Origin of the sequence: uncultured Sphingomonas sp., from assembly GCF_937859915.1 — a bacterium.
GTDB lineage: Bacteria > Pseudomonadota > Alphaproteobacteria > Sphingomonadales > Sphingomonadaceae > Solisphingomonas.
This window is the reverse complement of record NZ_CALMAW010000010.1, coordinates 1-46956: the sequence shown is the minus strand read 5'-3', so window position 1 is coordinate 46956 and position 46956 is coordinate 1. Positions and strand designations below refer to the sequence as shown.

Here is a 46956-nt window from a genome sequence, read left to right as displayed (position 1 = left end):
GTCGAGCGTGTCGGGGTCGATCAGGACATGCGCTGGCTGGTGAAAGGCGCCGACAAGATTTTTGCCGGCACGCGAATTGATCGCGGTCTTGCCGCCGACCGAGGAATCGACCTGCGCGAGCAGGCTGGTCGGGATCTGGACGAAGCCGCAGCCGCGCTTGAGAATAGCGCAGGCGAAGCCGACGAGATCCCCGATCACGCCGCCGCCGAGCGCAATGACGTTATCGGAGCGCTCGACCCCGAGCACGATCAGCCGATCGGTCAGCGCTTCGAGCTGTGCCCAGCTCTTGGTGGCCTCGCCCGCGGGAAGGATGATCGACTCGACTCCAATCCCGGCCGTGCCGAGCGACACGGTCAGGGTATTGAGATGCGCGGCGGCGACGTTCGAATCGGTGACCACGACGAAGCGTCCGCGCGGCGCATAGGCCGCCAGCCGTGCGCCGGCGCGACCCAGGCCGCCCGGTTCGATCGCCACCTCGTAGCTGCGATCGCCGAGCGAGACGGGGATGACGGTCATGGATGCAGCGCCTTGAGGATCGCGTCGACCGTTGCCTCGTGCGGCAGCGGTTCCGAGAGGATGTGGATCGGGGCGAGCGCATAGACCGGGTTGCGGCGCTCGGCGAGATCGGCGAGCACCGCGCGCGGATCGCGGCCCTGCAGCAGCGGTCGGTCGTTGCGCCGGCGGACGCGCTCGACCAGCACGTCGATATCGGCGTCGAGCCAGATCGCGGTGGCGCGATCGAGGATCAGTGCACGGGTCTGCTCGTTCATGAAAGCGCCGCCGCCGGTTGCGATTACCTTGGGGTTGCCGTCGATCAGCCGCGCGATCACGCGCCGCTCGCCGTCGCGAAACCCATCCTCGCCGAAGCGTTCGAAGATGTCGGGGATAAGCAGCCCGGCGGCGGCCTCGATCTCGCGATCGGCATCGACGAAGGGGAGGTGCATCCGCGCCGCCAGCCGCCGCCCGACCGTCGACTTGCCGACGCCCATCATGCCGACCAGCACCAGCGGGCGCGCCGATGGCGAAGGCGACGCGGCAGATCGTTGCGGAGGCGGGCTTTGCGGCATGCCGGCGGGGCTATACACAGGGCCAGGGGATCGGGCAAAAGCGCCCTCCTTCACACGGCCGTTCTTTTTCTTGTTCGTCGGGAAACCCATGTCGCGCGCCAGCATCGTTCTGATCGTCATCGTCCTCGCCATCGTGGCCGCCTTGGTCTGGCTTTCGCACCGCTCCGTCGGGGTGACGCCCCACCATATCGAGCAGGTGGTGACGTCGAATGGCGCTGCAGATGGCACGCACTAAGCTCGCCGTCGGCTTGCTTGCCGGTGCGGCGCTGGTCGCGGTCGCGATCCCCGCCTTCGGCCAGCAGTCGCCGCAATCCATTCTGCCGCCGGGCTTCGGTGCCGCGCCCAAGGCCGCGCCCGCTGCCCCGCCGCCGCCATCGCCGTCGGAGGACGACGGCGGCGGGCAGGTGACGCCGACGCTGTCGCTCGCACCGCCGAGCCAGGACCAGGCCAATATCGTGTCTGCCGCCGCCGCAGCCGACGACGAGGCGGACAATGCTGACAATGCCGCCGCGGAAGCCGCCGAGGCGCTGCGCAAGCAGGACATCCCGGAATTCGCGCGGCGGGCGACCGACCATGTCGGCATCCTCGATCCGTCGGTCACCGGCATTCCCGCCGACGGCTTCGGCAACACCGCCGGCCGCTACCTGAACACGCTGATGGCGCGGCTTGATGCCCCGATCGCGTCGCGCTGGGTGTCGATGCTGCTGCGCCGCGTGCTGACCACCGACATCGGCACGCCGGGCGGGGTCGATCCATCCGACTGGGTCGCCGAGCGCGCGTCGTTGTTGGCGCGGATGGGCGAAGCGGATGCAGCGCGGCTGCTCGTCCAGCGCGTCGATCCCGACAAGGCAACACCGCGCTACGACCAGGCGGTGCTCGACTCGGCGATGGCCTCGGCCGATCCCGGCGCGCTCTGCCCGGTCGCGGACACCGCCGAGACGATGAACCCCCAGCCTTTCTGGCCGTTGGCGCGCGCGATGTGCGCTGGGCTGTCGGGCGAGGCGGGGACGGCGAGCGCGCTGATCGATCGCGCGCGCTCGCAGCCGGGTGCCGCGACCGGCATCGACCTGCTGCTCGCGCAGCGCGTGGTCGGCGCCGGCACGGGCAGCCGGCGCGCGGTGAACATCGAATGGTCGAGCGTCAACGCGCTGAGCAGCTGGCGCTTCGGGCTGGCGAGCGCTGTCGGCCTGGTGATGCCTGACAGCCTGCTCGACCAGGGTGGTCTCGCGATGCAGGCGTGGCGCGCACGCGCGCCGATGCTGCCGGTGCAGTCGCGGCTAGCAGCGGAGCGCACCGCGGCGACGCTGGGGGTGGCCTCGGCGGCCGATCTCGTCGACATGATCGCACAGCAGGCCGAGACCGGCGACGCCTATGCGATGGACGAGACACCCGCCGGTCGTCTGCGCACCGCCTATGCCGCGCGCGACGAGGGCGACCGGGTTGCTGCGCTGCGCGCGTTATGGGCGGACCCGACCGGCGAGCGCGATCAATATGCGACGCGCATCCTTACCGCGCGGGCCGCTGCGCGGATTACCCCGTCATCGGACTATGAGGACGACGCCTCGGCGCTGATCGCGGCGATGCTGTCGGCCGGGCTCGACACGCAGACCGCGCGCTGGACCGGCGTCGTCCGCGCCGGCAAGGGATCGAAGATCGACGAAGCCTGGGCGCTGATGGCGGTCGGCGCGCCAAGGCTGGCGGTCGATGTCGGTGACGACCGCATCGCCAATTTCGGCGAGGGCGGCCGCGGATCGGCGACGCTGCGCGCCCAATTCCTGTTCGTCAGCCTCGCGGCACTGGGCCGGATCGCGCCGGTCGACGTCGATCGTCTGGCGCAGCGGCTCGCCGTGCCGCTTGGTCAGCGCAACAGCTGGACGCGCGCGATCGGCTCGGCGGCAGCGCGCGGCGAACCCGCGACGGTCGCGCTGCTCGCCGCGGTCGGCATGCAGACCAGCGACTGGACGCAGGTTTCGCCGGTCTTTCTCTATCATATCATCGCATCGCTGCGCGCGGTCGGGCTCGAGCCAGAGGCACGGATGGTTGCTGCCGAAGCCTTGATGCGGACATGAGGAAGGACGGGTGAGAGCCGGCACCGCCTTCGCCCACGGCGAGGACGGGCGCGCGATCGAGCGGTTCCTCGAGGCGATCGCGGCGGAAGCGGGTGCGTCGCCCAATACGTTGATGGCGTACGGGTCCGATCTGCGCGGTGCCTCGACGCTGCTCGGCGGTCGGCTGGCGGGCGCGGACGCGGCGGCGCTCGCGGTGCTCGGCGAAGCGTGGCAGGCGCTGGCGCGGGCGACGATCGCGCGCAAGGCGGCAGCACTCAGGCGCTTCTACGGCTTCCTGCTCGACGAAGGCGACCGCGCCGACGACCCGTCCGGCAGCTTGCCGCGTGGTTTGGTGCGGCGGCCACTGCCCAAGATCCTCGGCCATGACGAGGTCGATCGGCTGTTCGGCGCGCTCGCCGAGCGGAGCGGCGAAGGGGCGTCGCCCGCCAATCTGCGCCTCGTCGCGCTGGTCGAGCTGCTCTACGGATCCGGCCTCCGCGCGACCGAGCTAGTCTCGCTGCCGCGCGCCGCGATCCGCAGCGGCCAACCCTATCTGATCCTCAGGGGCAAGGGCGGGCGCGAGCGGTTGGCACCGATCTCGGCGCGGGCGCTGGCGGCGGTCGCGACATGGCGTGCGTTGGTGCCGCCCGGGCAACCCTGGCTGTTTCCCTCGGGCAAGGGCCATCTCAGCCGCGTTCGCCTCTACCAGCTTGTCCAGGAGCTCGGCGCCGAGGCGGGAATTTCGCCCGACAGGATCAGTCCGCACGTGCTGCGCCACGCCTTCGCGACGCACCTGCTCGAAGGCGGCGCGGACCTGCGCGCGCTACAGGCCATGCTTGGCCATGCCGACATCGCGACCACGCAAATCTATACGCATGTCGACAGCCGCCGGCTGATCGAGCTGGTCAACGCACGGCATCCGCTCGCCGACGCGTCGCGGACGCCACCGTGCGATGGCGGCTCGCGCGTTGACGCCGCCGACCCGCCGGCTTACCCCGCCGAACTATGACATTTCTCGACTTCGAAAAGCCGATCGCCGATCTCAATGCGCGTGTCGCCGAGCTGCGCGAGACCGCGGATGCAAGCTCGATCGACATCGCGCAGCAGGTTGCCAGCCTCGAGGCCAAGGCCGACAGGATGCTGCGCGAGACCTACGGCAAGCTAACGCCGTGGCAGAAGACTCAGGTCGCGCGGCATCCGCAGCGACCGCATCTCAAGGACTATATCGGCGGTATCGTCGAGGATTTCATGCCGCTGGCCGGCGACCGCGCCTTCGCCGACGACAAGGCGATCATCGGGGGTCTTGGCCGGATCGGCGGACGGCGCGTGATGGTGATCGGGCATGAAAAGGGCGACGACACCGCGACCCGGCTGCGCCACAATTTCGGCATGGCCAAACCCGAAGGGTATCGCAAGGCGATCCGGCTGATGGAACTCGCCGACCGCTTTCATCTGCCGGTGGTCACGCTGGTCGACACCTCGGGTGCCTTTCCCGGCGTCCAGGCCGAGGAGCGCGGCCAGGCCGAGGCCATCGCGCGATCGACCGAGACCTGCCTCGCGCTCGGCGTGCCGCTCGTCACCGCGATCGTCGGCGAGGGCGGATCGGGTGGGGCGGTGGCGCTGGCGGCCGCCAATCGCGTGCTGATGTTCGAGCATGCGGTCTATTCGGTCATCTCGCCCGAAGGCTGTGCGTCGATCCTGTGGCGCACCGCGGAGAAGGCCGCCGACGCGGCGGATGCGATGAAGATCACCGCGCAGGATCTGCTCAAGCTCGGGGTGATCGACCGTATCATCGCTGAGCCGCTAGGCGGCGCGCATCGGGATCCGACGGTCGCGATAATTGCGCTGGGCACGGCGCTCGGCGAGGAGCTCGATACGTTGGCGCCGCAGAATGCGCAGAGCGTACGCCAGCAGCGCCGGAACAAGTTTCTTACGCTAGGCTGACGGCACCCGCGGTTGCGGCACTGCATGGTACCGACGCAAAAAGGGCGGCGGGATAACTCCCACCGCCCGTCCTGGTAACGATATCGCCTAGATCTAGCTTAGCTCTGGACGAGGTTGTTCGACACCTTCGAGAAGGTCTTCTGGAGGTTGGTGCCGAGCGTCGTCATGGCGGAAATCGCGGCGACGGCGATCAGCGCGGCGATCAGGCCGTACTCGATCGCGGTGGCGCCCTTGTTGTTCTTCAGAAACTTGCGCATTGGGATTCTCCTACGTTCAGTCCGAAACACTACCCGGCTTTCCCTGGTGGGGGTCCGCTTCCAAGCCTTACGGGCGATGGAGTTGCCAAACGTTTAATTGGTCGGTCCGGAATAGACGAATTCGTCACTTGGTGGCGTTGGCGACCTGCGTGTTGACGGAGCCCCAGGTCGCGATGACGTGATCGGCGACGCTGTGGACTGCGCCGATGATGGCCAGGAAGATGAGTGCCAGGATCAGGCCATATTCGATCGCCGTGGCGCCGCGCCGATCGCGGAACAAGGCTCGAAACTGTCGCACACGAACCCCCGAATCCACATCCGCGATCGGTCCTATTCGCTATTGCTTAAGGAAGATTTACGGCAATGGAACCATGTTTGCCGCCGACCACGCTTCTGCTGGTGACCGCCGCCGCGCTGATCGATCGTGACGGTCGTGTACTGGTCCAACAGCGCGCAACCGGCCCGCTGGCCGGGCTTTGGGAGTTTCCCGGCGGCAAGATCGAAGCCGGCGAGACGCCATCCGTCGCGCTGATCCGCGAATTGCACGAGGAACTCGGCATCGACGTCGAGGCGGCCTGCCTCGCGCCCGCCGCGTTCGCGAGCGAACCGCTTGGCGATCGGCATCTGCTGCTGCTGCTCCACGTCTGCCGCAAGTGGATGGGGATCCCGCAGCCACTCGAGGCCGCGGCGTTGCGCTGGGTGCGTCCGGTCGAACTGTTCGCGCTGCCGATGCCCGAGCCCGACCGGCCGCTGATCGGGCTGCTCGAGGCGCTGGTCTAGATATCGCCTGCGGGCGATGATTTGCGGTTCGGCCTATTGCTTGGGCTTGAGCGTGGCGGCGAGCGATGCGGTGGCGCTACCGCGCCGCGCGGGCTTAGGTTGCGACTCATCTGGTGCCCAGCCAATCAGGTAGACCAGCGCGAAGGTTTCGCTGACGCGACCGTCGGGATCGGCCTGCGACGCGAAGGCGGCATGCGCGGCAATCGCCTGGAGCCGCGACAGCGGCGCGGGCGTTCCCGCCAACACGCTGCCAAGCGCACCGAAGCGCAGGTCGGCAAGAAGCCCATCGAGCCCACCATAGCGGACGTCCAGGGTCTCGCCGTCGGCGACGGGCAGCACGAAACCGGCGCGGCCAAGCAGGTCGCCCGCCGACCGAACGTCAACCAGCGGATGGATACGCGGCGCGACGCCGCGGGCGTCGGCAAGATCGGCCTCCAGCATTGCGGCGCGGAGCCGCGGCAGGCTGCCGGCCCCGATAAAGCCCGCGAGGAACAGCCCGTCGGGCTTGAGCACGCGCCGAGCGAGCAGGAGCGCACCGGGCAGGTCGTTGACGCTGTCCAGAGTGTTGGCCGAAACGAGTAGGTCGAAGCTTCCGTCGGCGAAGGGCAGGCGGTCCTCGTCCGCCTGGACGCCCCCTGCGGCCTTGGCGGCGACGAAACCGGCGTCCATCGACACGATCGTCATGCCTTTGGCCGCCAGGGTTCCGGCGATGCGCGCGTCCGTGGCGCCGATCACCAGCGCGCGCGAAAAATGGCGCTCGACCAGATCGAGCCGGGCGAGCAACTCGTCCGCAATATGCTGGGTCAGGAACCCATGCGCGCCGAAGCGCGCCATCGCCCGATCGCGACGCGTACGGCGGCGGACGCGGTCGAAGGGTTCATGCGGGGCGGTGGCCATGGCGGGGCTTGTGCAGCGTGGCGGCACGGCGGACAAGAGGCCATGGCCACGTCCGCCGCCCGCCTCCTTCGTGCCTGCTGGTCGGCGGGTGTCGACTTCGCGCTGCCGCCGCGCTGCCCCGGCTGCGGCCAGATCGTCGACGGCGACCATCGCTTCTGCATCGGCTGCTGGCAGGCGCTCGCGTTCCTCGGTCCGCCGGCCTGCGCGATGTGCGCGCTACCGCTGCCGCATGAAGGCGGGGAGGGCGCGCTCTGCGGCGCGTGTCACGCCGATCCGCCTGCCTTCGATCGTGCCTATGCGGCGGTCGCCTATGGCGAGGTGGCACGCACTGTCGCGCTGCGACTCAAATATGGCGGGAGGCCGGGCGTCGCGCGGACGATGGCGGGCCAGATGGCGCGGCTGGTGCGCGACGCGCCGCAGGACATGCTCGTCGCCGCCGTGCCGCTGCATCGCTGGCGATTGTGGCGCCGCGGCTATAATCAAGCGCTGCTGATCGCGCGTGCCGTCGCTGGTCGCTGCGGCTTGGAGTGCCGCCCGGACCTGCTGGTTCGCACCAAGCCCACCCCGGTTCTGCGCGGGCTAGGCCGTAAGGCGCGCGCGCGCGCCGTCGCGGGCGCGTTCGCGGTCCCCGCAGTGCATCGCCGGATGCTGCGCGAACGCCGCGTGCTGCTCGTCGACGATGTCTTCACCAGCGGCGCCACCGCCCAGGCCTGCGCCAAGGCGTTGAAACGCGCCGGCGCGGCCGAAGTCCGGCTGCTCTGTTGGGCGCGCGTGCTGCGCGACGATGCCGAGGGGCGTTGACATTGGCGGTGCCAATCCACAGGTCCGCTCTCAACGATCGAAGGAATATATGATGGCAAAGGTCGAGATCTATACCAAAATGGGCTGCCCCTACTGTGCGCGGGCGAAGAAGCTGCTCGATGCCAAGGGCGTCCGCTACGAGGAGACCGACATCACGATGGGCGGTCCGAAGCGCAAGGAAATGTTGGATCGCGCGCCCGGCCATAGCACCGTGCCCTCGATCTTCATCGACGGCACGCATGTCGGCGGCTCCGACGATCTGGCTGTGCTCGACGCCGAGGGCGGACTCGATCGGCTGCTCGCCGCCTGATCGCCTTGACGCGCGTCGCCCTTCTCCAGCTAACCAGCGGCATCGATCCGGTAGAAGGCGCGCGCCTCCTCGTCGCGGGTCTGGAAGAGGCGGCGGCGGGCGGCGCGGTGGTCGCGTTCACGCCGGAAATGACCGGGCTTCTCGACCGCGACCGGACGCGCGCGGCGGCATCGATCGTCGGCGAGGAGGCCGACGTCGTATTGGCTGCGGCGCGCGCGAGCGCGGCGCGCCTGGGACTGTGGGTGCACCTGGGCTCCTTGGCGCTGCGGCCCGGCGGCGGCGAATCGCGCTATGTCAACCGCGGGTTCGTCATCGACGATGGCGGCGCGGTGCGCGCCCGCTATGACAAGCTTCATCTGTTCGACGTCGATCTGGCGACCGGCGAGCATTGGCGCGAGTCTGCCGCCTATGCGCCGGGGGCCGGGGCAAGCGTCGTCGACACGCCGGCGGGCAGGCTGGGCCAGAGCATCTGCTACGATCTGCGCTTTCCGGATCTCTATCGCGCGCTGAGCGACGCAGGGGCCGAGATTCTCGCCATACCCGCCGCCTTCACCGTGCCAACCGGCGAGGCGCACTGGCATGTGCTGATGCGCGCCCGCGCGATCGAGGCGGGTTGTTTCGTGGTTGCGGCGGCGCAGACCGGCACGCATGCCGACGGTCGCGCCACCTACGGCCATTCTTTGGTCGTCGATCCCTGGGGCACGGTCCTGCTCGACATGGGGACGGCACCCGGCGTCGGGTTCGCCGAGCTCGACCTCATGCGCCTGCACGACGTCAGGTCGCGCATTCCCGCGCTGCGTCACCGGCGCGAAATCCCCCCGGTTACGCGAGCGTGATCGTCTTCGATCTCAGTTGCAGCGCACGCCATGTCTTCGAAGCCTGGTTCGGCAGCCAGGCGGACTTTGACGCGCAACGGGCGCGCGGCTTGGTCGCGTGCCCGATCTGCGGCGATGCCGGCGTCGACAAGGCCCCGATGGCGCCGCGGATAGCGGCCGGCAGCAGCGCCAGCCCGGCGCCCGATCGCAAGGCGATGATGCAGGCGATGATGGCGATGCAGGCCAAGATGCTGAGCGGCTCCGAGGACGTCGGCGCGCGCTTCGCGACCGAGGCGCGCGCGATCCATGCGGGCGACGCCGAGCATCGCGTGATCCATGGCCAAGCGACGCCGCTCGAGGCCAGGCAGCTCGTCGCCGACGGCGTCCCCGTCGCGCCACTGCCCTTTCCGGTGCGGGACGTGTCCAAGGACAATTGAGCGCGGCCCCGAACGCGGGCCATCGACAGGCTCGAAGAGGCGTCCGCAAGCCGACGGTCAGTCGCGGGCGGTCCTGGCGGTGAGCAGCCTGCTATGCGTGTGGATCCGCTGGCGTGCTCGCTCCTCGGCTGCCAAGGCCGCGGCGGTCGTGTGAAAGACGTCGTCCTCGGTCACGCGCGGGGTCAGCACGTCCCAGCAGGTCACCGCGACGCTTGCCCGCTCGATGAAGGGGCAGTCGCCGAGCGCCGTCGATCGCCGCCAAAGCTCGCGGGCGCCATCGTCGCCCAGCCGCCAAATCCCGACATGGTCATGCGCCGGCGGATACGGCATCAGCTGCCCGTGCGGATCGAAGCCGAGCAGGCTTGCAGTGACGATGCCGTCCTGCCGGAAGCGCTCGGGCAGATAGACGTCGTTATACCAGTCCCGCAGTGCGGCCGCCTGTCCGGGCCTGGCCTGAAACTGTTCGAGCACGACGCTGCCCGTCTGGAAGCTGCGCGGGGCCTTGTCGCGAAACTGCAGCGGATAATAATGGAAGTCGTCGATCCGCGACGTATCGATCGAGTCCTCGACCTCCATCCGCGGCGTCCCGGCGTTGTCGACATGCTCCTGTGCGAAGCGCGCGGCATCGAACACCTCGTAAAGCGCGAGATACTGCGCCCTGAACCCATCGGGAAAATCCTGGACCTGTTCGCGCGCGAAGCGGAACCGCTGTTGCGCGATCGAGCCGCGGCAGCGCAGCGCATCGCGGGTATGCACGTTGGTATACCAATCGTTAAAGTCCGAATCCCGGCCTTCGACGGCTTTGGTCAGCACGACCAGCAGCGCTTCGATCATGACGGCCTCCTCACGACAGGCCGCGCGCGGGCGGCACGAAGAAGCGTGTCGGGACGCCCATCGTCTCGGTCCAGTCGCGCGGCACCTTGCCGTCGAGATCGGCGATGCCATAGCGCCGGCCGAGCTCAGCACCGATCAGCGTCTTGCCCGAATGGGATTTGAGGTCGGGATCGGCGAGCAGCGCGGTCGCGACCAGACCGGTGAATTCGGGCGTTTCGAAATCGGGCAGCATCGCCTGCATCTCCGGCGGGAACGCCGCGCGCGGGATCGCCTTCAGCATGTCGGTCAGGATGTAGCCCGGCCATAGCGAGACTATCGACACGGGCGTCGCGGCGAAGTCGATCGCCATGTCGTGGACCATCTTGTCGGTGCCCGCCTTGGCGGCGCCATAGGCCGGGCCATGAAAATAGCTGACCGCGCCGTAGAAGGAGATGGTGACGATCAGCGACCGGCCCGAGGCGATCATCAGCGGCGCGGCGTGATAGGCCGCGACATAGTCCGAGCGCAGGCCGATATCGATCATGTCGACGAGCCGGAGATCCTTTTCCCAGAAGGGCCCCGGCCGCGCCAATTCCTGAGCGTGGACCGCGGCGGCGTTGTTGACGAGCAGGTCGAGCCGTCCGGACTCCCGCGTGATGCGCGCGAACAGGTCGGCGACCTGGCCATCATCGCCATGGTCGCAGGTCACCGCGATCCCCGTGCCGCCCGCCTGCGCGACCTCCGCCGCAGCATCGCGCAGCGCATCAGCGTCGCGGCCGGTGAGATAGACGGTCATGCCCTTGCTGCCCAGCGCGCGGGCGATGCCGCGGCCCAGGCCCCGGCTGGCGCCGGTGACGACCGCGATCGTGTCAGCCATGTCGGGACATCCTCTTTCCGCTTCGGTCGCCGAGCATAGGAAGCGGTCCTCGCTCGGTACAGCGCGGCCCGCCCGCGCTAGACCTCATCGCCGCCGCGATAAGGTCCCCGTTGCGCCGCGGAGCCATGGCGCACGGACTGCAGCGCGCTATCGCTTCACCGACAGGTGGTCCGGCTCGCATCGGCCGCGCCACCGAGGCGAGGGACGGCATATGACGGATTTTGCGGATCGCTATGGCCCCGTCGCGCTGGTCACCGGGGCGTCGTCCGGAATCGGCAAGGCGTTCGCCGAGGATCTCGCCGCGCGCGGACTGGACCTCGTGCTTGTCGCGCGCCGGGTCGACCGGCTCGAGGCGATCGCCGCCGATCTCGCCGGCCGCCACGGCATCGACGTGACGATCCTCGAGGCCGATCTCGCGCGGCCCGATGCGCCTGCAGCGATCGCCGCGCAGACCGTCTCGCGCAACATCGGCCTGCTCGTCAGCAATGCCGGCTTCAGCATGAAGGGCGACCACGCCACCAACGATCCCGCCGAGATGACCGATCTGCTGATGGTCAATTGCCACGCGCCGCTGCAGCTGACCCGAAGCTTCATCCCGCAGCTTCGCGCGCGCGGAAAGGGCGGAATCGTGCTGACCAGTTCGGTCGAAGCGTTGATCGGCTGCCCCTATTCGGCGGCCTATTCGGCGAGCAAGGCGCTGGTGAAGGCGCTCGGCGAGGCCTTGTGGGCGGAATTGCGCGACGACGGCATCGACGTGCTGACGCTGTGTCCGGGCGCGACCGAGTCCGAGGCGGCGGCGCGGATCGGCTACGACATCTCGAAGATGGCGCATGTGATGAAGGCGGCCGACGTCGCCGCCCAGACGCTCGACCGCATCGCCGACGGGCCGACCTTCATCAGCAGCGACCATTATCGCGCGACCTTCGAGACGCTCACCGCAATGCCGCGCCCGGACGCTTTGATCGCGATGGCGGTCGGTTTCCGGGCCTCACAGGCGTCCTGAGCCAGAACGGCGCGCAACCGATCGGCCGGGCGATGCCTCGCGAAGCAGGGTGCGCCGGCTTCGCCGCCTTGTCGCGTAATGCTAACGGTGCTCGCCAAATGAATGATCCTGGAGAGGCGTGCCGTGAGCATCGAATTCGAGCCCGTGAAGCCGCACATCGGCGCGATCGTCCACATCGATCGCGCCAGCCTGTTCACCGAGGAGACGGCTCGGCGCTGCCGCGAGATGCTCGACGCGCGCACCGTGCTGGTCTTTCCGCGCGCGCATCTCACCGATGCCGAGCAACTCGCCTTCACGGATCTGCTCGGCGCGCGGATCAACATCACCAGCACGGCCGTCACCGACCGGCCCGCCGATGAACCGGTCTATCAGGTCACGCTCGACCGCAAGATCAACCGCCAGCCCGAATATGTGCTCGGCACCTTCTTCTGGCACATGGACGGGATCACCGTCGACATGCCGCCGCCCAAGGCGACCCTGCTCTCCGCGCGGCATGTCGCAGCAGCCGGTGGGCAAACCGAATTTGCCAGCACCTACGCCGCCTATGCCCATCTTCCCGAAGCGGATAAGGCGGCGATCGACGGGTTGCGCGCGGTGCACAGCGTTGCCGCCAGCCTGCGCCCGATCGCCGATGCCATTCCCGAAGCGGATCGCGAGCGCGTCACCTCGATCGGCTTGGTCAAGGATCACCCAATCGTCTGGAAACGCGAGAATGGCCGAAGCTCGCTGGTGATCGGCACCACCGCCGATGAACACTTTGAGCGCGGGCAGGGTCGTGTCCGCCGCCCGCGCGGCGGCTAGCAGCGCTTCAAGGAAAGGCGTTGCGCCCGCCATGTGCGTGCAGCCTTCGCGCGCCATGATCGCGACCGCCGCAGGCGCGTCCCAGCTGTCCTGCAGTACCGCGCGCGTGCCGAACAGCAGCGGCATCTCGAAGGCGTAGATCGATCCGCCGATATGGCTGATCGGGGAGGGGACGAAAAAGGCATCGCCCGTGCCCGCGCGCCAATGGTCGTGAAGCTGGGTCACCAGCGCGTAGAGCGAATTGTGGCTGTGCAGCACGCCCTTGGGTCGCCCGGTCGTGCCCGACGTATACATCAGCATCTTGACGCTGTCGGGTTCGACCTCGGGAAGCGGCGCCGTGCCCCGATGAGCGAGCAGCGAGGAATAGCTGGTGAACCCCGCAGCATCGCCGCGCAGCACCACAACCTCAACCGGGTCGGGCAAGTCGGCATTCACGCGCTGCATCATCGCCGGATAATCGAAGCGCCGGAACGCCGCGGGCACGAAGATCATCCGGCTGCGGCTGTCACGAAGCTGGAAGCCAACCTCGTGATCGCGCAGCGCCGGCACGATCGGGTGCGCGACCATGCCGGTCAGCGTCGCCGCCAGATAGATCACGGCCGCCTCGTGCCAGTTGGGCAGCATGAACGACAGCGTGTCGCCCGGCCGGAAACCGCGGGCGAGCAGCGCCTGCGCGACGGCACTCGCCTCGGCGTACAGCGTCGCGGCGTCGATCCGCCGTTCGCCGTCGACAAGCAGCAGGGTGTCCGGCTCGTCCGTCGCCTTGCGCGCGGCGATCTCGGCCAATGTCTCGTTTATCCACAGCCCGCGCGCGCGCGCATCGGCGGCACGCGCCGGATCCCAGCGGATCGACCAGCCGTTGAGGACGCGCCGTTCGACCATCGCCTATTGCGGGTCCACCGGTACGGCGGTGACGGCGTGCGGCGCCAGATATTTGGTCGACGACCAGCCGCCGTCGACGACCAGCACCTGACCGGTGATGAAGCGCGCCTCGTCGGAGAGCAGAAAGGCGATCGCCTGCGCCGCATCGTCGGCGGTGCCGGTGCGGTTGAGCGGGGTCATGTCGAAGTTCATCCGCTTGAACACCGCATTTTCCCAGGCATAGGCGGTCATCGGCGTCTCGAGCACGCCGGGCGCCACGACATTGGTGCGGATGCCGCGCGGACCATATTGCGCGGCCATATGCTTGGAGAGGCCGACCAATCCCGTCTTGGCGGCCGAATAGGCGCCGCCGCGCAGGCCGCCGATCACCGCGAAGGTCGAGGCGACGTTCACGATCGCGCCGCCATCGCCCATCACCGAGAGCGCCTCGCGGCAGAAGCGGAACGGCGCACGAAGGTGCACGCCCAGGAAATAGTCGAGCACCTCGTCGCTGGTCTCATCGACGGGAAAGGGTTTGCCGACCCCGGCGTTGTTGACCAGATAGTCGAGCCGGCCGAAGGTATCGACCGCGGCTTTCACCGCCTTTGCGGGGGCATCGTCCTGGGCAATGTCGGCGGTGACGATCGCGACCTCCGCAATGCCTGCCAGGTCTGCCTTGAGCGCCTCGAGCGGCTCACGCGAGCGGCCGACGCCGACGATGTCCACGCCCCGGCGCGCGAGCACGTGGGCGAGCGCATGGCCGATGCCCGATCCGGCCCCGGTGACGATGGCTGCCCTACGCTGCTCCATGAGCGATCGATCCCCTCAGTTGTCGGAGCCTGATAGGGGAGGATGTAGCGTAGCGGATAGGCGGAGGCGCCGGTCGTGGCCGCTCATCGTGCTCGCGATGTCTAGCTGCGGGCGTTGGGATCGGGGTTCCATACGGGCGCGCGCTTCTCGGCGAAGGCAGCGGGCCCTTCCTTAAAATCGGGGTGCGCCCAATGCGATTTGAGCAGCTCCCAGGCATAGGCCAGCGCCTGCGGATCGGGCATTTCGGTCGATGCCCAGATCGCACGCTTGGTCAGCGCCATCGCCTGGGGCGAGTTCAGCGCGATCGCGCGCGCCAGCTCCATCGCGCGCGCCATCGCCGCCTCGCGGGTCGGTTCGAGCAGGTCGATCGCCCCGAGCTGGTAGGCGCGTGCCGCGGGCATCCGATAGGCCTTGCCGACAAGCGCGAGCAGAAGCGCGGCGCCCGGTCCAGCGCGGCGCGCGAGCCCCTGCGACTCCAGGGCGGAGACCTGACCGACATTGACGTGCGAATCCATCAGCGCGGCCTGCTCGCAGGCGACCACGATATCGCTGTCCGCGACGAAATGGAGGCCGCCGCCATTGGCGAGCCCGTTGAGCACGCAGATGACCGGCTTGCGCACCGCACACTGCCGCGGCGAGAAGCGGTTGGCGGCGGCGAACGGGATGTTTTGCAGCCCGCCCTTGCCGATCTCGAGTTCGCCGACCGCGGCACCCGTGCAGAAATGGCGTTCGCCGGCCCCGGTGAGCACCGCGACGCGGATCGCATCGTCGCTGTCGACCCGCTCCCAGGCAGTCTCGAGCGCTATGAGCAGGTCGGGCGATAGCGAATTGCCCTCGTGCGGACGGTTGAGCGTGAGCACGGCAACGCCGTCCGTGTCGACGGCGAACAGAAGCGGCGTGTCGGTCATCGACCGGCCGCCCTCAGCATCGGTGCCTCGGCGCGGGCGACGCGGTCGGCCGCCGTATCGGCGCCGCCGCATGCCGCGATCAGCAGATGCGCGCGCTTGACGACGAGATGCGGATCGGCCTCCTCGCTGAACCCGATCCCCCCATGGACCTGGACGTTGCGCCGGCTGTTGGCGAGCGCCGCCTCGATCGCGAGCAGCAGCGCGGCTTCGACCTGGAATGTGGCGTCGGCACGCTGCTGCTCGACCGCCATCGCCGCGAAGGTCATCGCGTCGCGCGCGGCCATCGCCGCCATCGCCATGTTGGCGCACTGGTGCTTGACCGCCTGGAAGCCGCCGATCGGGTGGCCGAACTGCTCGCGGATCCCGGCATAGGCGACTGCCATCTCGCCGGCGCATGCGGCGACACCGCACAATGCGGCCGCCTCGATCAGCCGGATGCGGAGCAGCGCGTCGTCCGTCGCCCACGCCAGATCGGCGGACGCGATGGGGATGCCGGTCAGCGGCGCCGTCCAGTGATCGTCGTCGACGACGGCGGGCACGACCGAGCCGCCTGCCTGAAGGAGAGCGGCCGCACCATCCTGCCGAAGCAGCACCCAGTCGGCGTGCCGGCCGTCGATCACCGATGCGGTGCCGCCGGACAGGATCGCTGGTGCGACGCGGGCACCACCGGACACGATCAGCCGCTGCGTGGTTTCATCGGCGCAATGCAGCGCCATCATCGTCGCGAGCACCTGCGGCCCGGCGAGCCGACGGCCCAATTCCATCGCCAGCAGCGCTTCCTCCGCCGGGCCCAGACCGACGCCGCCGGCCTCGACATCGGCAGCGATCCCGAACACGCCGAGTTCGCTCAGCGCGTCCCACGGTTCCTCGCAGTCGGTGCGATGCAGCCGGGTGAGCGGCAGCAGCGCATCGAGCGGACGCGAGAAGGCTTCGGCGATCAGCTCGCGGCGGTCGGCGTCGGGATGGAAGTCCATGGCGTTCCTTATCATCCGGCGCGAGGCTGTCATCGACCAAGCGCGACGCCGCGGCGATATCGCGCGGAAACTATGCCCCGATCACGCGGCCGCGCTTCCCGCTCTGCCGATGCCCAGTTCCGCCAGCACATCCTGCGTATCGGCCCCCAATTCGGGGGTCGGGCCCGCGACCGCGCCGGGGGTCGCCGAGAACCAGGTTGGGATGCCGGGAAAGCGGACCGCGCCGTGCGGAGTCTCGAGCGTCTCGAAAAAGCCGATCGCGTTGAGATGCGGATCGTCGAACAGTTCGTCGGTGGTGCGCAGCGGCGAGGCCGGAATATGGAGGTCGCGCAGCAGATCGAGCCAATCGGCGGTGGTCCGCTCCGCAAAGATTTCGGCCAGCCGGCCATAGACCTCGTCGATCCGCGCCGACCGCTGCGCCAGCGTCTTGAGGTCGTCGCCCGCCCAGGGCGGCCGCACCGCCCCGACGAACGCGGCCCAATGCTTGTCGTTGTAGATCAGCGCCGCGACATAGCCGTCCTTGGTCTTGTAGGGACGGCGGTTTGGCGCGACGGCGCGCGGATAGTGCGCGGCGCTCAGGGGCGGGTCGAACATCGCGCCATTGGCATGCTCGACCAGCATGAACGCCGCCATCGTCTCGAACATCGCGACCTCGACCTCCTGGCCCTCGCCGGTGCGCGCGCGGTGGAACAGCGCCATGGTGGTCGCATACAGCGCGGTAAGCCCGGCGATCTTGTCGGCCATGATCGTACCGACGAAATCGGCGCGCCCGGTCAGCAATTGCTGCACATGGGGGATGCCGCATTCGGCCTGGATGGTGTCATCATAGGCGGGCAGGTCGCGATTGGGGCCGCGACGGCTGTAGCCGTAGCAATTGGTGTAGACGATGTCCGGCTTGATCGCCGCGACCGCCGCATAGTCGAAGCCAAGCTTGGCGATCGCCTTGCCGCGCATCGCGTGGATGAACACGTCGGCGGTCTCGATCAGCGCGCGCAACGCCGCTTTCCCGTCTTCGGTCTGCAGATCGAGCACCACGCTCCGCTTGCCGCGATTCACATTGTAGAAGACGCCGCTCATCCGCGGCGCCGGGCCGACCGAGATATCCCGGACGCCGTCGCCCGCGGGTGTCTCGACCTTGATCACGTCGGCGCCCATGTCCGCCATGATCTGCGTCGCATAAGGACCCATCACCATCGCGGTCAGGTCCACGACGCGTATTCCGGCGAGCGGTCCCTTGCCCATAATCTCTCCTCTTGGTTTCGCCGCGACTAGTCACGCGCGCGCCGCAACGCCATCGCAATCACCGATCGCCGGCCCGATATCGGTCCCGCGTTCGATTGTTGCGATAGGGGTCGGCTGCTACGGCGGCGGCTTATCTCGTGAAGAAGGCGGCCCCGTGGATTTCTCGCTTACGTCGGATCAGTCCAACATCCGCGACGCCGTGTTGAAGCATTGCGCACAATATTCTGACGATTATTGGCTCGAGCGCGACGATAGCGCCGAATTCCCGCATGACTTTTACGCGTCGATGGCGGACGCCGGCTGGCTCGGCGTCGCCATGCCCGAGGCGGTCGGCGGCGCCGGGCTGGGCATCACCGAGGCGGCGATCATGATGCAGGCGGTCGCCGAGGCCGGCGGCGGGATGACTGCGGCGTCGACAATCCACGGCCCGGTGTTCAGTCTCGAGCCGATCGACCTGTTCGGGAGCGACGCGCAGAAGCGCCGCATGATCCCGCCGGTGTTGAGCGGAGCGGAGAAAATGTGCTTCGCCGTGACCGAACCCAATACGGGTCTCGACACCACCAAGCTCAAGACCGCGGCGAAGAAGGTCGATGGCGGCTATCTGGTCAATGGCGACAAGATCTGGATCACCAATGCGCATGTCGCCGATCGGATGATGCTGCTCGCGCGGACCACGCCGATCGAAGAGGTCGCGCGCAAGACCGATGGGCTTTCGCTGTTCTTCACCAAGCTCGATCGCGATCATATCGAGCATCGCCTGATCCCCAAGATGGGGCGTCATGCGGTTGGGTCGAACATGTTGTTCATCAACGATCTCTTCATTCCCGAGGACGATCGGATCGGCGGCGAGGGCGATGGCTTCCGGATCATCCTCAAGGGGCTCAATCCCGAGCGCATCCTGCTCGGCGCCGAGGCGATCGGCATCGGCCGCAACGCGATCCAGCGCGCCGCGCGCTATGCGCGCGAGCGGATCGTGTTCGATCGACCGATCGGGATGAACCAGGGCATTCAGCATCCGCTGGCGAAATGCTGGATGCAGCTCGAGGCCGCCAATCTGATGGTGATGAAGGCGGCCACCTTGTTCGATTGCGGCGAGGATTGCGGGACCGAGGCGAACGCCGGCAAATATTTGGCGGCCGAGACCGCGTTCGAGGCGTGCCATACCGCGATGCTGACGCTTGGTGGGATGGGCTATGCCCAGGAATATCATGTCGAGCGCCTGCTGCGCGAGGTGCTGATCCCGCGCACTGCGCCGGTCAGCCCGCATATGATCCTCAACTTCATTGCCGAGCGGGTTCTGGAATTACCGAAGAGCTATTGACCGGGCTTGCCAAACGCACCCCGTTCGTCCTGAGCGAATCGAAGGACGTGATGCCAACGCCGCGCCTGACAAACGCACTTCGACTTCGCTCAGTGCGAACGGGTTTGAGAGGAATAAGATGTCCGGACCGATCACCGCGCGCTCCTGGCTGTTCGCGCCGGGCGACAGCGAGAAGAAGATGGCCAAGGCGATGGACGGCACCGCCGACATCGTGCTGATCGATCTCGAGGATGCGGTCGCCACCGAGAACAAGGCCGCCGCACGACCGATGGTCCATGATTTCATCGCCGCCAACCCCGCGCAGGCGCATCGGCTGTGGGTGCGGATCAACCCGTTCGACGGGCCGTACACGCTGCTCGACCTCGCCGCGGTGATGCCGGCGCGGCCGGGTGGGATCATGCTGCCCAAGGTCTATGGCCGTGCCGATGTCGAAAAGCTCGATCACTGCCTGTCCGCGCTCGAAGTGGCGAACGGCATCGAGGAGGGGTCGACGCGCGTGATCGTGCTGATCACCGAGACCGCCGAGGCCATGTTCCACACCGGCAGCTACAAGGGTGCGCCGCGCGTCGTCGCGCTGACCTGGGGCGCGGAGGATCTGGCCGATTCGATCGGCGCCAGCGCCAACCGCAATCCCGACGGCAGCTACGGCTTCACCTATGAACTGGCGCGCAGCCTGTGCCTGCTTGGCGCCGCCACCGCGGGCGTCGCCGCGATCGAGACGATCCAGGGCGACTTCCGCGATCTCGACGGACTCAGGGCGCGTGCCGAGAAGGTGCGGCGCGACGGCTATCGCGGCATGCTGGCGATCCACCCCGCGCAGGTCGAGGTGATCAACGCCGCCTTCACGCCGACGGAAGAAGAAATTGCGGACGCGCAGGCGATCGTCGACCTGTTTGCGGCCAACCCCGGCGTCGGCGCGATCGGCTACAAGGGCGGCATGCTCGACCGCCCCTATCTGTCGCGCGCGCAGACGCTGCTCGAACAGGCGGGGCGCGCGTGACCGGCGCGCAGCCCACAAAGTTCGTGCCGAGCGCAGTCGATGGACGGGTGCGGGCGCGACCCTCGGCGGATGTGCGTCGACTGCGCTCAGCGCGAACGGGGGTTTGATGTGCCGGACGTGACCGATGCGGCAAGCCTCGACCTCGCGCGCTACCTCCGCCGCGGCGATCGCATCGTCATCGGCCAGGCCTGCGGCGAGCCGACGACGCTGGTCGAGGCGCTGATCGCGCAAGGGGCTGCCATCGGTGACCTCTCCGCCTTCATCGCCACGAGCTTTTCCGGGCTGTTCACGCCCACCAGCGCGGACAGCTTCGCGCTCTCCAGCATGGGCGCGATCGGCGCGTTGCGATCGATGACCAAGGCGGGCAGGCTGTCGGTCGTCCCCTGTCATGTCAGCCAAGTCGGCCCGATGATCGCGGACGGCACGATCGGCTGCGACGTCGCCTTCGTCCAGCTCAGCCCCGCCGACGAGGACGGGCATCACAGCTTCGGGCTGATCGGCGACCATGTCCAGGCCGCGGTCGCCAAGGCGCGGGTGGTGATCGCCGAGGTCAACGACCAGGTGCCCTTCACCTATGGCGAGCTGCTGCCCGCCGCGCGGATCGATTGCGCGGTCCACGTCTCGCGTCCGCCCGTCGAGGTCGCCGCCGCGACGATCGGCGAGACCGACATGGCGATCGCGCGGCATGCCGCCGCCTATATCGGCGATGGCGCGGTGATCCAGACCGGCATCGGCGCCGTGCCCGACGCGATCCTGCGCCTGCTCCACGATCGCCGCGATCTTGGTGTCCATTCGGGCATGCTTGGCGACGGACTGGTCGAACTGGTCGAGGCGGGGGTCGTGACCAACGCACGGAAGTCGATCGACCATGGCGTGTCGATCAACGGCGCGCTGATCGGCACGCGGCGGCTGTACGACTGGGCGCACCGCAACCCGCTGATCCGCATGTGCGCGACCAGCTATACCCACGACGCCGCGGTGCTCGCGCAGATCGAACGGCTGGTGACGATCAATTCGGCGATCGAGGTCGATCTCACCGGTCAGGTCAATGCCGAGCAGAGCGGGGCCAGCTATCTCGGCGGCACCGGCGGCCAGGTCAATTTCGTTCGCGCCGGCGCGCGCTCGCCGGGCGGCCGCTCGATCATCGCGCTGTCGGCCACCGCCAAGGGCGGCGCGATCAGCAAGATCGTCGCCGATCTGTCCGGCCCGGTGACCACCGCGCGCAGCGATGTCGACCTGATCGTCACGGAATATGGCGCGGCCGAACTCAAGGGCCAGACGCTTGCCGAGCGGGCGAAGCGGATGGTCGCGATCGCGCATCCCGATTTCCGCGAGACGCTCGATCGCGCGGCGCATGTCATCCAGCAACGGGGGTTCTGATGAGCGATGCCGTCCTGTTCGAGGCGCGCGACGACGGGATCGCGATCCTCACGCTCAACCGGCCCGACGCGCGCAACGCGCTCGGCCGGGAAATCCGCGAAGGGTTGGCAGCCGCATGGACGCGCTTCGAACGGGATCCCGCATTGCGTGTCGCGATCCTGACCGGCGCGGGCGACAAGGCTTTCTGTGCCGGCGGAGACCTCAAGAGATGGTCGAGACCGGCATGGCGGTGCCCCCACGCGACATGTACGCGCTGCCTTACGACACGATCGAGCTGAGCAAGCCGACGATCGCGGCGGTCAACGGCGTCGCGTTCGCGGGCGGCTGGATGATCGCGCAAGCCTGCGACCTGTGCGTCGCCAGCACGACCGCGCGCTTCGCGATAACCGAGGTCAAGGTCGGGCGCGGCAGTCCGTGGGCGGCGCCGTTGATCCACATGATCCCGCAGCGGATCATGATGGAGATCATCCTCACCGGCAAACCGATCAGCGCGCAGCGCGCCTATGAGATCGGTCTGGTCAACCGGCTCGCCGAACCCGAGGCGCTGCTCGACACGGCCCTGGCGCTGGCGACCGAGGTTCTGGACGGGGCGCCGCTCTCGGTCCGCGCCGGGCGCGAGACCGTGATGCTGGCGACCGAGATGGGGCGTTCGGCGGCGCTGCAGGCGGCGCGCGCCGCGCATGAGGTCGCCTATCGCAGCGACGACGCGCAGGAAGGTCCGCGCGCCTTTGCCGAGAAACGGCCGCCGCACTGGCGTGGCCGGTGAGGGCTTCGCCCGCTGCCAAGACCATCGGCGCAATACGACCGTATATCGAGGAGAGACCGGATGCCGCATGATACCGGACGCTACCCTGTCGCGATCCACCCGCGCCTCGCCGAAGGCTGGCGGCTCGAGCGGCTCACCGCGGTCAGCCATCTGTTCGGGGCGAACGGGATGCGCGTCGGCCCCGACGGGCGAATCCATATCGCGCAGGTCTCGGGCAATCAGATCAGCGCGCTCGACATCGACACGGGTCTGGTCGAGGCGGTCAGCCCGCTCGGCGGCGACATCGTCGCACCCGACGACCTCGCCTTCGACGCCGACGGCAATCTCTATGCGACCGAGGTGATGGACGCGCGCGTCAGCGTACGCCGGCCCGACGGCAGCACGCACGTGCTGCGCGACGACCTGCCGTCGGCAAACGGCATCACCATCCACCAGGGAAGGCTGTTCATCGACGAATGTCGTATCGGCGGCCGGCTGATGGAGCTGTCGCTCGACGGCGCCGCGCCGCGCGTGCTGCTCGAGGACATACCGATGCCCAACGCACTCGAAATGGGCCCCGACGGCATGCTGTACTTTCCGGTGATGGGTGCCAACGAGATCTGGCGGATCAATCCGGACGGCGGCGTGGCGGAGCGCGTCGTCGGCGACCTCGGGGTTCCCGACGCGGTCAAGTTCGACTCGAAGGGGTTCATCGTCTCGACCCAGGTCGCGAGCGGCGAAGTGCTCCGCATCGACCCGCGCACCGGCGCCAAGGAGCGGCTGGCGGCGCTGGATCCGGGGCTCGACAACCTCGTCTTCGTCGGCGAGCGCTTGTTCGTCTCCGACTTCACCGGCCGCGTGACCGAGCTGCTGGGTGCAGGCAACAGCCGTGCGGTGCTGCCCGGCGGCTTCAACGCGCCGTTCGGCCTCGCGCTGGCGAAGGACGGCGATCTCTACATCGCCGACGGTCCGTTCATGTACCGCCTGACCCCCGGCGGCGAACCGCGCGGCGTCGGCATGCTCTTCACCCCCGGCTATCCGGGCTATGTCCGCGGGCTGACCAATGCGGCGGACGGCAACGGCTTCGTCGTCACCACCTCGGGCGGCGCCGTGGCGCTCTATCGGCCGGCCGACCGGTATAGCGAGGTGCTCGCCGACGGATTCGACCAACTCTACGGCGTCGTCGCGGCACCTGGTGAAGTCGTCATCGCCGCCGATCTCGGCGCAGGGCGGGTGGTCGCGATCCGGGCCGGCGAGACCGAGGAACTGGCCGGCGGCCTCTTGCGCCCGATCGATGTCGCGGTGACCGCCGATGGCGACGTGCTCGTTGCGGAGTCAGGCGCCGGCCGCGTGGTCAAGATCGTCCGCGGCAAGGCCGAGACGCTGGTCGACGGGCTACAGCGCCCCCACGGCATCCTCATACGCGGCGATCACCTCTATATCGTCGACGTCGGGGCCAAGACCGTGATCGAATATGCGCTCGCAAGCGGCACACAGCGGGTGATCGCGGCCGATCTGGCGGTGGGGGCGCCTCCCGGTGTCGTCCCCAAGCCGTTGCGCGGCATTCCGCCGCTGTCGGGGCCGATGGGACCGTTCGCGGGCATCGCCGACGGGCCCGACGGCACGCTGTACGTCTCCGCGGACGGCGAGGGGAGCATCATCGCGCTGCGGCCGCCGCGCGGCTGACACCGCCCGCCTCCATCCATCGCGACGGCGATAGCAGGCCTGGGCAAGCTTACCCGGCGGCATGTGGAGTGTCATATCGGTCTTCGGCGCGCCGTGTGCGGACGAACGGGGACTTCAGATGGGCGAACATTCCGGCAGCTTGAAGGGCGAGGCGATCGTCGCCGCCGAGGAACTCGAAGCGCCGGTCACGATCGGCGTCGAGGCCTATTTTTCGCCCGACTATGCCCGCGCCGAACGCGACAGGCTGTGGCGCAAGACCTGGCTGCAGGCGGGGCGGATCGAAGATATCCCCGAGATCGGCAACTACATCACCTTCGACATCCTCGACGATTCGATCATTCTCGTCCGCTCTGGGCCCGATACGGTGCAGGCGCACTACAATGTCTGCCCGCATCGCGGCCGCCGGCTGATCGACACCCCGCCCGGCGCCCGCAACGCGCGCGGCAAGAAGATGCGCTTCGTCTGCGGCTTCCACAGCTGGACGTTCGATCTGCAGGGCCAGTGCGTGCATATTCCGGAGCGCGATCATTGGCAGGGCAAGCTCACCGACGAGAGCACGCGTCTGGGATCGGTCAAATGCGAGACCTGGGGCGGCTGGCTTTGGATCAATATGGACCCCGACGCCGGGCCGCTACGGGACTATCTCGAGCCGGCCGCGACCCTGCTCGAACCCTTCCAGCTTCAGAACATGCGCTGCCGCTGGCGCAAATGGATCATCTTCGATTGCAACTGGAAGGTCGCGATGGAGGCGTTCGACGAGACCTATCACGTCCCCGGCACGCATCCCGAGTTCATGGCATTCGGCGACTTTCCCGGCTGGGCGCGCAATCAGGGGCTGCACAGCAATATCGGTTACGACGCGCCGAAATCGATGGACGAGAACCAGCAGGCCAAGCTCCGCATCGGCACCGGCGATGCGCGCATCTCGACCGCCGAGATGCAGGTCTTCACCTGGGAGGCGGCGAACACCAACACCACGCGCACGCTCGTCGATGCTGCGATCCGGCTCAAGGACGAACTGCCCGAAGGGACGCCTTCGGGCGAAGTGCTGCAGCATTGGCTCAAGTCGGCGCGCGCCGCGGACGAGGCGCGCGGGGTGATCTGGCCGGTGGTCGAGCCGTCGCACAATGCCAAGGCCGGCACCGCCTGGCAGATTTTTCCCAATTTCCAGATCGGTCACGCGGTCAACAATATGCTCTGCTACCAGGCGCGGCCCTACAAGGCCGATCCCGACAAGTGCATCTTCGAGGCGTCTGTCTACGAACTCTATCCCGAGGGTGAAGCGCCCGAAACCGAGTGGGACTATACGCCGCCCGAGGCGTGGCCGCCGGTGCTGCAACAGGATTTCGCGAACATGGCGGCGGTGCAGCAGGGCATGAAGAACGGCGGCTTCCGCGGCACGCAACCCAACCCCTATCGCGAGCGCGCCATACCCAGCCTCCACCATAATCTGGCGAAATATATGGGTGTCGGCGCGCCGCATAAGCTCGGCTGACATCGGGTCGTCGTTTGCGGCCAGCCAGCGCGAGCGGCGACGCGCCTGATCGGTCTTTGACGGCCGTCGTCGCGGACTGGATCCGGGATCCATAGACGCGGCGCCCGATCCTGGAACACGGCGTGTACGCATTCTCCGCCTTCGCCGGCATGGCCGTACCAGGTGGAGAGCGCCGCGCCGCATGGCGGCAACGCGCGGTGGGCGATTATCCCAGCCGCGCGATGATCTGCGGGAGGTCCGCGGTCGACCGGATGCCGGGCGGCGCGTCGCACAGATAGGGCACGACATTGACCGGCCGGTTGGCGGTCAGGCCCGGCGTCATCTCGGCATAGTTTTCGGGGGCGACCGGGAAGCTGATCACCACGTCGAGCGGACAGTCCCCCTCGACGACGACCCGCCAGCCCGATCCCCGAAAATCCCAATGCTCGCCGGGGCCGGTATCGACGTCGGCGGAGACATACCAGGTCGCGGTGAAACTGATCAGCGGCTTGCCGTCGCGCATGCCCGACACGCGGGTGCGCTGCGCGGCGACCGTGCCCGCCGGGACGACGCCTGCCGCAATCGGCAGGTCGGCGCGGGTGACGCCGACCCCGCCGGTCGCCTCGAAGCCGTCGATGGTCAGGCCGAGCGCATCGGCGAGATGGTGCAGCGACGGCGAGAAGGCGTCGCGCAGATAATCATAGCGCGCCTGCTCGGCCGGACCCGAGCCACCCGGCGCCTGGCCGAAGCCCATCACCTCGAACAGCATCGCCGGCGAATCGCGCGATGAGCAGTCGGCGAACTCGTTGATGCTGATCGAGTCGACGCGGCGCTGGATCGAGGCGAGCACGATCGGCACCGCCTCGGTGATGAAGCCCGGGCTGCTGCCGGTGCTGTGGATCGAGCTGCGTCCTTGCGCGCAAGCCGCCTCGATGCGCGCCCGTATCGCAGGCTCCAAGCTGTCGGCGCGATGAAAGTCGCCGCGCGTCGTGACGATGTTGGCGCCCGATTCGAGCAGCCGGCAGATCTCATCGAAATTGGTCTGGTGCGGCATGTAGAGCACGCAGTCGGGCTTGAGCGCGATCACGTCCTCGATAGCGTTGGTCGCGAGCACGCCGGTCGGCGCGGTACCGGCGATCTCGCCTGCGTCCCGTCCTGCCTTGTCGGCGCTGTGGACGTAGACGCCGACAAGCTCGAGCAGCGGATGCTCTATCGCGCCGCGCAGCGCACGAGCGCCGACATTGCCGGTCGCCCATTGCACGACCCGATAGCGCGCCTTTGCCGTCTGCCCGCTCATCCGTCTCTCCTGACCTGCTTGTCGCGGCCGAAGTCGGCGCGTCGCCGGGGCAGTCTGAAAGGCGTTCGAGCGGGGGACAAGCGTCTGCGCAGTCGGCAGGCGGTACGATCGACGGGGCGATGAAGTTGGTGGTCAGCTGCCCGCGCTGCCGCGCCGCGAGGTCGGGCGGCTGCCGATCTGATCGAGCGCGTCGGCGTTGTCGCGGCCCCAGGCGTAGAGCAGTTCGACCGGCTCGACGAAACGCTGACCAAGCGGGGTCAGCCGATATTCGACGGCGGGCGGGACGACGCTTTCGACGTGGCGGTCGATCAGGCCGCACGCCGCCATCTCGCGCAGCGTCTGGGTCAACATCTTCTTCGAGATGCCGGGGAGGCTGCGCTGCAGGACCCCGGTGCGCGCGGCGCCGGCATGGCGCGCGTGCAGCGTATGGAGGATCATGCTCGTCCACTTGGTCGCGAACAGGTCAAGCACGCGCCGCGGCGCACAATCCTCGCGCCAATCATTTGTGACGTCGCCGCCCTGCATCGACTGGTTACCTCCCGGTGCCTAGGTTTCCGAACGGTGCCGTCTAGAAGCCCGCAGCGTTGGTGCCTAGCTCGCGGGGACTAACAGCTAGGATTTGATCATGACACGTACGGCATTGGTAGTGGGAGCGAGCGGGATCGTCGGGAGCGCGACGGCGGCGTTGCTCGTCGAACAGGGCTGGACGGTGCATGGCCTGGCGCGCCGCCCGGCCGCGCAGGCGGGCGTTCAGCCGGTCGCCGCCGATCTTCAGGACGCCGCGTCCACCGCCGCGGCCCTGTCGAGCCTGAACCCGGACGCCGTCTTCATCACCACCTGGCTGCGCCAGGACAGCGAGGCGGAAAATATCCGCGTCAATGCGATGATGGTCCGCAACCTGCTCGATGCGCTTCCCAAAGCGGCGGCCCCCCGCCATGTCGCGCTGGTGACCGGCCTGAAACATTATCTCGGGCCGTTCGAGGCCTATGGCAAAGGCGTACTGCCGCAGACCCCGTTTCGGGAAGAGCAGGGCCGGCTCGACGTCGAGAATTTCTATTATGCGCAGGAAGACGAGGTCTTCGCCGCGTCGGCGCGCGATGGGTTCAGCTGGAGCGTGCATCGGCCGCATACCGTGATCGGCAAGGCGGTCGGCAATGCGATGAACATGGGCACGACGCTTGCCGTCTACGCCACGCTGTGCCGCGAGACCGGACGCCCGTTCCAGTTTCCTGGGTCCGCGGCGCAATGGAACGGGCTGACCGACATGACCGACGCGCGCCAGCTCGCCCGCCATCTGCTGTGGGCGGCGACCACACCCGCCGCCGCGAACGAGGACTTCAACATCGTCAACGGCGACATCTTTCGCTGGAGCTGGATGTGGGGCCGCATCGCCGACTGGTTCGGGATCGCGGCGGCGCCGTTCGACGGGGTGGTGCGTCCGCTCGAGGAGCAGATGGCGGGCGATGCCGATCTCTGGCGCCGGATCGCGGTGCGGGACGGCCTGGCCGAACCCGACCTCGCCCGGCTGACGTCGCCCTGGCACACCGATGCCGATCTCGGGCGGCCGATCGAAGTGGTGACCGACATGTCGAAAAGCCGGCGGCTGGGGTTTACCGCCTATCAGCCGACCGACGATGCGTTCTTCGAGCTGTTCGCGGATCTCCGCGCCGACCGCCTGATACCATAAACGACCGCGCCGCGCGCCTTTGGAAAGGCGCGCGGCGCAGATCGATGTGGTCGGGGAGACAAGATTCGAACTTGCGACCCTCTGGTCCCAAACCAGATGCGCTACCAGGCTGCGCCACTCCCCGACGGCGTGGCCCTTAGCCCGCATCGGTCGCCGATGGCAACGGTGCGGCGCGAGAAAAGCGCACAGCAAAACGGGCGCCTCCGCGAGGAGACGCCCGTTCCGTGTGCAACCGGCTGCGCTAGGCAACCGGAGGCGCCAATATTACTTGGCCGAGTTGTCGATCGCATCCGCCTTGTTCGAAGCGTCGGCCTTCACGGCGTCGGCCGAATTGTGTGCGGCGTCCGACGCGTTGTCGAGCGCGTTGGCGGTCGATGCGTTGGAAGCGTTGTCGGCAGCCGCCGAGAGCATGTCGCCCTGGTTGTCGAGCGAAGCGGCGGCGTTGTCGCCGGCGTTGTCGACGGCGGCGGCCTGGTCCGTCTTGTGGCAGGCGGCGACGGACATGAGGCCAGCGGCGGCGAGGACGAAAGCAAGCTTCTTCATTGGGGGCTCCTAGAAGTCTTCTAGACAAAAAGATCGCGGGCTCGGCCGTGCCGTCCCCGGAACGACGGCATAGCGCGCTGATAGCACGGGTCAACGGCAAAATTGGCTGGACTTGGTTCGGCCGAAGCATATCTTCGCGACTGCACAACGTCTCCGGCAACTTTTGCCCTATGTCGTGCATTGAAACGCCACGTCGTTTTCTGTGTCCTTGGATATCCGTAAGGGTCGCTTGGGCGCGCTTCTTTGGATATCGCATTATGACCGCATCGGGCGTCACGAAATTGGATAGAGTGGCGCTGATCGGGAACAGCCCGCCGCGGCTGTGCGGCATCGCGACCTTCACGCAGGACGTCCGCAAGGGGCTGATCGCGGCATTCCCCGATCTGCATGTCGATATGTATGCGATGAACGACCGCGGCGCGCGCTACGCCTACCCCGTCGAGGTCGCCTGCTCGATCGATCAGGACGAATTGGCCGACTATGCGCGCGCGGCGCAGCGGATCAACGCAAGCGGCGCCGACGTCGTCTGTGTGCAGCACGAATATGGCATCTTCGGCGGGCCGGCAGGCGCGCATCTGCTCAAGCTGCTCGATCGAGTGACGGCGCCGGTGGTGGTTTCGTTGCATACCGTGCTCGAGCAGCCCACGCCCGAGCAGCGCGCCGTGATCGAGGCGCTGGTCCGGCGGTCGTCCAAGCTGATTGTGATGGCCGAAAAGGGCCGCCGCATCCTGCGCGAGGTACATGGCGTCGCCGACGAGAGGATCGCGGTGGTGCCGCATGGGGCGCCGGACCGGCCGTTCACGTCGTCCGAAACGCTCAAGCCGCGCTTCGGCTTCGAAAATCACCGTATCCTGCTGACGTTCGGCCTGCTCTCGCCGAACAAGGGCATCGACACCATGATCCGCGCGCTGCCAGCGATCGTCGCGCGGCATCCCGACGTGCTGTATGTCGTGCTCGGCGCGACGCACCCGCATCTCGTCGCGCACGAGGGCGAGGCCTATCGCGAGGGGCTGATGGCGCTCGCCGACGAACTCGGTCTCGGCGATCATGTCCGCTTCATCGACAGCTATGTCGAGAAAGAGGAGCTGATCGATCATATCGCCGCGGCCGACATCTATGTGACGCCCTATCTCAACGAGGCGCAGATCACGTCGGGCACGCTCAGCTATGCGGTGGCGCTCGGCAAGCCGGTCGTGTCGACGCCCTATTGGCATGCCGTCGAGCTGCTCGCTGATGGCGTCGGTGTCGTCGTGCCGTTCGGCGACAGCGCCGCGTTCGCAGACCGCATCTGCGAACTGCTCGATCGCCCCGAGATGCTCGACGAGATGGGACGCAAGGCGTGGCGGGCGGGCCGCGCGATGACCTGGTCGGCGCTGGCGCGATCCTATGTCTCGATCTTCGAGGAGGCGGTCCGGACGCAGCCGGCGCGGCTGTTTCGGGGCGGCGAGCGCAGACCCGACGTCATCCGGCCCCGGCTTGGTGGCGTCGAACGGCTAACCGACGGTTGCGGCATGATCCAGCATTCGATCTTCTCGGTGCCCGACCGCCTGCACGGCTATTGCGTGGACGATAATTGCCGCGCGCTCATGCTGATGCATCGCATGCCCGCCGAGGATGCCGCACGCGCCGACGAACTGGCCGTCGTCTATGCCGCGTTCGTCCAGCATGCCTGGAATGGGGGCCAGGGGCGCTTCCGCAATTTCATGGCGTTCGATCGCGGCTGGCTCGAGGAGCAGGGCTCGGAGGACAGTTTCGGGCGGACGCTCTGGTCGCTCGGCGACACAGCCGCAAAGGCGCGCGCACACGAACTCAAGATCTGGGCGTCGCATCTGTTCGACCAGGTCGCGCCGCATGCCCGTGCGCTCGTCAGCCCGCGCACCTGGGCATTCTGCATCCTCGCGGCCGACGCGATGTTGGACGCGCACCCGCGCCACGAGCTTGCGACGTCGCTGCTGCGCGATCTCGCACGCCGGCTTCAGGCGCAGCTTGCCCAGGTTCGCCGCCCGGACTGGGATTGGTATGAAGAGGTGCTCGCCTACGACAATGCGCGCCTGCCTGAGGCGTTGATGCGCGCCGGCCGGCGGCTCGGTGACGAGTCGATGCGCGCGGACGGTCTTGCGACGATGGCGTGGCTCGATGCGATCCAGACCAATGCCGATGGCCAGTTCCGCGCGGTCGGCACGGACAGTTTCGGTCGCGTCTGCGAGCAGCCGCTGCCGTTTGACCAACAACCCGTCGAAGGGTGGGCGACGATCGACGCGGCGCGTGTTGCGCACGCCATTTCGGGTGACGCGCGCTGGGTCGAGACCGCGCAGCGCGCCTATGCCTGGTATGTCGGCGGTAATGATCTGGGCCTGCCACTGGGCTCGTCGACCGACGGTGGATGCTTCGACGGGCTGATGAGCGACCGCGTCAATCTCAACCAGGGCGCCGAATCTGTGCTGGCATTTCAATTTGCCTGTTGCGCTATGACCGAAATGGCCGGAAAGGCCGACCGCAACGGGTCCTTATTGGAAGCTGGCTCCGTCGCCTCCTAATCGGGAGGACGACCTGCCGGGGTGGGAGGCAGCTTGCTCGATCTTGTAATGCATTGGCCGTTGCGGCTGCAGGCAGACGCGTCGCGCGTCGTCGTGCGCCCGTTCCATATTCCGATCGAATCGAAGAATGGCGAGAAGAGCCGCCCGCGGCGTATCGTCGAAGGCGTGCTCGAGATGGACGAGGCGGCGGCGCAGCGCGAGCTAACTGCGGTGCTCAAGGATTTCGAGGCGCGCCATTGGCAGACGCGCAGCGTGTTCCGCACACGCTACGCCGAGATTTCCAACGGTCTGTCGCTCGACGACGCCGCGATCTCGGAAATCAAGCAGCAGCTGATCGGTGCCTTCTTCTGCCACGAATATAGCTATGCCGCCGCGGCGATCATGAACCCGTCGATCGTCCGCCATCCCGATCAGTCGGGCTTGTCGGAAGGGTCGTCGCGGATCGTGATGTCGCTGCGCACGGTCGGCGAGGGGCATATCTCGTCGATCGCCTTCCGCGAGGGCATATTGTCGCCCGGCGCACGCTTCGAGCTGGCGCCCGAGCCGCCGTTCGCGACCGCGGTCGACGGCGCCAAGGAGCTCGATAACGGCGCGATCGAGGTCCGCCGTAACCGCGATTCCACGCTGAGCGGCACGGTGATCTTCCCGATGACCGCGGCGCAGTCGAAGGGACTCGAGGATCTTCGCCTCGTTGAATTCGTGCATGACGACGGTCGCGTCGAGTGGCTCGGCACCTACACCGCCTATAACGGCGAATCGATCCGCTCCGAGCTGATCCGCACCAATGATTTCCGCACCTTTGAGCTGGCGCCGATGAGCGGGCCCGCGGCGCGCAACAAGGGCATGGCGCTGTTCCCGCGCAAGGTCGGCGGCGATTATGTCATGGCCGGGCGGCAGGACGGCGAGAATCTGTACCTGATCCGTTCGAAGTCGCTGACCCAATGGGCCGAGGGCGAGCTTCTGCTGACCCCGCGCTACCCCTGGGAGATGGTGCAGGTCGGCAATTGCGGCTCGCCGATCGAGCTCGACGAGGGCTGGCTGCTGCTTACCCACGGCGTCGGCGCGATGCGCAAATATTCGGTCGGCGCGGTGCTGCTCGACAAGGACAACCCCGAGAAGGTGCTGGCGCGCACGCCGGTGCCGCTGATCTCGGCCGCCGCCGAGGACCGCGAGGGCTATGTCCCCAACGTCGTCTACACCTGCGGTGCGCTGCGCCACGGCGAGCTGCTGTTCATGCCCTACGGCGTCGCGGACAGCGCGGTCGGCTTCGCCTTCGTGCCGATCAAGGAACTTGTCGCCTCGATGGTGTGACGACCTCGCACGGCCAACATCCGTTCGGCCTGGGCGTAGTCGAAGGCCACGCGCTTGCGGTGGCTGCACTTCGACCTCGCTCAGCGCGAACGGAGAAGCGTGTGGCGCTCTCAGGCGTCGCCCCGCTTTGCAAAGTCGCGACCCGTCGCTAGATAGGCGCCGACTTCCGACCCATCGATCCCGAAAGCGAGCGACCCCATGGCCGTCCAGTATAGCTACGTCATGAAGGGCCTGACCAAGACCTTCCCCGGCGCCCCCAAGCCCGTCCTCAACAATATCAGCCTGCAGTTCCTGCCCGGCACCAAGATCGCCATCATCGGCGTCAATGGCACCGGCAAATCGACGCTGATGAAGATCATGGGCGGGATGGACAGCGAATATTCGGGCGAGGCCTGGGCTGCCGAGGGCGTCACCGTCGGCTATCTCGCGCAGGAGCCGCATCTCGATCCCGACAAGACCGTGATGGAGAACGTCAAGGACGGCGTGCGCGGCGTCGCCGATCTGGTCGACCGCTTCAACGCGATCTCGGCCGAGATGGGCGATCCCAAGGACGACACCGATTTCGACAAGCTGCTCGAAGAGATGGGCGTGCTCCAGGAGAAGATCGACGCGGTCGACGGCTGGACGCTCGACAACCAGCTCGAGATCGCGATGGAAGCGCTGCGCTGCCCGCCCGGCGACAGTTCGATCGACACGCTGTCGGGCGGCGAGCGCCGCCGCGTCGCGCTGACCAAGCTGCTGCTCGAGAAGCCCGATATCCTGCTGCTCGACGAGCCGACCAACCATCTCGACGCCGAGAGCGTCGCCTGGCTCGAGCGGCATCTGATCGACTATGCCGGCAACGTCATCCTCGTCACCCACGATCGCTATTTCCTCGACAATGTCGTGACCTGGGTGCTCGAGCTCGATCGCGGCCGCTATTACACCTACAACACCAACTATTCGGGGTTCCTCGAGGCCAAGTCCAAGCGGCTGGGCCAGGAGGAGCGCGAGGAGGACGGGCGCCAGAAGGCGATCAAGGACGAGCTCGACTGGATCCGCCAGACTCCCAAGGCGCGCCAGACCAAGAGCAAGGCGCGTATCCGCGCGTTCGACGAACTGGTCGAGCGCCAGAACGAGCGCGGCCCCGGCAAGGCGCAGATCCTCATCCAGGTCCCCGAGCGGCTCGGCGGCAACGTCATCGAGGTCAAGAATCTCAAGAAGGGCTTCGACGACAAGCTGCTGTTCGACGGGCTCGATTTCACGCTGCCGCCGGGCGGCATCGTCGGCGTGATCGGCCCCAATGGCGCGGGCAAGTCGACGCTGTTCAAGCTGATCACCGGACAGGAAGTCCCCGACGAGGGCACGGTCAAGATCGGCGACACGGTGCGGCTCGGCTATGTCGATCAGTCGCGCGACACGCTCGATGCCAACAAGAACGTCTGGGAGGAAGTCTCCGGCGGCAACGAGCGCTTCACCTTCGGCAAGCATGAAGTGCCGTCGCGCGCCTATGTCGCAGCCTTCAACTTCAAGGGCGTCGACCAGCAGAAGAAGGTCGGCCAGCTATCGGGCGGCGAGCGCAACCGCGTCCATATGGCCAAGATGCTCGCCAAGGGCGGCAACGTGCTGCTGCTCGACGAGCCGACCAACGATCTCGACGTCGACACGCTGCGCGCGCTTGAGGACGCACTCGAGAATTTCGCGGGCTGCGCGGTGGTGATCAGCCATGACCGCTTCTTCCTCGATCGCTTGGCAACGCACATCCTCGCCTTCGAGGGCGACGGCCATGTCGAATGGTTCGAGGGCAATTTCGAAAGCTATGAGGAAGACAAGCGCCGCCGTCAGGGCGAGTCCGCGGATCGGCCGGGCGCGGGCGCGTACAAGAAGCTGACGCGCTGATCGTCCAGCTTTACCGCTGTCATGCCGGACTTGATCCGGCATCCTGAGCCACGCGCGCTGCGGTTTGAAGCCCTGGATCCCGGTCGAGTCCGGGATGACGAACATGAAGGGTTTACGCCACCGCGTCGATCGCGCGCGCGAGGTCGATGTCGCGCAGCGACAGGCCGCCGACGTCGTGGGTGGTCAGCAGAATGTCGACGCGGTTCCACACGTTCGACCATTCGGGATGATGATCGGCCTTCTCGGCGAGCAATGCGACGCGCGCCATGAAGCCGAACGCCGCGACAAAATCGGCGAAGACGAAGCATCGCGTGAGCCCGTCGCGGTCGGCGTTGTGCGTCCAACCGGACAGCGAGGGAAGCAGCGCCGCGCGCTGGGCTTCATCGAGCTTGGTCACCATCGTTCGGTCCTCGGTCAGGCGGCGACGGTCTGTTCGATCGCGCCGAAGATAGCGTGGCCCTGCGCGTCCTTCATCTCGATCCGCACGGTGTCGCCAGGCTGAAGGAAGGGAGTGACGGGCGCGCCCGTCTCGATCGTCTCGATCATGCGGACCTCGGCGATGCAGCTATACCCCAGTCCGCCGTCAGCGATCGGCTTGCCGGGGCCGCCATCGGCGCCGCGATTGGAGACCGTCCCCGAGCCGATCACCGTGCCCGCCGACAGGGCGCGGGTCTTGGCCGCATGTGCTACCAGCGTCCCGAAATCGAAGGTCATGTCGACGCCGGCATCAGCTTTGCCGAACGGCGCGCCGTTGAGCGCGACGTGCAGCGGCAGGTGCAGCCGGCCATCGCGCCAGGCATCGCCGAGCGCATCGGGTGTCACCGCCACTGGCGAGCATGCAGAGGCAGGCTTGGACTGGAAGAAGCCGAAGCCCTTGGCGAGTTCTCCGGGGATCAGGTTGCGCAGCGAAACGTCGTTGACCAGGCAGACCAGTCGGATCGCGGCCAGCGCCTCGTCGCGGCTGGCGCCCTGCGCGACGTCGCCGACGATCACCGCGACTTCCCCCTCCATGTCGCAGCCCCAGGCGGGGTCGGCGAGCGGGATCGGGTCGCGCGCACCGAGGAATCCGTCCGAGCCTCCCTGATAGATCAGCGGGTCGGTCCAGAAGCTGTCCGGCAGCTCGGCGCCACGGGCGCGGCGGACCAGCTCGACATGATTCACATAGGCCGAGCCGTCCGCCCATTGATAGGCGCGGGGCAGGGGGGCCGCGGCCTCATGTTCGCGGAAGCGCCGCATCGGGATCGCCTCATGCGCCAGATCGGTGGCGAGGTTGGTCAGCGCCGGCCCGATCCGCTCCCAATCGTCGAGCGCGGCCTGCAGCGTCGGCGCGATGTGCGTCGCCTCGGCGTACCAGGCGAGATCGTCCGACACGACGACGAGACGACCGTCACGGCCGGATTTCAGCGATGCGAGCTTCAAGGCCCTCTCCTTATCTATCGCCCCCTTCTGCCCCTGCGGGCGTCCGGCGGCAACAGCGGATCGGCGAGGTCAGGCGCTGGCGAGCCGGCGCGCTTCGCTCCAATGCGTGCCGACCAATTCGGTGGCGCGCTCGAAGGGCACGGGGCGGCCGAACAAATAGCCCTGCATCTGATGGCAGCCGAGGTCGTGCATCCGCTGATAATCGTCCTGGGTCTCGATGCCCTCGGCGGTGATCGTCATCTGGAAGCAATTGGCGAGCGTCACGATCGCCTGGATGATCGACACCGTCTCCGGCCGGCTGGCGGCGCCGCGGACGAAGCTGCCGTCGATCTTGAGCTTGTTGAAGATCGTGCGGTTGAGATAGCCGAGCGACGAATAGCCCGTGCCGAAGTCGTCGAGCGCGATCCGCACTCCAAGCCCGCGCAGTCGGCGCAGAACGTCCAGCGAGCCGTCGGAGTCGCGCAGGAACACGCTTTCGGTCACTTCGAGCTCGAGCCGGTTGGCGGGCAATTTGGCGCGGGCGAGCGCATCCGAGATCATCGCGGGCAGCGCGGGCGAGAGCAGCTGGAGCGGCGAGACGTTGACCGCAACGCTGATCGGTGACGGCCAGGTGGCGCAATCCTTGATCGCCGTGCGTGCGACCCATTCGCCGAGCTCCTGGATCAGCCCGATCTCCTCGGCGAGCGGCACGAATTCGGCCGGGCTGACAAAGCCGCGGACCGGATGCTGCCAGCGGATCAGCGCCTCGAAGCCGACGACCTCTTGGGTCTGCGAGTGGATCAGCGGCTGATAATAGAGGCGGAACTGGTTGAGCGGCAGCGCCTGGCGGAGGTCATGCTCGAGTTTCAGGCGGTTCTCGGCCTCGGTCTGCATGCTGCGTTCGAACTGGCGGTAGGTGCCGCGGCCGGCGGCCTTGGCCTCATAGAGCGCGAGATCGGCCTTCTTGATCAGTTCGTCGACGGTGTCGCCATCGACCGGACCGACCGCCCCGCCGACGCTCAGCCCGACACGGACCGAGACCCCATCGAGCACATAGGGCTCGGACACTTCGGCGATCAGCACGGTCGCCAGCTCGCTGATCGTGCGGCGGTTCTGGGCGTCGTGGAGCACGACACCGAATTCGTCCCCGCCGAGCCGCCCGACGATGCCATGCTCGCCGATCTGGACGACCAGCCGTTCGGCGACCGTCTTGAGCACCGCGTCGCCCTTGGGATGGCCGAACGTGTCGTTGACCGGCTTGAAGCCGTCGAGGTCGAGCAGCAGCATGCCGCAGGGCCGGCCGGACGCGCGCGCGCTGACCAGCGCTTCGCCGAGCAGCTCGCGCATCCGCATCCGGTTGGGCAATTCGGTCAGCACGTCGAGGCTGGCCAGCTGGCGCAGCCGGCGCTCGGACCGGCGCGTTTCGGTGACGTCGGCGCAGCTGCCCCGGAACCCAAGGAAGGCGCCGGCGGAGTCGAGGATCGGCGCCCCCGAAAAGGCGATCGAGCGGCGATGGCGCGGCTCGCCGACTTCGGTTTCGATCCCACTGAACGCACTGCGCGACAGCATCGCCGAGCCGAGCGGTGCGCTGCCGCCGATCAGCGCCGGCAAGGGCGTACCGATCATCCGGGCGACCGGGCTGCCGAGCAGCGTCGCGATGCCCGGCGTCGCATAGGTGAGGATCTGATTGGCATCGGTCTGCCACAGGCAGCTCGTTCCACGTTCCTCATATTCGCGCATCAGACGGCCGGCGGCATCGACGTCGACGAGGTTGCGCGCTTCGTCCTCGGCGCGGGCCGACAGCAGCGTCGCGTTCCGGCGGACGACGGCCAGGATGAAGGCGAAGTGACAGAGGATCAACAGCGACAGGGGGATCGCCAGGCGATCGCCGCCGAGCTGGAGCGCGAGTCCGAGCCCGGCGGCAAGCACCCCGGCCCATATCGTCGCCGCCGCAGGCACGGTCGCGATCGCGAGCGCGCCACCCATCATCGCAGCGATGGCGCACGCCAGGACGGTCTGGACGTCGACCGGCTGGACCCGGAAGATGCTGACCGGAAGCGCGGCCCACAACGCCGCGGTCAGGCCGATCAGCAGCGTCGCCTCGACGAGCGCACGGCGCGGCGGATCACGGCGGACGTAGAGCAGCGCATTGACCTCGAGCCGGCGCACCATCAGCCAACTGCTTGCGATCACCGAGAAAGCCCAGCCGGTCAGCAAAGTCGGTTCGATGCGGCTCAAAAGGATGCCGGCCAGCACGACGCAGCTCATCACCGCGGCTCCGGCCAGCAGCGGCGCAAGTTTGGCCAGCACGTCGAGCTGGATCATGCGGAGATGCCCGCGCGGGTCGATCGTCGCCGTCACCGTCGAGGGATCGCCGGCGCTGGCAACCAGATTGCGCTTCTTTGACCGGGCCGGCGCGTCGAGCATAGGGGGATCACCGCATTGGGACTAATGTGCGATCATCTAAGCAACCAAGGCTTTCCATCCGGTTAAATGCGATGCCCGAAAGAGCCTCGCGGCAGGGCCGGACAGGGCTTCTCGCGCGGCGTCGGCCCCGATACAGCAGGACCATGATCCGTATCCGGCGCAGCGCGCTCTACCTTCCCGCCAGCAACCCGCGTGCGCTCGCCAAGGCGCGGACTTTGCCTTGCGATGTTGTCATCCTCGATCTCGAGGACGCGGTCGCGCCCGAGGAAAAGGCGGCCGCGAGAGATGCGGCCGTGATCGCCGCGCGCGACGGCGGCTTCGGGGATCGGCTGCTCGTCGCGCGTGCCAACGGCCTCGATACCGACTGGGGCGCGGCCGATCTCGCCGCGCTCGCCGGTGCCGGGTTCGACGCGATCCTCGTCCCCAAGATCGCCTCGGCGGCCGACGTCGCGCGTTATGCCGCGCTGACCGGCGATGCCGAACTGTGGATCATGATCGAGACCTGCGGCAGCCTGTTCGCGCTCGAGCCGATCGCCGCGATGGCCGGGTCGACCAGGCTAACGACGATGGTGCTCGGGACCAATGACCTCGCCAAGGAGATGCGCGCGCGGCAAGGCGCGGACCGTGCGCCGTTCCTGCCGTTCCTCAGCTTTGCGGTTGCCGCCGCGCGGCTGCACGGGCTCGATATATTGGATGGCGTCTACAATGCGATCGACGATGATGCGGGATTCATCGAGGCCTGCCAGCAGAGCGTCGACTATGGCTGCGACGGCCGCACCCTGATCCATCCCAGCCAGATCGCGGCCTGCAACGCCGCCTTCGCCCCCGACGACGCGAGCGTCCGGCGGGCGCAAGCAATCGTTGCGGCGTTTGCAGCCCCCGAGAATGCCGGCAAAGGCGCGCTGCGCGTCGACGGGACGATGGCCGAGCGGCTGCATCTCGACGAAGCCCGTCGCACGATCGCCTTCGCAACCGCCTGCGCAAGCCGGGCATGATCTCGCACGCACACCGAACCCTCGAGAAAAACGATATATATGTTAATAGGTTGTCGCCTAACCCTTGTTTATGAACCGGCTCCTTTTTTCATTGGTCATCCCTCCGATGGTCGCAGCGGGCGCCCCGGCAGCGGCGCAGGTCGATACGCCGGGGGCGATCGTCGTGACGGGCGCAAGCCTGCCCCGCGCGGACGGTGAGGTCGCCTATGACGAGGCCACGATCGATCGCGATCGACTGACGGCGACCGCGAGCGACCGGATCGAAGACATTCTCGGCGACGTCGCGGGCTTCGCGCAATATCGTCGCTCGGACTCGCGCTCGGCGCAACCGACCAGCCAAGGCGCGACGTTGCGGGGGCTTGGCGGCAATGCTGCGAGCCGGGCGCTGGTGACGCTCGATGGTGTACCGTTCACCGATCCTTTCGGCGGATGGGTGACCTACAGCGCGATCGATCCGCAGCGGCTCGGCCTGGTCAGCGTGACGCGTGGCGGCGGTAGCGGCGCCGCCGGCCCCGGCGCGCTCGCCGGCACGATCGATCTCCAGAGCGCGGGGCCGGCGCAACTGTCGCCCTTATGGGCCGACGTCGCCTATGGCAGCCGCAACTCGCTCGACACGCATGCCGGTGTTTCGACCACGGCGGGGGGCGGGTTCGCCTTCCTGACGGCCAGCTATGCGCGTGGCGACGGGTTCGTTCCGATCATCGGGGCGGACCGCGGCCCGGTCGACGAGGCGGCGCCCTATGAACAGGCGAGTGTCGCCGCGCGCGCGGTGATCCCTGTCGGCGACCGGACCGAATTACAGGCCTCGGCGCTGGGCTTTTACGACCACCGGACGCGCGGCCTGCCCGGCAGCCCGAACAGCACCAAGGGCGCCGATGCGAGCCTGCGCCTCGTCGGCCGGGGCGACTGGGGATACGAAGCGCTCGCCTACGTCCAGTTCCGCGACTTCGCCGCCGGCTTTTCCTCCGCCAATGCGGCCCGAACCGCGGCGACCGTCACGCTCGACCAATATACCGTGCCGTCGACCGGGCTCGGCGGCAAGATCGAGATCCGGCCGCCGGTCGGAGATCGCCTCCAGATCCGCATCGGTGCGGACGCGCGCCGCGTCTCGGGGGAAAGCGACGAGCTCTATACCTATGTCGCGGGCGCCCCGACGCGGCAGCGCGCGGCGGGTGGCGATACGCTGACCGTTGGCGCGTTCGGCGAGGCGACCGCGCGGCCGGTCGACGGGCTGACGCTGACCGCGAGCGGGCGGATCGATCGCTGGCAGATCACCGACGGCTTCCTCCGCCAGCAGACGCTGGTCACCGAAAGCGTGCTCACCAACATGCGCGATACCGATCGTTCGGGCTGGCGGCCGACCGGGCGGGGCGGCGTTGCGTGGAAGCCGGGCGACGGCGCGGTCACGGTGCGTGCGGCGGCCTATCTGGGCTGGCGGCTGCCGACGCTCAACGAGCTCTATCGGCTGTACCGCGTCGGCAGCGATGCGATCGCGGCCAATCCGAACCTGTCGCCCGAGCGGCTGCGCGGGATCGACGGGGGCGTCGACTATGATCCGCTGCCCAATTTGCACATCGCCGCGACGCTGTTCGCCAACCGCCTCGACGACGCCATCGCCAACGTCACTCTCGGCATCGGACCGGGCAGCTTCCCGCAGGTCGGCGTCGTGACGGGGCGGTATCAGATGCGCGAGAATCTGCGTGCGATTACCGCGAAAGGCGCCGAACTCGACGCCCGCCTCGCGCTCGGCCGATGGGCGGTGTCCGCCTCCTACGCCCTTACCGACGCGCGTGTCCGCGCCGATGGTGCGGCGCTCGGGCTCGACGTAAGACCCGCGCAAACCGCGAAGAACAGCGCCTCGGCGACGCTCGCCTGGCAGCAGCCCGCCGGTATCCGTCTGTCGACGACGTTGCGCTATGTCGGTCCGCAGTTCGAGGACGACCAGAATACCGAGACGCTGCACCACGCCGTGACGCTCGACGCCGACGCGCTGATCCCGATCGTTCGCGGCTTCGCCGTGGAACTGCGCGGCGAGAACGTCACCAACACGCAGGTCGATACCGCAATCACCAGTCCCGATATCATCGAACGCGCCAGCCCACGTACATTGTGGATCGGGCTGCGCTACGGCGAGGCGCGCAAGGGCGCCTGATCGCCGCCTCGCGGATCAGCTCGCCGGGCTGGTCTTCGGCTTCACCTTGGTGCGCGGCTTGGGCTTGACCGCGGGCTTGCTCGGCGTGGCCTTGGGCTTCGCCGCGGTCGCCGTCTTCGGCTTGGCCGCCGGCTTGACCGCCAGCTTGGCAGCCGGCTTCGCGCGGGGCTTGGCGACGGGCCGCTTCGGCGGCGGCGACGGCCGGTTGTAATAAAGCAGCGCGGCGGCGACGGCGGCGGATCCGATCGCCGCGGCAGCACCTGCTATGCCAAGCGTTCGCCCGCTGACCTTGGATGGGAGAGTATCGTCCGTCTTGTCTTCGGACTCCGCACTGCCCGCACCGGCGGCCGACGCCTCCGAGGTCTCCTCGACGTGGTCGTGCGCGATCGGCGCCGGGGCAAGCGGGTAGGGCGACGTAGCAGCGTCGGGCAGCGGCGGTTTGTGGGACATACGAGGCTCCGAATCGTTACGGTAGGGGATTGGCTCGGAGGGCCCAACGCGCCCCTGCGCGGATTGTTGCGGTCTCGCGTCAGCCGGCCGGCGCAGCGCTCGCGGCCGGCGACCCGCCCACAGGCGTGGTGGTCGAGGTGACGGCGGTCTCGCCGGTGCCGCGATGGACGGTGATGGTCGATACCGCGGCCTCCGCCGCGTCGTCGTCATGCGACGCCGTCACGGCGCCGAAGTGGACGTGCACGCCCGGCATTGGGCTGGTCTCGAGCGACGCGGGCGTCACCGCGGGGCTGCCGCGATAGACCGCGACGCTGGCGCCGCCGCCGAGCGCATAGCGGACGAGCGCTGGCGTCCCCGCAGCCGGAGCCGTCCCGGCGGTCGCAATGCCCGCTGCCGCGCGGCGTGTCCCGCCGACGCTGGGCTCGATGCCCGCATAGCGCTGGTGGAAGGCGAGCGCGCCGCCGATCGCCCCGGACACCTTGTAGAAGATTTGCGAGCCGATCGCGGCGACCTTGGTCAGGCTCGACGCCCACCACGGCTGGATCGCGTCGGCATGATAGTTGGTCGCGGATCCCACCGGTGCATAGACGCTGCCCGCCAAGGCCGCCTGCGCAACCTGCTGCGCGGTTTCCCATGCGGCCGGTTCGCGGCGAAACGCCATCGATCCGTCGCAGGTGAAGGTGAACTGACAGCCTGTGCGTCGCTCGGCGCCCTGATAGACGACGCCGCAGACGTTCGGATAGGCGGGGTTGCGCACCCGGTTGAGCACGACCTGGCCGACCGCGCGCTGGCCGTCGAGCGGCTCGGACCGCGCCTCATAATAGACCGCCGCAGTCAGACACTCGAGCGACCGCTGCGCATCGGCGTCGTCCTGCGCGAAGCCGGCGAAAGGCGGCGCGGCTGCGGCTAGCGTCGTTGCGAGCAGCGGCGGGGCGGCGGGGAACGGGCTGACGATGTCGGCCACGCGATCCACCCTATTCGACCTCGTCGGCAGGAGCGGTGGCAGCATCGCGGGGGCGCGGACGAGGCGATTGCCGGTCGGCAAAGGGCCCGCGACCTGAGGCGGCACGCACGACGCGGCAAGCAGGAGCATCGCAAGACCGAGCAGGGATCGATGGAACATGACGCGGCCCGGAAATTCAACGGAGCCGTGCTTGTATCGCGGGATACTTGTGGACTCGTTAACCGCGCGGCGCGCCGCCGTGTCGATCGTCTATCTGTGTCATCGGAGCGATGCCGCGGCAGGCGTCTGGATTCGTTGCACCATTCCCCGGACGTCGATTCATTACGCCGGTTTCATTACGGGTGCGTGGAACGCCGCGGCGGGCGGGGAGTCCTGCTGCAAGATCGTCCACGACCGAGAAAGGCCGGACCGGCATGACCAGCAGCGTTCCCGCGGCACCCCCCGTCACCCTCATCATCTTCGGCGCGACCGGCGATCTCACCCGACGACTGCTGACCCCCGCGCTGATCAACATGACGCGCGCCGGCCTGGTCGGCAGCGATTTCCATGTGCTCGGCGTCAGCATCGAGCCCGGCGACGCCGAGATGCTGCGGTCGCATCTCGAGGACTTCGTCCCCGAAAAGGGCGGCGAGGGGGCGACCAAGCGCGGCGCCGCGTGGAAGCAGCTGCGCGGCCGGATCGACTATCTACAGGGCGATTTCACGCAGGACACGCTGTACGAGGACCTCGCCAAGCGCATCGACGCCGCGCCCAGCGACAATGTCGCTTTCTATCTCGCGACGCAGCCGACCTTCTTCGGCCCGATCGTCGATAAGCTCGCCGACCACAAGCTGCTCGACGAGACGCCGGGTGCGTTCCGCCGCGTGGCGATCGAAAAGCCGTTCGGCACCGATCTCGCCTCCGCCCAGGCGCTCAACAAGCGCATCCTCGCGCGCGCCGGCGAGCAGCAATTCTACCGGATCGACCATTTCCTCGGCAAGGAGACGGTGCAGAACATCATGACCGCGCGCTTCGCCAACATGATGCTCGAAAGCGTGTGGAACAGCAATTATATCGACCATGTCGAGATCACCGCCGCCGAGACGGTCGGGGTGGGCACCCGCGGCAAATTCTACGACACCACCGGCGCGCTGCGCGACATGGTGCCCAACCACCTCTTCCAGCTGCTCGCGATGGTCGCGATCGAGCCGCCGAACAGCTTCGATGCCGAGGCGATCCGCAACGAGAAGGGCAAGGTCTTGAAGGCGCTGCGCCACTGGACGCCGGACGAGGCGCGCGAAAATGGCGTGCGCGGCGCCTATACCGCAGGGTCGCTCGATGGCGCCAAGGTCGACGCCTATAGCAAGACGCCCGACGTCGCCGCCGACAGCAAGACCGAAACCTTCGTCGCGCTCAAATTCTTCGTCGACAGCTGGCGCTGGGCGGGGGTGCCCTTCTATCTGCGCACCGGCAAGGTGATGGCGGTGCGCGACACCGAGATCGTGATCACCTTCCGCGAGGTGCCGTTCGCGCAATTCGCCAACACCGACATCGATCGCAAGCCGCCGCCCAACCGGCTGATCATCCAGGTCCAGCCCGACGAGGGGCTCAAGATGGAGATCTCGATCAAGCGGCCGGGGCTCGCGGTCGACACGGCGCCGGTGTCGCTCGACTTCCAATATGCCAGCATGTTCGATATCGCGACGCTGACCGGCTATGAATCGCTGCTCTACGACCTGTTCGTCGGCGACCAGACGCTGTTCCAGCGCGCCGACGGGATCGAGGCCGGCTGGGCCGCGGTCCAGCCCTTCCTCGATCTGTGGGCGAAGGAGGGCAAGCCCGACGCTTACGCGCCCGGCAGCATGGGGCCGGACTCGGCCGATGCGCTGCTCGCGCGAGACGGGCGGCAGTGGCACACGCTGACGCTGCTCGCCGACGAGGGCAAGGCCAAGCCGCCGGTGGCCAAGGCAGTCGCCGCGAAGACGGCGACGCCGTCGAAGAAGCCCAAGTCTGCGAAGAAGGGCACCAAATGAGCGAGGCGGCGGCGGTGCGGCCGATCGAGGATTATGCGCTGATCGGATCGACGCACAGCGCCGCGCTCGTCCACCGCGACGGCACGATCGCCTGGCTGTGCCTGCCGCGCTTCGATTCCGATGCGCTGTTCGCCAGCCTGCTCGGCACCGAAGAGAATGGCCAATGGTCGCTGAGCGCGTCGGACCCGGACGCGACGAGCTCGCGGCGTTATCGCCCCGACACGATGATCCTCGAGACGGTGATCGCGACCGCACATGGCAAGGCGCGCATCCTCGACTTCATGCCGCGCCCGGCACCTGACGGTACCGCGGAGCTGGTTCGCATCGTCGAGGGGATCGAGGGCCGGGTAGAGCTGTCCACCGCAATCCGCCTCCGTTTCAACTATGGGCTCACCATCCCCTGGGTCCAGCGCAAGGAGGGCGCCGTCGTCGCGGTGGCGGGGCCCGATGCGGTGCGGCTGAGCAGCAGCGTCGACCTGGACAGTCTCGACTTCGCGACCGGCGCCGATTTCCATGTCGAGGCCGAGGAGCGCATCTCGTTCACGCTCGAATGGTATCCCTCGCACACGGAACCCGCGCTCCCGCGCGATCCCTATGCGCTGCTCCGCCGCACGCAGACCGAATGGTCTGGCTGGATGCAGGAGTGCACGATCGAGGGGCCGCACCGCGATATCGCGCGGCGCTCGCTGATCACGCTCAAGGCGATGACCTACCAGCCGAGTGGCGGCATCGTCGCCGCCCCCACCACGTCGCTGCCCGAAATGCCGGGCGGGGTGCGCAACTGGGACTATCGCTTCTGCTGGCTGCGCGACGCGGTGCTGACCATCTACGCGCTCGGCGCCTCGGGCTTCCAGAACGAGGCGAGCGACTGGCGCTGGTGGCTGATGCGCGCGGTCGCGGGCTCCGCCGACCGGCTCCAGATCATGTACGGGCTCACCGGCGAGCAGCGGCTGACCGAGACCGAGCTCGACCATCTTGCCGGCTATGAGAACAGCCGCCCGGTCCGGATCGGCAACGCCGCGCATGCGCAGATCCAACTCGACGTCTATGGCTCGGTGCTCGGCGCCTTCGACGGGGCGCGGCGCGGAGGCCTCCCCGACATGGACGTTGTCTGGCCGCTCGAGTGCGCGATCGCGAACAATCTGCTCAGCGCCTGGAAGGAAAAGGATTCGGGGTTGTGGGAGGTGCGCGGCGCGCCGCAGCATTTCGTCCATTCCAAAGTGATGTGCTGGTTCGCCTTCGATCGCATGGTCGCGAGCGCCGAGGATTTCGGGCTCGAGGGCGCGGTCGACGACTGGCGTGCCGCACGCGACGAGATCCACGCGCAGGTCTGTGAACAGGGATTCGACGCGGCGAGCAACAGCTTCGTCCAATATTATGGCGCGGATCGGGTCGACGCCGCCTTGCTGCGGATCGCGCAGCTTGGCTTTCTGCCGGCGGACGATCCGCGCGTGCTCGGCACGATCGCGCGGATCGAGCGCGAACTGCTCAAGGACGGCGTCGTCTATCGCTATCTGACGGGTGACGAGGGCGACGGCCTGCCGGGCACCGAGGGCGCGTTCCTCGCCTGCAGTTTCTGGCTGTGCGAGGCCTATGCGCTGACCGGGCGCCTCGCGGAGGCCAATAGATTTTTCGATCATCTCGTCGGCTTCGGCAACGACCTCGGCCTGTTCGCCGAGGAATATGATCCGATCGCCTGCCGGCAGCTCGGCAACTTTCCTCAGGCGTTCAGTCATTTCGCCTTGGTCAACGCGGTCCACACGATGGCTGGGGTGGCCGGCAGCGCCACCGACCACCTCGCCAATCGCGATGACGCTCCGCCGCCGTAAGCCTCGTCTGATCCGCCTGCGCATGCAAGTTATGCATTCGCTGCGTTAAATCGCTCGGCGTTGGAACGGTGGAGCATTTGCTCTGTTGGCGCCCTGATATCGGCGACCGCTTCGGACGCTGCTGGGGGCCGGCCATCGATGCGCTTTTCTGACCGCCGTCTCGCGTCGATGCTCGCCATCCTCGCGACCGTGCCGTTGCTCGGCGGGTGCAGCACCGGCGTGCTC

43 protein-coding genes, 1 tRNA gene and 3 pseudogenes (1 of these 47 only partly in view) are annotated in these 46956 nt (G+C 67.9%); 25 read left to right on the top strand and 22 right to left on the bottom strand.

Annotated elements, in window-relative coordinates; all coding sequences use genetic code 11:
* Together Q0326_RS01700 and Q0326_RS01695 are read right to left on the bottom strand one after the other, a co-directional pair.
* Positions 1-516, bottom strand: a pseudogene (locus Q0326_RS01700) (3-dehydroquinate synthase family protein); it reaches 646 nt to the left of the window's first position.
* Positions 513-1067: a shikimate kinase gene (locus Q0326_RS01695; RefSeq protein WP_298686412.1), complete on the bottom strand. Its 555-nt coding sequence runs from the start codon at positions 1065-1067 to the stop codon at positions 513-515. Before Q0326_RS01695 ends, Q0326_RS01700 begins: the two are co-directional and overlap by 4 nt.
* Here Q0326_RS01695 and Q0326_RS01690 point away from each other — a divergent pair.
* Genes Q0326_RS01690 through Q0326_RS01675 form a run of 4 tightly spaced genes read left to right on the top strand, consistent with a single transcriptional unit; the run spans position 991 to position 5059 of the window.
* Positions 991-1302: a hypothetical protein gene (locus Q0326_RS01690; RefSeq protein ID WP_298686453.1), complete on the top strand. Its 312-nt coding sequence runs from the start codon at positions 991-993 to the stop codon at positions 1300-1302. The genes Q0326_RS01695 and Q0326_RS01690 overlap by 77 nt on opposite strands.
* Positions 1289-3136, top strand: coding sequence for a hypothetical protein (locus tag Q0326_RS01685; protein ID WP_298686410.1), 1848 nt, complete (start codon positions 1289-1291; stop codon positions 3134-3136). Before Q0326_RS01690 ends, Q0326_RS01685 begins: the two co-directional genes overlap by 14 nt.
* Positions 3137-3146: 10 nt before the next feature.
* Positions 3147-4124 carry a tyrosine-type recombinase/integrase gene (locus Q0326_RS01680; RefSeq protein WP_298686408.1) on the top strand — a complete coding sequence of 326 codons (978 nt, stop codon included), beginning with the start codon at positions 3147-3149 and terminating at the stop codon, positions 4122-4124.
* Complete coding sequence (locus Q0326_RS01675; protein WP_298686406.1) at positions 4121-5059, top strand: acetyl-CoA carboxylase carboxyltransferase subunit alpha; 939 nt, start codon at positions 4121-4123, stop codon at positions 5057-5059. Before Q0326_RS01680 ends, Q0326_RS01675 begins: the two co-directional genes overlap by 4 nt.
* Before the next feature lie 98 nt (positions 5060-5157).
* Here the strand turns inward: Q0326_RS01675 and Q0326_RS01670 are convergent, their stop codons facing one another.
* Both Q0326_RS01670 and Q0326_RS01665 read right to left on the bottom strand, forming a co-directional pair.
* Positions 5158-5316 carry a Flp family type IVb pilin gene (locus Q0326_RS01670; protein ID WP_298686404.1) on the bottom strand — a complete coding sequence of 53 codons (159 nt, stop codon included), beginning with the start codon at positions 5314-5316 and terminating at the stop codon, positions 5158-5160.
* Positions 5317-5440: 124 nt separating this feature from the next.
* Entirely contained in the window at positions 5441-5614 is a 174-nt protein-coding gene (locus Q0326_RS01665) for a Flp family type IVb pilin (RefSeq protein WP_298686402.1), read from the bottom strand.
* A gap of 77 nt (positions 5615-5691) precedes the next feature.
* Here Q0326_RS01665 and Q0326_RS01660 point away from each other — a divergent pair, with 77 nt between their 5' ends.
* On the top strand, positions 5692-6096 hold the full coding sequence (locus Q0326_RS01660) for a (deoxy)nucleoside triphosphate pyrophosphohydrolase (protein WP_298686400.1): 405 nt from the start codon (positions 5692-5694) through the stop codon (positions 6094-6096).
* A 33-nt stretch (positions 6097-6129) separates the two neighbouring features.
* Here the strand turns inward: Q0326_RS01660 and Q0326_RS01655 are convergent, their stop codons facing one another.
* Positions 6130-6993 (bottom strand): class I SAM-dependent methyltransferase, encoded by an 864-nt coding sequence (locus Q0326_RS01655; protein ID WP_298686398.1) that lies wholly within the window; start codon positions 6991-6993, stop codon positions 6130-6132.
* 42 nt (positions 6994-7035) lie between these two features.
* On the opposite strand from Q0326_RS01655, the gene Q0326_RS01650 reads away from it, so the two are divergent.
* The 4 genes from Q0326_RS01650 to Q0326_RS01635 are packed head-to-tail and all read left to right on the top strand — an operon-like array spanning position 7036 to position 9356.
* Positions 7036-7794: a ComF family protein gene (locus Q0326_RS01650; RefSeq protein WP_298686396.1), complete on the top strand. Its 759-nt coding sequence runs from the start codon at positions 7036-7038 to the stop codon at positions 7792-7794.
* 52 nt (positions 7795-7846) lie between these two features.
* A complete protein-coding gene (grxC, locus tag Q0326_RS01645; protein WP_298686394.1) occupies positions 7847-8104 on the top strand; it encodes a glutaredoxin 3 in 258 nt (85 codons plus the stop codon).
* A 5-nt stretch (positions 8105-8109) separates the two neighbouring features.
* Entirely contained in the window at positions 8110-8940 is an 831-nt protein-coding gene (locus Q0326_RS01640; RefSeq protein WP_298686392.1) for a carbon-nitrogen hydrolase family protein, read from the top strand.
* Entirely contained in the window at positions 8937-9356 is a 420-nt protein-coding gene (locus tag Q0326_RS01635) for a DUF1178 family protein (RefSeq protein ID WP_298686390.1), read from the top strand. The genes Q0326_RS01640 and Q0326_RS01635 overlap by 4 nt, the downstream gene beginning before the upstream one ends.
* Positions 9357-9413: 57 nt before the next feature.
* Here Q0326_RS01635 and Q0326_RS01630 read toward each other — a convergent pair whose 3' ends face one another.
* Together Q0326_RS01630 and Q0326_RS01625 are read right to left on the bottom strand one after the other, a co-directional pair.
* Complete coding sequence (locus tag Q0326_RS01630; protein ID WP_298686388.1) at positions 9414-10190, bottom strand: hypothetical protein; 777 nt, start codon at positions 10188-10190, stop codon at positions 9414-9416.
* Positions 10191-10200: 10 nt separating this feature from the next.
* Positions 10201-11046: an SDR family NAD(P)-dependent oxidoreductase gene (locus Q0326_RS01625; RefSeq protein WP_298686386.1), complete on the bottom strand. Its 846-nt coding sequence runs from the start codon at positions 11044-11046 to the stop codon at positions 10201-10203.
* A gap of 211 nt (positions 11047-11257) precedes the next feature.
* Here Q0326_RS01625 and Q0326_RS01620 point away from each other — a divergent pair, with 211 nt between their 5' ends.
* Together Q0326_RS01620 and Q0326_RS01615 are read left to right on the top strand one after the other, a co-directional pair.
* Positions 11258-12049 carry an SDR family NAD(P)-dependent oxidoreductase gene (locus Q0326_RS01620; protein ID WP_298686385.1) on the top strand — a complete coding sequence of 264 codons (792 nt, stop codon included), beginning with the start codon at positions 11258-11260 and terminating at the stop codon, positions 12047-12049.
* Between the two features lie 102 nt (positions 12050-12151).
* Positions 12152-12850, top strand: a complete 699-nt coding sequence (locus tag Q0326_RS01615) for a TauD/TfdA family dioxygenase (RefSeq protein ID WP_298686446.1) — start codon at positions 12152-12154, stop codon at positions 12848-12850.
* Here the strand turns inward: Q0326_RS01615 and Q0326_RS01610 are convergent.
* The 5 genes and pseudogenes from Q0326_RS01610 to Q0326_RS01590 form a co-directional block, all read right to left on the bottom strand.
* Positions 12842-13732, bottom strand: a pseudogene (locus Q0326_RS01610) (AMP-binding protein); the annotation flags it as partial. The gene Q0326_RS01615 and the pseudogene Q0326_RS01610 overlap by 9 nt on opposite strands.
* A gap of 3 nt (positions 13733-13735) precedes the next feature.
* Positions 13736-14521 carry an SDR family oxidoreductase gene (locus Q0326_RS01605; RefSeq protein WP_298686383.1) on the bottom strand — a complete coding sequence of 262 codons (786 nt, stop codon included), beginning with the start codon at positions 14519-14521 and terminating at the stop codon, positions 13736-13738.
* 101 nt (positions 14522-14622) lie between these two features.
* Positions 14623-15429, bottom strand: coding sequence for an enoyl-CoA hydratase/isomerase family protein (locus Q0326_RS01600; RefSeq protein ID WP_298686381.1), 807 nt, complete (start codon positions 15427-15429; stop codon positions 14623-14625).
* A complete protein-coding gene (locus tag Q0326_RS01595) occupies positions 15426-16403 on the bottom strand; it encodes an acyl-CoA dehydrogenase family protein (protein WP_298686379.1) in 978 nt (325 codons plus the stop codon). The genes Q0326_RS01600 and Q0326_RS01595 overlap by 4 nt, the downstream gene beginning before the upstream one ends.
* 81 nt (positions 16404-16484) lie before the next feature.
* The gene (locus tag Q0326_RS01590; RefSeq protein WP_298686377.1) at positions 16485-17645 is read right to left on the bottom strand and encodes a CoA transferase; all 1161 of its coding nucleotides are present in this window, start codon (positions 17643-17645) and stop codon (positions 16485-16487) included.
* Between the two features lie 154 nt (positions 17646-17799).
* Here Q0326_RS01590 and Q0326_RS01585 point away from each other — a divergent pair, with 154 nt between their 5' ends.
* From Q0326_RS01585 to Q0326_RS01555, 6 genes and pseudogenes are all read left to right on the top strand, one after another.
* Positions 17800-18966, top strand: a complete 1167-nt coding sequence (locus Q0326_RS01585; protein ID WP_298686375.1) for an acyl-CoA dehydrogenase family protein — start codon at positions 17800-17802, stop codon at positions 18964-18966.
* 118 nt (positions 18967-19084) lie between these two features.
* On the top strand, positions 19085-19966 hold the full coding sequence (locus Q0326_RS01580; RefSeq protein WP_298686373.1) for a CoA ester lyase: 882 nt from the start codon (positions 19085-19087) through the stop codon (positions 19964-19966).
* Positions 19967-20074: 108 nt separating this feature from the next.
* Positions 20075-21346 carry an acetyl-CoA hydrolase/transferase C-terminal domain-containing protein gene (locus tag Q0326_RS01575; RefSeq protein ID WP_298686371.1) on the top strand — a complete coding sequence of 424 codons (1272 nt, stop codon included), beginning with the start codon at positions 20075-20077 and terminating at the stop codon, positions 21344-21346.
* A pseudogene (locus tag Q0326_RS01565) lies at positions 21346-22112 on the top strand (enoyl-CoA hydratase-related protein). The gene Q0326_RS01575 and the pseudogene Q0326_RS01565 overlap by 1 nt, the downstream one beginning before the upstream one ends.
* A gap of 60 nt (positions 22113-22172) precedes the next feature.
* Positions 22173-23777, top strand: coding sequence for an SMP-30/gluconolactonase/LRE family protein (locus Q0326_RS01560; RefSeq protein WP_298686365.1), 1605 nt, complete (start codon positions 22173-22175; stop codon positions 23775-23777).
* Between the two features lie 118 nt (positions 23778-23895).
* Positions 23896-25272, top strand: coding sequence for an aromatic ring-hydroxylating dioxygenase subunit alpha (locus Q0326_RS01555; protein WP_298686363.1), 1377 nt, complete (start codon positions 23896-23898; stop codon positions 25270-25272).
* Between the two features lie 205 nt (positions 25273-25477).
* Here Q0326_RS01555 and Q0326_RS01550 read toward each other — a convergent pair whose 3' ends face one another.
* A complete protein-coding gene (locus Q0326_RS01550; RefSeq protein WP_298686361.1) occupies positions 25478-26548 on the bottom strand; it encodes a dihydrodipicolinate reductase in 1071 nt (356 codons plus the stop codon).
* Between the two features lie 132 nt (positions 26549-26680).
* A complete protein-coding gene (locus tag Q0326_RS01545) occupies positions 26681-27073 on the bottom strand; it encodes a helix-turn-helix domain-containing protein (protein ID WP_298686359.1) in 393 nt (130 codons plus the stop codon).
* 100 nt (positions 27074-27173) lie between these two features.
* Here Q0326_RS01545 and Q0326_RS01540 point away from each other — a divergent pair, with 100 nt between their 5' ends.
* Positions 27174-28235, top strand: coding sequence for an SDR family oxidoreductase (locus Q0326_RS01540; protein WP_298686357.1), 1062 nt, complete (start codon positions 27174-27176; stop codon positions 28233-28235).
* A gap of 47 nt (positions 28236-28282) precedes the next feature.
* On the opposite strand, the gene Q0326_RS01535 is transcribed toward Q0326_RS01540, so the two are convergent.
* Together Q0326_RS01535 and Q0326_RS01530 are read right to left on the bottom strand one after the other, a co-directional pair.
* Positions 28283-28359, bottom strand: a tRNA-Pro gene (locus Q0326_RS01535).
* Positions 28360-28499: 140 nt separating this feature from the next.
* Positions 28500-28739 carry a hypothetical protein gene (locus Q0326_RS01530; protein WP_298686355.1) on the bottom strand — a complete coding sequence of 80 codons (240 nt, stop codon included), beginning with the start codon at positions 28737-28739 and terminating at the stop codon, positions 28500-28502.
* Between the two features lie 296 nt (positions 28740-29035).
* Between Q0326_RS01530 and Q0326_RS01525 the strand changes: the two genes are divergently transcribed.
* From Q0326_RS01525 to ettA, 3 genes are all read left to right on the top strand, one after another.
* Entirely contained in the window at positions 29036-31315 is a 2280-nt protein-coding gene (locus Q0326_RS01525) for a glycosyltransferase family 4 protein (RefSeq protein ID WP_298686353.1), read from the top strand.
* 33 nt (positions 31316-31348) lie between these two features.
* Positions 31349-32626, top strand: coding sequence for a glycoside hydrolase family 130 protein (locus Q0326_RS01520; RefSeq protein WP_298686351.1), 1278 nt, complete (start codon positions 31349-31351; stop codon positions 32624-32626).
* Between the two features lie 198 nt (positions 32627-32824).
* Complete coding sequence (gene ettA / locus Q0326_RS01515; protein WP_298686348.1) at positions 32825-34504, top strand: energy-dependent translational throttle protein EttA; 1680 nt, start codon at positions 32825-32827, stop codon at positions 34502-34504.
* A gap of 112 nt (positions 34505-34616) precedes the next feature.
* Here ettA and Q0326_RS01510 read toward each other — a convergent pair whose 3' ends face one another.
* The 3 genes from Q0326_RS01510 to Q0326_RS01500 all read right to left on the bottom strand — a co-directional run bounded on the left by Q0326_RS01510 (position 34617) and on the right by Q0326_RS01500 (position 38329).
* The gene (locus tag Q0326_RS01510; RefSeq protein ID WP_298686346.1) at positions 34617-34904 is read right to left on the bottom strand and encodes a 4a-hydroxytetrahydrobiopterin dehydratase; all 288 of its coding nucleotides are present in this window, start codon (positions 34902-34904) and stop codon (positions 34617-34619) included.
* Between the two features lie 14 nt (positions 34905-34918).
* Positions 34919-35923 (bottom strand): fumarylacetoacetate hydrolase family protein, encoded by a 1005-nt coding sequence (locus Q0326_RS01505; RefSeq protein ID WP_298686343.1) that lies wholly within the window; start codon positions 35921-35923, stop codon positions 34919-34921.
* 69 nt (positions 35924-35992) lie between these two features.
* A complete protein-coding gene (locus Q0326_RS01500; protein WP_298686341.1) occupies positions 35993-38329 on the bottom strand; it encodes an EAL domain-containing protein in 2337 nt (778 codons plus the stop codon).
* A gap of 143 nt (positions 38330-38472) precedes the next feature.
* On the opposite strand from Q0326_RS01500, the gene Q0326_RS01495 reads away from it, so the two are divergent.
* The gene (locus Q0326_RS01495; RefSeq protein ID WP_298686339.1) at positions 38473-39324 is read left to right on the top strand and encodes a CoA ester lyase; all 852 of its coding nucleotides are present in this window, start codon (positions 38473-38475) and stop codon (positions 39322-39324) included.
* Positions 39325-39430: 106 nt separating this feature from the next.
* Positions 39431-41476 (top strand): TonB-dependent receptor, encoded by a 2046-nt coding sequence (locus Q0326_RS01490; RefSeq protein ID WP_298686337.1) that lies wholly within the window; start codon positions 39431-39433, stop codon positions 41474-41476.
* 15 nt (positions 41477-41491) lie between these two features.
* Here Q0326_RS01490 and Q0326_RS01485 read toward each other — a convergent pair whose 3' ends face one another.
* On the bottom strand, positions 41492-41926 hold the full coding sequence (locus Q0326_RS01485; protein ID WP_298686335.1) for a hypothetical protein: 435 nt from the start codon (positions 41924-41926) through the stop codon (positions 41492-41494).
* Positions 41927-42005: 79 nt separating this feature from the next.
* Positions 42006-42890, bottom strand: a complete 885-nt coding sequence (locus tag Q0326_RS01480) for a cell wall hydrolase (protein WP_298686333.1) — start codon at positions 42888-42890, stop codon at positions 42006-42008.
* A gap of 413 nt (positions 42891-43303) precedes the next feature.
* Between Q0326_RS01480 and zwf the strand changes: the two genes are divergently transcribed.
* Together zwf and Q0326_RS01470 are read left to right on the top strand one after the other, a co-directional pair.
* Positions 43304-44902 (top strand): glucose-6-phosphate dehydrogenase, encoded by a 1599-nt coding sequence (gene zwf, locus Q0326_RS01475; RefSeq protein WP_298686331.1) that lies wholly within the window; start codon positions 43304-43306, stop codon positions 44900-44902.
* On the top strand, positions 44899-46731 hold the full coding sequence (locus Q0326_RS01470) for a glycoside hydrolase family 15 protein (protein WP_298686328.1): 1833 nt from the start codon (positions 44899-44901) through the stop codon (positions 46729-46731). Before zwf ends, Q0326_RS01470 begins: the two co-directional genes overlap by 4 nt.
* 29 nt (positions 46732-46760) lie before the next feature.
* Here Q0326_RS01470 and Q0326_RS01465 read toward each other — a convergent pair.
* Positions 46761-46956 (bottom strand): hypothetical protein (locus tag Q0326_RS01465; RefSeq protein WP_298686326.1); only part of this gene is annotated, 196 nt, incomplete at its 5' end.

Bases quoted from the DNA above. Each gene is read 5' to 3' on its own strand.
- Q0326_RS01690 (WP_298686453.1), top strand. From the start codon at position 991: ATGCCGACCAGCACCAGCGGGCGCGCCGATGGCGAAGGCGACGCGGCA.
- Q0326_RS01695 (WP_298686412.1), bottom strand. From the start codon at position 1,067: ATGCCGCAAAGCCCGCCTCCGCAACGATCTGCCGCGTCGCCTTCGCCA.
- Q0326_RS01685 (WP_298686410.1), top strand. From the start codon at position 1,289: ATGGCACGCACTAAGCTCGCCGTCGGCTTGCTTGCCGGTGCGGCGCTG.
- Q0326_RS01675 (WP_298686406.1), top strand. From the start codon at position 4,121: ATGACATTTCTCGACTTCGAAAAGCCGATCGCCGATCTCAATGCGCGT.
- Q0326_RS01670 (WP_298686404.1), bottom strand. From the start codon at position 5,316: ATGCGCAAGTTTCTGAAGAACAACAAGGGCGCCACCGCGATCGAGTAC.
- Q0326_RS01655 (WP_298686398.1), bottom strand. From the start codon at position 6,993: ATGGCCACCGCCCCGCATGAACCCTTCGACCGCGTCCGCCGCCGTACG.
- Q0326_RS01650 (WP_298686396.1), top strand. From the start codon at position 7,036: ATGGCCACGTCCGCCGCCCGCCTCCTTCGTGCCTGCTGGTCGGCGGGT.
- grxC (WP_298686394.1), top strand. From the start codon at position 7,847: ATGGCAAAGGTCGAGATCTATACCAAAATGGGCTGCCCCTACTGTGCG.
- Q0326_RS01630 (WP_298686388.1), bottom strand. From the start codon at position 10,190: ATGATCGAAGCGCTGCTGGTCGTGCTGACCAAAGCCGTCGAAGGCCGG.
- Q0326_RS01625 (WP_298686386.1), bottom strand. From the start codon at position 11,046: ATGGCTGACACGATCGCGGTCGTCACCGGCGCCAGCCGGGGCCTGGGC.
- Q0326_RS01620 (WP_298686385.1), top strand. From the start codon at position 11,258: ATGACGGATTTTGCGGATCGCTATGGCCCCGTCGCGCTGGTCACCGGG.
- Q0326_RS01615 (WP_298686446.1), top strand. From the start codon at position 12,152: ATGATCCTGGAGAGGCGTGCCGTGAGCATCGAATTCGAGCCCGTGAAG.
- Q0326_RS01605 (WP_298686383.1), bottom strand. From the start codon at position 14,521: ATGGAGCAGCGTAGGGCAGCCATCGTCACCGGGGCCGGATCGGGCATC.
- Q0326_RS01600 (WP_298686381.1), bottom strand. From the start codon at position 15,429: ATGACCGACACGCCGCTTCTGTTCGCCGTCGACACGGACGGCGTTGCC.
- Q0326_RS01595 (WP_298686379.1), bottom strand. From the start codon at position 16,403: ATGGACTTCCATCCCGACGCCGACCGCCGCGAGCTGATCGCCGAAGCC.
- Q0326_RS01590 (WP_298686377.1), bottom strand. From the start codon at position 17,645: ATGGGCAAGGGACCGCTCGCCGGAATACGCGTCGTGGACCTGACCGCG.
- Q0326_RS01580 (WP_298686373.1), top strand. From the start codon at position 19,085: ATGTCCGGACCGATCACCGCGCGCTCCTGGCTGTTCGCGCCGGGCGAC.
- Q0326_RS01560 (WP_298686365.1), top strand. From the start codon at position 22,173: ATGCCGCATGATACCGGACGCTACCCTGTCGCGATCCACCCGCGCCTC.
- Q0326_RS01555 (WP_298686363.1), top strand. From the start codon at position 23,896: ATGGGCGAACATTCCGGCAGCTTGAAGGGCGAGGCGATCGTCGCCGCC.
- Q0326_RS01550 (WP_298686361.1), bottom strand. From the start codon at position 26,548: ATGAGCGGGCAGACGGCAAAGGCGCGCTATCGGGTCGTGCAATGGGCG.
- Q0326_RS01545 (WP_298686359.1), bottom strand. From the start codon at position 27,073: ATGCAGGGCGGCGACGTCACAAATGATTGGCGCGAGGATTGTGCGCCG.
- Q0326_RS01540 (WP_298686357.1), top strand. From the start codon at position 27,174: ATGACACGTACGGCATTGGTAGTGGGAGCGAGCGGGATCGTCGGGAGC.
- Q0326_RS01530 (WP_298686355.1), bottom strand. From the start codon at position 28,739: ATGTCCGTCGCCGCCTGCCACAAGACGGACCAGGCCGCCGCCGTCGAC.
- Q0326_RS01525 (WP_298686353.1), top strand. From the start codon at position 29,036: ATGACCGCATCGGGCGTCACGAAATTGGATAGAGTGGCGCTGATCGGG.
- ettA (WP_298686348.1), top strand. From the start codon at position 32,825: ATGGCCGTCCAGTATAGCTACGTCATGAAGGGCCTGACCAAGACCTTC.
- Q0326_RS01510 (WP_298686346.1), bottom strand. From the start codon at position 34,904: ATGGTGACCAAGCTCGATGAAGCCCAGCGCGCGGCGCTGCTTCCCTCG.
- Q0326_RS01500 (WP_298686341.1), bottom strand. From the start codon at position 38,329: ATGCTCGACGCGCCGGCCCGGTCAAAGAAGCGCAATCTGGTTGCCAGC.
- Q0326_RS01495 (WP_298686339.1), top strand. From the start codon at position 38,473: ATGATCCGTATCCGGCGCAGCGCGCTCTACCTTCCCGCCAGCAACCCG.
- Q0326_RS01490 (WP_298686337.1), top strand. From the start codon at position 39,431: ATGGTCGCAGCGGGCGCCCCGGCAGCGGCGCAGGTCGATACGCCGGGG.
- Q0326_RS01485 (WP_298686335.1), bottom strand. From the start codon at position 41,926: ATGTCCCACAAACCGCCGCTGCCCGACGCTGCTACGTCGCCCTACCCG.
- zwf (WP_298686331.1), top strand. From the start codon at position 43,304: ATGACCAGCAGCGTTCCCGCGGCACCCCCCGTCACCCTCATCATCTTC.
- Q0326_RS01470 (WP_298686328.1), top strand. From the start codon at position 44,899: ATGAGCGAGGCGGCGGCGGTGCGGCCGATCGAGGATTATGCGCTGATC.